General features: G+C 35.2%; 56 protein-coding genes (1 of these 56 running past the window's edge). 34 read left to right on the top strand and 22 right to left on the bottom strand.

Annotation, left to right across the window (positions count from 1 at the left end; translation table 11 throughout):
- The 4 genes in view from J4051_RS06510 to J4051_RS06495 are tightly spaced (at most 25 nt apart) and all read left to right on the top strand, a layout consistent with a single transcriptional unit that may run on beyond the window.
- Positions 1 to 814, top strand: partial view of a glycosyltransferase gene (locus J4051_RS06510; RefSeq protein ID WP_208233057.1) — the 3' portion only. The gene continues 278 nt to the left of window position 1, outside the view; the window shows 814 of its 1,092 coding nt (coding positions 279-1,092); the start codon falls outside the window, past its left edge; it ends in the stop codon at positions 812 to 814.
- A gap of 1 nt (position 815) precedes the next feature.
- Entirely contained in the window at positions 816 to 1,961 is a 1,146-nt protein-coding gene (locus tag J4051_RS06505; protein ID WP_317192699.1) for a glycosyltransferase, read from the top strand.
- Positions 1,962 to 1,986: 25 nt separating this feature from the next.
- A complete protein-coding gene (gene asnB, locus J4051_RS06500) occupies positions 1,987 to 3,891 on the top strand; it encodes an asparagine synthase (glutamine-hydrolyzing) (RefSeq protein WP_208233055.1) in 1,905 nt (634 codons plus the stop codon).
- 6 nt (positions 3,892 to 3,897) lie between these two features.
- A complete protein-coding gene (locus tag J4051_RS06495) occupies positions 3,898 to 5,031 on the top strand; it encodes a glycosyltransferase family 4 protein (protein WP_208233054.1) in 1,134 nt (377 codons plus the stop codon).
- A 256-nt stretch (positions 5,032 to 5,287) separates the two neighbouring features.
- Here J4051_RS06495 and J4051_RS06490 read toward each other — a convergent pair whose 3' ends face one another.
- The 4 genes from J4051_RS06490 to J4051_RS06475 are packed head-to-tail and all read right to left on the bottom strand — an operon-like array spanning position 5,288 to position 11,493.
- On the bottom strand, positions 5,288 to 7,651 hold the full coding sequence (locus J4051_RS06490; protein ID WP_208233053.1) for a GumC family protein: 2,364 nt from the start codon (positions 7,649 to 7,651) through the stop codon (positions 5,288 to 5,290).
- A 25-nt stretch (positions 7,652 to 7,676) separates the two neighbouring features.
- The gene (locus J4051_RS06485) at positions 7,677 to 8,450 is read right to left on the bottom strand and encodes a polysaccharide biosynthesis/export family protein (RefSeq protein ID WP_208233052.1); all 774 of its coding nucleotides are present in this window, start codon (positions 8,448 to 8,450) and stop codon (positions 7,677 to 7,679) included.
- A gap of 35 nt (positions 8,451 to 8,485) precedes the next feature.
- A complete protein-coding gene (locus tag J4051_RS06480) occupies positions 8,486 to 10,372 on the bottom strand; it encodes a polysaccharide biosynthesis protein (RefSeq protein ID WP_208233051.1) in 1,887 nt (628 codons plus the stop codon).
- On the bottom strand, positions 10,369 to 11,493 hold the full coding sequence (locus J4051_RS06475) for a DegT/DnrJ/EryC1/StrS family aminotransferase (protein WP_208233050.1): 1,125 nt from the start codon (positions 11,491 to 11,493) through the stop codon (positions 10,369 to 10,371). Before J4051_RS06475 ends, J4051_RS06480 begins: the two co-directional genes overlap by 4 nt.
- A 352-nt stretch (positions 11,494 to 11,845) precedes the next feature.
- Here J4051_RS06475 and J4051_RS06470 point away from each other — a divergent pair, with 352 nt between their 5' ends.
- Positions 11,846 to 12,817, top strand: a complete 972-nt coding sequence (locus J4051_RS06470; protein WP_208233049.1) for an ATP-grasp domain-containing protein — start codon at positions 11,846 to 11,848, stop codon at positions 12,815 to 12,817.
- A complete protein-coding gene (locus J4051_RS06465; protein WP_208233048.1) occupies positions 12,801 to 13,457 on the top strand; it encodes an HAD family hydrolase in 657 nt (218 codons plus the stop codon). Before J4051_RS06470 ends, J4051_RS06465 begins: the two co-directional genes overlap by 17 nt.
- An 18-nt stretch (positions 13,458 to 13,475) precedes the next feature.
- Here the strand turns inward: J4051_RS06465 and J4051_RS06460 are convergent, their stop codons facing one another.
- The 3 genes from J4051_RS06460 to J4051_RS06450 all read right to left on the bottom strand — a co-directional run bounded on the left by J4051_RS06460 (position 13,476) and on the right by J4051_RS06450 (position 16,921).
- Entirely contained in the window at positions 13,476 to 14,090 is a 615-nt protein-coding gene (locus J4051_RS06460; protein ID WP_208233160.1) for a sugar transferase, read from the bottom strand.
- Between the two features lie 246 nt (positions 14,091 to 14,336).
- Complete coding sequence (locus J4051_RS06455; RefSeq protein WP_208233047.1) at positions 14,337 to 15,290, bottom strand: glycosyltransferase family 2 protein; 954 nt, start codon at positions 15,288 to 15,290, stop codon at positions 14,337 to 14,339.
- 464 nt (positions 15,291 to 15,754) lie between these two features.
- Positions 15,755 to 16,921, bottom strand: a complete 1,167-nt coding sequence (locus J4051_RS06450) for a proline dehydrogenase family protein (RefSeq protein ID WP_208233159.1) — start codon at positions 16,919 to 16,921, stop codon at positions 15,755 to 15,757.
- Between the two features lie 98 nt (positions 16,922 to 17,019).
- Here J4051_RS06450 and aroB point away from each other — a divergent pair, with 98 nt between their 5' ends.
- On the top strand, positions 17,020 to 18,087 hold the full coding sequence (aroB, locus tag J4051_RS06445; protein WP_208233046.1) for a 3-dehydroquinate synthase: 1,068 nt from the start codon (positions 17,020 to 17,022) through the stop codon (positions 18,085 to 18,087).
- Between the two features lie 162 nt (positions 18,088 to 18,249).
- On the opposite strand, the gene J4051_RS06440 is transcribed toward aroB, so the two are convergent.
- The 3 genes from J4051_RS06440 to J4051_RS06430 form a co-directional block, all read right to left on the bottom strand.
- A complete protein-coding gene (locus tag J4051_RS06440) occupies positions 18,250 to 18,597 on the bottom strand; it encodes a DinB family protein (RefSeq protein WP_236027281.1) in 348 nt (115 codons plus the stop codon).
- A gap of 84 nt (positions 18,598 to 18,681) precedes the next feature.
- On the bottom strand, positions 18,682 to 19,161 hold the full coding sequence (locus tag J4051_RS06435) for an Lrp/AsnC family transcriptional regulator (RefSeq protein ID WP_129018194.1): 480 nt from the start codon (positions 19,159 to 19,161) through the stop codon (positions 18,682 to 18,684).
- A gap of 73 nt (positions 19,162 to 19,234) precedes the next feature.
- On the bottom strand, positions 19,235 to 20,392 hold the full coding sequence (locus J4051_RS06430; RefSeq protein ID WP_208233045.1) for a M14 family zinc carboxypeptidase: 1,158 nt from the start codon (positions 20,390 to 20,392) through the stop codon (positions 19,235 to 19,237).
- 302 nt (positions 20,393 to 20,694) lie between these two features.
- Here J4051_RS06430 and J4051_RS06425 point away from each other — a divergent pair, with 302 nt between their 5' ends.
- Positions 20,695 to 21,072 carry a helix-turn-helix domain-containing protein gene (locus J4051_RS06425; RefSeq protein ID WP_208233044.1) on the top strand — a complete coding sequence of 126 codons (378 nt, stop codon included), beginning with the start codon at positions 20,695 to 20,697 and terminating at the stop codon, positions 21,070 to 21,072.
- A gap of 95 nt (positions 21,073 to 21,167) precedes the next feature.
- Complete coding sequence (locus tag J4051_RS06420; protein WP_208233043.1) at positions 21,168 to 21,554, top strand: hypothetical protein; 387 nt, start codon at positions 21,168 to 21,170, stop codon at positions 21,552 to 21,554.
- A gap of 606 nt (positions 21,555 to 22,160) precedes the next feature.
- On the opposite strand, the gene J4051_RS06415 is transcribed toward J4051_RS06420, so the two are convergent.
- The 6 genes from J4051_RS06415 to J4051_RS06390 form a co-directional block, all read right to left on the bottom strand.
- The gene (locus tag J4051_RS06415; RefSeq protein WP_208233042.1) at positions 22,161 to 24,824 is read right to left on the bottom strand and encodes a DNA gyrase/topoisomerase IV subunit A; all 2,664 of its coding nucleotides are present in this window, start codon (positions 24,822 to 24,824) and stop codon (positions 22,161 to 22,163) included.
- A 10-nt stretch (positions 24,825 to 24,834) separates the two neighbouring features.
- Complete coding sequence (locus tag J4051_RS06410; protein WP_208233041.1) at positions 24,835 to 25,317, bottom strand: hypothetical protein; 483 nt, start codon at positions 25,315 to 25,317, stop codon at positions 24,835 to 24,837.
- Positions 25,307 to 27,172 (bottom strand): DNA topoisomerase IV subunit B, encoded by a 1,866-nt coding sequence (locus J4051_RS06405; RefSeq protein ID WP_208233040.1) that lies wholly within the window; start codon positions 27,170 to 27,172, stop codon positions 25,307 to 25,309. The genes J4051_RS06410 and J4051_RS06405 overlap by 11 nt, the downstream gene beginning before the upstream one ends.
- A 150-nt stretch (positions 27,173 to 27,322) precedes the next feature.
- Positions 27,323 to 27,472: a hypothetical protein gene (locus J4051_RS06400; protein ID WP_208233039.1), complete on the bottom strand. Its 150-nt coding sequence runs from the start codon at positions 27,470 to 27,472 to the stop codon at positions 27,323 to 27,325.
- Between the two features lie 289 nt (positions 27,473 to 27,761).
- On the bottom strand, positions 27,762 to 28,856 hold the full coding sequence (ychF, locus tag J4051_RS06395) for a redox-regulated ATPase YchF (protein ID WP_208233038.1): 1,095 nt from the start codon (positions 28,854 to 28,856) through the stop codon (positions 27,762 to 27,764).
- Between the two features lie 156 nt (positions 28,857 to 29,012).
- Complete coding sequence (locus tag J4051_RS06390; protein ID WP_208233037.1) at positions 29,013 to 29,366, bottom strand: 4Fe-4S dicluster domain-containing protein; 354 nt, start codon at positions 29,364 to 29,366, stop codon at positions 29,013 to 29,015.
- A gap of 185 nt (positions 29,367 to 29,551) precedes the next feature.
- Here J4051_RS06390 and J4051_RS06385 point away from each other — a divergent pair, with 185 nt between their 5' ends.
- The 8 genes from J4051_RS06385 to J4051_RS06350 all read left to right on the top strand — a co-directional run bounded on the left by J4051_RS06385 (position 29,552) and on the right by J4051_RS06350 (position 37,227).
- Entirely contained in the window at positions 29,552 to 30,610 is a 1,059-nt protein-coding gene (locus tag J4051_RS06385; protein ID WP_208233036.1) for an acyl-CoA reductase, read from the top strand.
- 75 nt (positions 30,611 to 30,685) lie between these two features.
- Positions 30,686 to 31,750, top strand: a complete 1,065-nt coding sequence (gene serC, locus J4051_RS06380; RefSeq protein ID WP_208233035.1) for a 3-phosphoserine/phosphohydroxythreonine transaminase — start codon at positions 30,686 to 30,688, stop codon at positions 31,748 to 31,750.
- Between the two features lie 83 nt (positions 31,751 to 31,833).
- Positions 31,834 to 32,796 carry a D-2-hydroxyacid dehydrogenase gene (locus tag J4051_RS06375; RefSeq protein WP_208233034.1) on the top strand — a complete coding sequence of 321 codons (963 nt, stop codon included), beginning with the start codon at positions 31,834 to 31,836 and terminating at the stop codon, positions 32,794 to 32,796.
- Between the two features lie 92 nt (positions 32,797 to 32,888).
- Complete coding sequence (locus J4051_RS06370) at positions 32,889 to 33,530, top strand: DUF937 domain-containing protein (RefSeq protein ID WP_208233033.1); 642 nt, start codon at positions 32,889 to 32,891, stop codon at positions 33,528 to 33,530.
- A 127-nt stretch (positions 33,531 to 33,657) separates the two neighbouring features.
- Positions 33,658 to 34,089, top strand: coding sequence for a DUF6146 family protein (locus J4051_RS06365; protein WP_208233032.1), 432 nt, complete (start codon positions 33,658 to 33,660; stop codon positions 34,087 to 34,089).
- A gap of 37 nt (positions 34,090 to 34,126) precedes the next feature.
- The gene (locus J4051_RS06360; protein WP_208233031.1) at positions 34,127 to 34,624 is read left to right on the top strand and encodes a DUF6787 family protein; all 498 of its coding nucleotides are present in this window, start codon (positions 34,127 to 34,129) and stop codon (positions 34,622 to 34,624) included.
- Positions 34,621 to 34,953, top strand: a complete 333-nt coding sequence (locus J4051_RS06355) for a hypothetical protein (protein WP_236027280.1) — start codon at positions 34,621 to 34,623, stop codon at positions 34,951 to 34,953. Before J4051_RS06360 ends, J4051_RS06355 begins: the two co-directional genes overlap by 4 nt.
- A 60-nt stretch (positions 34,954 to 35,013) precedes the next feature.
- Entirely contained in the window at positions 35,014 to 37,227 is a 2,214-nt protein-coding gene (locus J4051_RS06350; protein WP_208233030.1) for a TonB-dependent receptor, read from the top strand.
- A gap of 75 nt (positions 37,228 to 37,302) precedes the next feature.
- Here J4051_RS06350 and J4051_RS06345 read toward each other — a convergent pair whose 3' ends face one another.
- Positions 37,303 to 37,575, bottom strand: a complete 273-nt coding sequence (locus tag J4051_RS06345) for a hypothetical protein (protein WP_208233029.1) — start codon at positions 37,573 to 37,575, stop codon at positions 37,303 to 37,305.
- Positions 37,576 to 37,627: 52 nt separating this feature from the next.
- Positions 37,628 to 38,224: a GTP cyclohydrolase I FolE gene (gene folE / locus J4051_RS06340; protein WP_208233028.1), complete on the bottom strand. Its 597-nt coding sequence runs from the start codon at positions 38,222 to 38,224 to the stop codon at positions 37,628 to 37,630.
- Positions 38,225 to 38,469: 245 nt separating this feature from the next.
- Between folE and J4051_RS06335 the strand changes: the two genes are divergently transcribed.
- Positions 38,470 to 39,129, top strand: coding sequence for an ABC transporter ATP-binding protein (locus J4051_RS06335; RefSeq protein WP_208233027.1), 660 nt, complete (start codon positions 38,470 to 38,472; stop codon positions 39,127 to 39,129).
- Between the two features lie 5 nt (positions 39,130 to 39,134).
- Here the strand turns inward: J4051_RS06335 and J4051_RS06330 are convergent, their stop codons facing one another.
- Both J4051_RS06330 and J4051_RS06325 read right to left on the bottom strand, forming a co-directional pair.
- A complete protein-coding gene (locus tag J4051_RS06330) occupies positions 39,135 to 39,308 on the bottom strand; it encodes a hypothetical protein (RefSeq protein ID WP_208233026.1) in 174 nt (57 codons plus the stop codon).
- Positions 39,295 to 39,438: a hypothetical protein gene (locus J4051_RS06325; RefSeq protein WP_208233025.1), complete on the bottom strand. Its 144-nt coding sequence runs from the start codon at positions 39,436 to 39,438 to the stop codon at positions 39,295 to 39,297. The genes J4051_RS06330 and J4051_RS06325 overlap by 14 nt, the downstream gene beginning before the upstream one ends.
- A 194-nt stretch (positions 39,439 to 39,632) precedes the next feature.
- Here J4051_RS06325 and J4051_RS06320 point away from each other — a divergent pair, with 194 nt between their 5' ends.
- The 7 genes from J4051_RS06320 (at position 39,633) to J4051_RS06290 (ending at position 48,359) form a co-directional block, all read left to right on the top strand.
- Entirely contained in the window at positions 39,633 to 40,406 is a 774-nt protein-coding gene (locus tag J4051_RS06320) for a TIGR02757 family protein (RefSeq protein ID WP_208233024.1), read from the top strand.
- A gap of 44 nt (positions 40,407 to 40,450) precedes the next feature.
- On the top strand, positions 40,451 to 41,641 hold the full coding sequence (locus J4051_RS06315) for a sensor histidine kinase (RefSeq protein WP_208233023.1): 1,191 nt from the start codon (positions 40,451 to 40,453) through the stop codon (positions 41,639 to 41,641).
- A 327-nt stretch (positions 41,642 to 41,968) separates the two neighbouring features.
- Positions 41,969 to 43,453, top strand: coding sequence for a S10 family peptidase (locus J4051_RS06310; protein WP_208233022.1), 1,485 nt, complete (start codon positions 41,969 to 41,971; stop codon positions 43,451 to 43,453).
- Between the two features lie 341 nt (positions 43,454 to 43,794).
- Positions 43,795 to 44,085 carry a 4a-hydroxytetrahydrobiopterin dehydratase gene (locus J4051_RS06305; protein WP_163514932.1) on the top strand — a complete coding sequence of 97 codons (291 nt, stop codon included), beginning with the start codon at positions 43,795 to 43,797 and terminating at the stop codon, positions 44,083 to 44,085.
- A gap of 21 nt (positions 44,086 to 44,106) precedes the next feature.
- Positions 44,107 to 46,155: a S41 family peptidase gene (locus J4051_RS06300; protein WP_208233021.1), complete on the top strand. Its 2,049-nt coding sequence runs from the start codon at positions 44,107 to 44,109 to the stop codon at positions 46,153 to 46,155.
- A 188-nt stretch (positions 46,156 to 46,343) separates the two neighbouring features.
- Positions 46,344 to 47,054 (top strand): YebC/PmpR family DNA-binding transcriptional regulator, encoded by a 711-nt coding sequence (locus J4051_RS06295; protein WP_208233020.1) that lies wholly within the window; start codon positions 46,344 to 46,346, stop codon positions 47,052 to 47,054.
- Between the two features lie 114 nt (positions 47,055 to 47,168).
- Complete coding sequence (locus J4051_RS06290) at positions 47,169 to 48,359, top strand: tyrosine-type recombinase/integrase (RefSeq protein ID WP_208233019.1); 1,191 nt, start codon at positions 47,169 to 47,171, stop codon at positions 48,357 to 48,359.
- Between the two features lie 60 nt (positions 48,360 to 48,419).
- Here J4051_RS06290 and J4051_RS06285 read toward each other — a convergent pair whose 3' ends face one another.
- Both J4051_RS06285 and J4051_RS06280 read right to left on the bottom strand, forming a co-directional pair.
- The gene (locus J4051_RS06285; RefSeq protein WP_208233018.1) at positions 48,420 to 48,665 is read right to left on the bottom strand and encodes a hypothetical protein; all 246 of its coding nucleotides are present in this window, start codon (positions 48,663 to 48,665) and stop codon (positions 48,420 to 48,422) included.
- 380 nt (positions 48,666 to 49,045) lie between these two features.
- On the bottom strand, positions 49,046 to 49,225 hold the full coding sequence (locus J4051_RS06280) for a hypothetical protein (RefSeq protein WP_208233017.1): 180 nt from the start codon (positions 49,223 to 49,225) through the stop codon (positions 49,046 to 49,048).
- Positions 49,226 to 50,524: 1,299 nt separating this feature from the next.
- On the opposite strand from J4051_RS06280, the gene J4051_RS18965 reads away from it, so the two are divergent.
- The 9 genes from J4051_RS18965 (at position 50,525) to J4051_RS06235 (ending at position 57,360) form a co-directional block, all read left to right on the top strand.
- Entirely contained in the window at positions 50,525 to 50,842 is a 318-nt protein-coding gene (locus J4051_RS18965; protein ID WP_236027274.1) for a helix-turn-helix transcriptional regulator, read from the top strand.
- Between the two features lie 244 nt (positions 50,843 to 51,086).
- Positions 51,087 to 51,917, top strand: coding sequence for an RteC domain-containing protein (locus tag J4051_RS06270; protein ID WP_208233015.1), 831 nt, complete (start codon positions 51,087 to 51,089; stop codon positions 51,915 to 51,917).
- 495 nt (positions 51,918 to 52,412) lie between these two features.
- Positions 52,413 to 52,682, top strand: coding sequence for a helix-turn-helix domain-containing protein (locus J4051_RS06265; RefSeq protein ID WP_208233014.1), 270 nt, complete (start codon positions 52,413 to 52,415; stop codon positions 52,680 to 52,682).
- A gap of 168 nt (positions 52,683 to 52,850) precedes the next feature.
- Positions 52,851 to 53,354, top strand: a complete 504-nt coding sequence (locus tag J4051_RS06260; protein WP_236027272.1) for a hypothetical protein — start codon at positions 52,851 to 52,853, stop codon at positions 53,352 to 53,354.
- A complete protein-coding gene (locus J4051_RS06255; RefSeq protein WP_208233012.1) occupies positions 53,338 to 53,994 on the top strand; it encodes a P-loop NTPase family protein in 657 nt (218 codons plus the stop codon). Before J4051_RS06260 ends, J4051_RS06255 begins: the two co-directional genes overlap by 17 nt.
- A gap of 6 nt (positions 53,995 to 54,000) precedes the next feature.
- The gene (locus J4051_RS06250; protein WP_208233011.1) at positions 54,001 to 55,113 is read left to right on the top strand and encodes an exonuclease/endonuclease/phosphatase family protein; all 1,113 of its coding nucleotides are present in this window, start codon (positions 54,001 to 54,003) and stop codon (positions 55,111 to 55,113) included.
- 1,226 nt (positions 55,114 to 56,339) lie between these two features.
- Positions 56,340 to 56,696: a single-stranded DNA-binding protein gene (locus tag J4051_RS06245; protein ID WP_208233010.1), complete on the top strand. Its 357-nt coding sequence runs from the start codon at positions 56,340 to 56,342 to the stop codon at positions 56,694 to 56,696.
- 74 nt (positions 56,697 to 56,770) lie between these two features.
- On the top strand, positions 56,771 to 57,151 hold the full coding sequence (locus tag J4051_RS06240) for a DUF6876 family protein (RefSeq protein ID WP_208233009.1): 381 nt from the start codon (positions 56,771 to 56,773) through the stop codon (positions 57,149 to 57,151).
- A gap of 11 nt (positions 57,152 to 57,162) precedes the next feature.
- The gene (locus tag J4051_RS06235) at positions 57,163 to 57,360 is read left to right on the top strand and encodes a hypothetical protein (protein ID WP_208233008.1); all 198 of its coding nucleotides are present in this window, start codon (positions 57,163 to 57,165) and stop codon (positions 57,358 to 57,360) included.
- Positions 57,361 to 57,671 lie beyond the last annotated feature (311 nt).

Genomic DNA, 57,671 nt, shown 5'->3' with positions numbered 1-57,671 from the left:
TACTGTCACCTCCTATTTGTCCTTATTTTTTCCAAAAACAATATTTATTGCGAGAGAAGTTAATGTTTTAAGTGTCCTCGCTAATTATGAAAATCAACGTAATCCGTCGACTTTTAGTTTCTTAGGTGATAAGCGGTTCAATTTTTTTGATAAAATAATTTGTCAATCTAACGATATGTTAGAAGACTTTAATAAGAATTTCAATATTAAAAAAAACAAGTTAGTTTTAATTAATAATCCCATAACGGATAACTTTAAAGTTAAAGAAAGAAACAAAATAAACACTCCCATAAATTTTATAACCGTTGCTCGATTTGATCAAGAAAAAGGTCATCATAGAATTTTGGAAGCACTATCAAAAGTTGATTTTGACTTTCATTACACGTTAATTGGCAAAGGAATACTTTATGATGAGATTTTCGCGCAAATTAAAGACTTTAACTTAAAAAGTAAAATTACTCACATCCCCTTCACAACGAAAGTCGAGAAATATTTAGCAGAAAGTGATTTATACTTGCAAGGTTCTTATACGGAAGGCTTTCCTAACTCTATAATTGAAAGTTGTATGGTCGGTACGCCAGTTCTAGCTTTTGATGCACCTGGTGGAATAAACGAAATAATATTTCCAGATATAAATGGTAACATTGTATCTAATGTAAATGAGTTTGTACAAAAACTTGAAACATTTAATGCCAATTACAATTTTAATCCGAAGGATGTCAGTGCATCGGTTAGCACAAGGTATAGTAGTAAAACTATTCTCGCTAAATACGAGGATTTATTTATGAATGTTTATCATAAAAAAAACAATTAGAGTGAAATTAGGAATTCTTATTTACTCGTTAGCCGGAGGTGGAGCAGAAAGGGTTGTTTCCTACATCGTATCCTATTGTATTGAAAAAGGTATTGAAGTCCATCTTGTTCTAATGAATTCTTCCATTGACTATGACTTACCCGAAGGTTTACAAATAAGTTATATTGAAAAATCAGAAGGTGACGAAAATGGTATTATGAAAGCCATTAAAATTCCGATTTTGGCCTATAAGTATGCCAAATTAACTAAAAAATTAAAACTGACGCATAGCCTGAGCTTCATGGCAAGACCTTCTTTTATCAACATTTTTGCAAGCAAACTTACAACGTATAAGTTTAAGGTAATAACAAATGAAAGGGCTTATCCTAGTCTTCAATACAGCTACAAAGGGATCCAGTCTACCTTCAACAAGAGTCTGATCAGGATTCTATATAAAGAATCAGATCTTGTGATATCAAATTCTTATGGCAATGCAAACGATTTAGTTGATAATTTCAAAGTACCTTCCAACAAAATGAAAGTTATCCATAATCCTATTGATTTAGATAAAATAAAATCCATTGAAGCCAATACGTCCTTGTTCGATACCGAAAAATTCAACCTTATCACTCTCGGTCGATTAGATCGCGGGAAAAATCATGAAATGTTAATTAGAGCGGTTCATAGATTACAGAATCCTAAAGTGCATTTGTATATTTTTGGGGTTGGGGAATTACAGGAATATTTAGAGCTGCTTATTGGAGAATTAGGTATAAATGATCAAGTGAAACTCATGGGGTTTAACCCTAATCCCTATCAATATCTAAAAGCAGCAGACTTGTTTTTATTTGGATCCAATCATGAAGGATTTCCAAATGTATTACTAGAAGCTATGGCCTGTGGCCTGCCCATTTTAAGTACAAACTGTCAATCTGGGCCAAGTGAAATCTTAAAATTAGAAACTGAGAGAGAAGACCTAATGATAACAGATTATGGTATTCTGGTACCTATTAAAAACATGGAACTTATGGCCAAAGGCATAAACTATTATGTATCTCATCAAGAGTATGCAGAAAACTGTAGGATAAATGGAGAAAATCGCATAAGAGACTTTGAAAAAGATCATATTTTAAAAGCATATATTGATTTAATAAAAAGTACAACCTAATCAATAGATAAAACCGAATTTAAGTATGTGTGGAATTAACGGCATAATCGCCAAAACCAATCAGAAAAAGGAAAAGATATCAGATGTCATCAATACCATGAATAATCTCATTATTCACCGAGGTCCTGATGATGACGGTCTATTCTCAGAGGAGAACGCCAATTTTTCCGTCGGCATGGGAATGCGAAGATTATCTATTATTGATTTAACATCTGGAAAACAACCTATCTTTTCAGACGATAAACAAATTGTTATCGTATTCAATGGCGAAATCTATAATTTCAAACAGATTAAGGCTAAATTAGAAGCAGAAGGTGTTTCTTTTAATACTTCTAGTGATACTGAAGTTATTTTGAAGGCCTACGAAAAATATGGTGTTGAATCCTTTCAATGGTTGGATGGCATGTTTGCATTTAGCATCTATGACAAAAAGATCAATAAATTATTTATTGCCCGAGATTTTTTTGGTGAAAAACCTTTGTATTATACCCATACAAATAAAGAATTCATTTGGGCTTCAGAATTAAAATCTATTATTAAGACCATAGATTTTACTCCAAATATTTCAAAAAAAGGGCTGAATCTTTATTTTAGATTGACTTATATCCCTGCTCCACACACTATTTATGATCAGATTTTTAAGCTTGAAGCCAATCATTATTTGGAATATGATTTGTCATCGCACAAGACAACAATTCATAAAATCAACGTTGAACCAAAACCTAAAGCTTCTAATATTTCCTTTGATGACGCCAAAATGAAAACGAAGGATCTGGTTTACAAAAGCGTTGAGAGCAGATCTATTGCCGATGTTGGTTTGGGAACATTTTTATCCGGAGGCGTTGATTCCTCAATTATCTCACTTTGTCTAGCGCAAACTACCGACAAAAAGATCGATACTTTTTCAATCGGATTCAAAAAAGCTGCGTATGATGAGTCGGATAAATCTAGGGTTGTTGCTAAAATGGTGAATAGTAATCATCATGAGTTTATAATAGATGAGAATGATCTTAAACATAATATTCATGACATATTATTGAATTTCGACGAGCCTTTTTCTGATTCAGCGGCCCTACCCACTCACCTACTTTCCAAAAAAACGAGTCAACACGTCAAGGTTGCATTGACGGGTGATGGAGGTGATGAAGTATTTGGAGGTTATAATAAGTACTATATTGGTAAAATGAATGATAAGTACACGAGTTTTGTACCTAAACGTCTGCATAAAACCATCTCAGGATTAGGTAAGAAATACCTTATCGATAAAGATGATCATCGTGGAAGGAAATATCAAATTAACAAATTGCTGAATGCAATAGACTATGATGGAGAATTTTATTGGGATATTATTTCCCTGGCAAATACAAGTAATCAGTTAGCTGAAATAATTGTACCAGAGCATTTTGAAAAGAATATCTTTACTGAATACAAAAACGTTTTAAAAAATCAAAAAATTAAAACAGTAACAGATTTTAGACTTGTCGATAAAATATTGAGTCTTGAGGGAGGAATGCTTGCCAAAGTGGATAGAACTAGCATGATGTCTTCATTAGAGTGCAGAGCGCCTTTTTTGAATAGAGAAATCTGGGAATTTTCCAATACTCTTCCCGAAAGTTATCTCATGAAAGGATGGAATAAAAAATACATTTTAAAAGATGCCTTCAAAGATCAGTTTCCGGATAAGTTTTTAGATAAGAGTAAAAGCGGATTTGGTAGCCCAACAGGGGATTGGTTGAGACAGAGCCTTAGAAAGGAACTTGAAAGTTATATTGAACCAGAACTGTTAAAATCTCAGGGGATTTTTAATGTGGAAGTGATTACGAAATTGGTCAAAGACCATTTAGACAGTAAAAAAGACAGCTCATTTAGAGTCTGGTCATTTTACTGTTTCCAAAAATGGTATAAATTCACTTATCTTAATCAAAACTAAGATAGGATGAAAAAAAGAATACTATTAGTAGCTTCCTATGACGGATCTCTCTTCGAATTTAGAGGTGATTTTATAAAACACCTCATTGCAAACAACTACGAGGTGTTTGCTGCTGCTCCTTTTTTCACAGAAAAGTATCTTCAAAAAATTAAGCATATTGGGGCTACTCCTATTGAATTCAACTTACAACGCACAGGTCTCAATCCGTTAAAAGATTTTCAAACGATATATGAATTAAAATCAATAATTGAAGATAATAATATAGACTTAGTGTTCCCTTATACCGTCAAGCCAGTAATTTATGCCTCAATTGCGGCCAATATGTGCAAAGTGCCTGTGATTTCGTTAATTACAGGATTAGGCTATACTTTTTCAGGATTGACAACGAAAACAAAAATATTACAACGTTTTAATGAAGCGCTGTATAAGTTATCTATTAGGAAAAATAGTGTCATAGTTTTTCAAAATAGAGATGATCACCAAGTTTTTTTGGATAGAAAAATTATTCCAAAATCACAAAAGGTAGCATTTGTAAGTGGTTCTGGTGTGAACCTGAAACAGTTCACATTTAAAGAGAAAAACGCTTCTGATAAGGTAACATTTCTTTTGATCGCGAGGTTGATTAAAGAAAAAGGAATTGCACTTTATATTGAGGCTGCTAAAATACTGAAAGCAAGATATCCTAGTTCGGAATTTCATCTAATTGGGGCAACTGAAACATCGCCTTCCGCAATCAGTGAAGATGAACTTAATCATTTACATAATGAAGGCGTTATTATTTTCCATGGCCTTCAATATAATATTGAAGAACATCTGCATAAAAGAGATGTTTTTGTGTTGCCGAGTTATTATCGAGAAGGCTTACCTAGAACCACTTTAGAGGCTTGTGCTTGCGGAAACCCAATTATTACCACAGATTCCGTAGGCTGTAGAGAATCTGTAAAGGAAGGGTTTAACGGATTTTTAATAGAACCTCAAGATTTAGATGCATTGGTACAATCCATGGAGTATTTTATTCAAAATCCTAATAAAATCAGAGAAATGGGAATTAACAGCAGGACATATGCGGAAGAACGATTTGATGTGAATATAATCAATAATGATTTGGTCAAATTAATTAAAACAGAACTACAAAGATAGTTACTTTTCATTTTTTGAAGCTATTGAGCCTCTAATTTAAATTTAAATTAAATAGTTTATGGGTAGTCGGTAGGTCTAAAAAATGTTTTAATGAAACTATAAGCTACTGTATGGACAACCTCTTAGATATAAACAACAAATTGAAATTATATTTCCAAGAATTATTTCTGAAATATTTCTATTGAATATAGAAATGATTTAAGTTACTGACCTATGGTCAAAAACAGCGTCTTGTTTTATAAAGTGACTTGATGCATCATGAAAACTGATACCACTTTTCCTTTTTCTCTGGATCTTTACCATATCCATATCCATATCCATATCCTTTTTTGTCGAAATTTGTTCCATTTAATAGCAAATTCATATTTGGTAATCTATTATCTGCATAGAGCGGTTTAGCAACGGTAACCAAATGTCTCTTGTCTATATTATCCGCACTTACGACATAAATAAATATATCAGCAAACTTGGCAATCAAAAGGGTGTCACTGACTAATCCAACTGCAGATGCGTCTACAATAATATAATCATACTTATTTTCAAAATATCTGAATAACTCTTCCACTCTTGGACTCATTAAAAGTTCAGAAGGATTTGGTGGTATGGTTCCAGAGGCGATGACATCTAAATAAGCATTATTTTTAAGTTTGGTTATAATATCATCAGGACTCAATTTTTTGTCCGCTAAATAATCTGATAAACCAATCTTTGAAGTGGGTTTCTCTTTAAGGTATTCCATGATCTTTGGTACACGGATGTCCATTTCAATAAGTAAAACTGATTTTTCGGAAAATGAAATTGATGAAGCTAAGTTGGTACTGGTATGTGATTTTCCTTCTTGCGCTCTAGTGGACGTAATAAATATTTTTTTAGCATTTGTTCCATGATCTTTTAAAACGAAATCGATGTTCGACCGTAAGATCCTGAAAGCTTCTGCTTTAGGAGAGTAGTCAACCTTGTTTATGAGTTTTGTTCTTTTACTAGTTAACGGAATGTCTCCAATATAAGGAATTTTAAGCGCTCCCATTAAATCGTCCTTATCATAAATTTTGGTATCTAATAAGTCCATTACGAAGATAAAGCCAATGGGAATCATCATTCCGAACATGAGCGCTCCTAAATAGGTCATCATCTTATTTGGCGAGACAGGATTGTAATTTGAGTATGCAGTTTCAATAACTTTAGCATTGGGTGTAAACATACCTAAACTTATTGCTGATTCTTCTCGCTTTTCCAGTAAGAACATATACAGTGATTCTTTGATGCCCTGTTGGCGTTCAATGTCTCGAAGTTGTCTTTGTTTGGTTGGTGCGGAATAAAGTTGTCCTCTAATTCTCGCATCTTCTCTATTAAGACTACTTAGTGTAATTTCACTAGTTCTCTTCATGTTTTCCAGAGAACTTTCTAAATTCGCTTTTAAGGCATCAATTTGGTTATTCAAATTTATAACCACGGGATTCTTTTCAGTGGAATTCTTTAAAATTTTATCCCGTTGGGCAACCAATTCATTATGACTTCTCGTTACTTGGCTAACATTTGAATCGTCAATTCCAATATTAGCTGGTAATAAATCCGATCGTTTGTTCTTTTCTTTTATTTCTTCTTGTAAATAATCTATTAATTGAATTTTGTTGGTAGTGCTGCTAATTTGAAATTCATTTTGTTTTTCACTTTCCAGATAAATATTGGCTTGGGAACCAAGCGCCGTTAAGTTGTTTCTTTTCTGAATCTGTTCCGCAGTAAAATCTACTTCTTCAAGCTCTTTAAAAACCAGCTCTAAACGGTTGTTTATAAAGTCTGAAGTTACCTTGATAACTTCTTCTTTATCTGCAATAACATCATTATTATACTCTTTAATTATTTGATTTAAAATATCAATAGCCCTACTAGGAATGTTGTCCTTAAGTGACAGTTTGACAATAGTTGATTCTTTTTCAACAGATGTCGAAATCTTTGATTGATACTGATTTACAAGGGAGTTCACACGATTTAATGAAACCTTTAAATTGCTTCCAATTTTTGGTGCATACTTCGCGGTGTTTGGAACTATCACCATATCGCCAAAGCCTGTTTTAATGCGATCACCAAAAGAAAATAATTTCCCTCCAGACACATCACGATCTATTAAAGATTTGCCGTCATCTTGAAACATTAAAAATTGTGAAGGAGATTTAACCTTAATAAAAAGTGTGGTATCAACTTGATGAATGATTGAATCACTAGCAAAAAAACTCAAGGCTACAGGTGGGTTCTTATACAGTTCCTGCTCTTTTATTTTGCCTTGTTCATAATATCTAATGTTTAAGTGTAGTTTCTTTACAACATTAGCAATTAGGGCTCTAGAAGTTAGGACTTCAATTTCATCATTTATTTTGGTGTTTCTTTCGGAAAAAAGAGAACCTTTACTTAGTTCTGAAATGCTTGGAAGTTTTTGGGATTGCTTGTCGTCTTTAATTTTAATGCTAGCCGAAGCCTGATATTCGTAGGTGGTATAACGAAGGTAGGTGAATGCCAACGCAAGCGCAACAATCACAAAAAAAGATATTAATTTCCATCTGGAGAGATAAAGATCTATCGTTTTTTTGAGTTCATTAGTAGATGTCGAGGTTCTGGATTCCATGAGATTTTATTGTTATTCTAAAAAATTATTTAATCAGAAACACCGCCACAATTGTGGTCAAGGTACCGATCGCGGAAATCAGAACGGCATTGTTTTGATTATAATTTGCTGACCGTATTCTTGCATTATTAGGCTCTATCACTAGCACATCATTTTGTTGTAAATAATAGAGTGGAGAGCTTACCGCGTTTACTGAGGTCAAATCAATTTTGGCGAACTTTTTCTTACCGTCTACTTCGCGAATTAATAATACATTTTTACGCTGACCAAAAATTGTTAAATCATTAGCTAAACCTATCGCTTCAGGAAGAGAAATGCGTTCATTCTCTATTGTATATGTTCCAGGACTATTGACCTCTCCAATAATCGTTACTGTAAAATTAACTAATCTTATATTGATGATAGGGTCTTTAGCATATTCACTGATTCTTTCTTTTAACATCTCGGTGAGTTCTATCCTCGTCATTCCCGCAATATGTAGCGTGCCCAATACTGGAAATTCGATATTACCGTTATAATCAATTAAATAGTTTTGCATGCGTTCACGACCAGTTGCGCTGACAAGATCAATACTTTCGGTCACCGTTGCCAAATTGAATGGCTTGGCCGCTACGGGATCTGCGGCAGACACAGTAATGGTTAAGATATCGTCAGCCTTATAAAAAAGCTGTTCCGGTGACGCATCTATATAGCCACCACTTAAGGGTTCATCTTGAAAGTATATAAGATCTTTGCGGGAGGCGCAAGATGAAGCTATAATTATGGATAATATTGAAAGTACAACGATATTCTTTTTCATATAATTTGTTTTAAATATTCAGTTCGGCTATAGTGTTATTTCTTAATATCCAGAACTTCGTAAGTGGAGTTGTTGGATATATATTCAGGAATTAAAAGTTTTATCGACGATACTATTTCTAAGGGTTGTGTTAATGAGTTCACGATAGAAAGTTTATTGATTTGTTTTTCTACATTATCAATATCTAAATATCGAGATTTTGCAATCATAATTTTCTCATGATAGGTTTTGGTGGTGTTCTCTCCATCTGCCAAAAGCTCTTCATAAATCTTTTCGCCCGGTCTTAACCCCGTGATTTTAATTTCTACATCCTCAGGATAACGTAAGCCTGAGAGTATAATCATGTTTTTAGCGAGATTGAAAATTTTAATCGGTTCTCCCATATCGAAAACGAAAATTTCACCTCCATTGCCCATAGCAGCAGCCTCTAAAACGAGTTGACAGGCTTCAGGAATGGTCATGAAGTAGCGCGTAATATCCTTATGGGTCACTGTCAACGGCCCACCTTTTTCAATTTGTTTTTTAAATAATGGAATCACCGATCCGTTAGACCCCAATACGTTACCAAACCTTGTGGTTATAAATTTGGTATGGCCTTTTCCTTTAAGACAGGTTACATAAAGCTCCGCAATCCGCTTTGTCGCTCCCATGACATTTGTTGGATTAACTGCTTTATCAGTGGAAATCAATACAAATTTATCAACCCCATGCTTAACAGCCATATCAGCGACATTTTTAGTGCCTCCAATATTAACGCTAACAGCTTCATAAGGATTGTTTTCCATTAATGGCACATGCTTGTAAGCTGCAGCATGGAACACTACTTTTGGTTTGTGCTCATTAAGAATTTGATCGATTCGGGCTCTATTACGGATGTCGGCAACAATAGCTTCTATATTTCCCAAGCCCTGTTGCTTGAACTCTTGTTGCAGGTCATAAAGTGCCGATTCTGCATTGTCTACCAGAATTAATCTTTTGTAATTATATAAACTGACTTTTCTACAAATTTCACTTCCTATAGACCCTGCCGCTCCTGTAATGAGAATAATCCTATTATCGTATTCTTCGGTTGGATTGATTATGGATATGGGATCTCTACCCAATAAGTCTTCAATATTGACGTTTTTAATTTGTCCAATGCTTAAATCGCCATCAATCCAGCTCTGTACTGGAGGAACAATTTTCACATGAAGTCCCAAATCAAATAAATATCCTGTGATTTGAAGTAAGCGGGTTGGATCAATATTTTGAATGGAGATGATGACCTCTTCAAGATTGTTTTTTAAGACAAATTCCTTAGTAATTCTTTCTAAACTGTAAACAGGTAATAAATTTATTTTTTTTCCAACCTTACTCTCATTGTCATCAATAAATCCTATAACAATATAACTGTTTTGAGGGTCATTGCTAATAGCTTGGTAGGTTATCATACCTGAATTGCCGGCACCATATACCAATATTTTTTTTGTGGCGATAAAATCATTGCTTATGGCATTATAGAGCGATTTTATAAATAGTTTAAAGCCTATAAGCAGTAAAATGTTAAGCAATAGGTGAATGTAGATGATGGATCCAGGTATATCAAACACCTCACTATAACCAAATTTACGACTGAAAAAAGTAGAAATAATCAAAAGTGTGGCTAAAATATTGACACCAATAATAATATTAATAATGTCCTTGTATCCTGTAAACCTAACTACCCCTTTGTGCGATCTAACGGCCAAAAAGCTAATCATTGCAGCTATTAGCACATAGGGTATTTGGGTAATCATTAAATTGAGATCAAATTCAATCTTGAAATTGAATCTGATAAAATAAGCCAAAAACAAGCTCACAATTACAATCAATAAATCTAACAGTAGCACCAACCACTTGGAGGCATACTTATGAGATATTTTATGTAAAAACTTATAAATCATTTACTAAAATACGTTTTAATTGTTGTCATAACTCTGTCGAGTTCGGCATCCGTTAAATTTGATCCACTTGGCAAACACAGACCTTTTTCAAATAACTCATCTGAAACACCATTTAGGTAGCTCGGGGCAGTTTTAAAGACTGGCTGTTGGTGCATTGGCTTCCACAAGGGTCTCGATTCTATATTCTCTTTCTCTAAAGCTAATCTTAAACCTTCTCTTGTAGATTTAGAATTCAATAAAATACAGGACAACCATCGGTTTGAAAAATAACCGTCGGGCTCTTGTAAAAATACAATATTATCGTTGTTTTTTAAAGCATTCACATAAAACTCATGATTAGAGCGACGCCTTGCAACATGGCTATCTAAAATTGTCATTTGTCCACGACCAATTCCTGCTACAATATTAGACATTCTGTAATTGTAACCAATGTGCGAATGCAAGTAGTGTGGAGCATCATCCCGTGCCTGTGTGGCTAAGAAAACTGCTTTTTCTTTCTGCTTTAATGTTTTGGTCACCAATGCGCCACCTCCCGAAGTGGTAATAATCTTGTTACCATTAAAAGATAATATGGAGAAATCACCAAAAGTTCCGCATTTCTGACCTTTATATAAACTGCCCAAGGATTCTGCACTATCTTCAATTACTGGAATATCGTACTTCAAAGCTACTGCATTAATTTCATCAACTTTATAAGGCATACCATAAAGATGCACTGCAATGATAGCTTTAGGTTTTATCCCTTTTGATAATCTATCTGTAATTGCTATTTCAAGTTGCACTGGACACATATTCCAGGTTTCTCTTTCGCTGTCTACAAAAATAGGCGTTGCTCCCTGGTAAACTATTGGGTTTGCAGAAGCAGAAAAGGTTTTGCTTTGACAGATCACTTCATCTCCATTTTCAACCCCCAATAAGATAAGACTTAGATGTAAGGCAGAGGTGCCAGAAGCCAATGCCGCAACATGGCGATCTTCTTCGAGATAAGATTGTAAATCTGTTTCAAAGCTATTCACGTTTGGACCTAATGGTGCGACCCAATTGGATTCAAACGCTTCGTGTATGTAGGGTAGTTCATTACCACTCATATGTGGTGAAGACAGCCAAATTTTTGGTTTCATAAGTGAAAAATTGTTAAGTAATCAACATTACTATTCAATTTCATGTCAATAGAGGGATCTGGGACACGATCTATATTATAGGTAAATATGCGCCATTCTGACCAAATTCACCCAATTAAAACGATAAAAAGTAAATATCTACGATGTTAATGTTAATCCTTAATTGGAAAAAGGTTTTGCAAGGGTAACATTTGCACTTTAGTGAATGTGCACGTGCGATGAAATTATTTTTTCAGAGGTCATATTGACTTAAATACAGGTTTTATGTCGGTTCTATGGTAAAGTTTATGTTTTCTATATTATATTTAACGGCTTTAAATTTATTTACAGCGGAGATTTATAAATTAGAAGGATGAATATCTTAATAACTTCAGCAGGACGTAGAGTTTCTCTTGTTCGGTCATTTCAAAAGGAATTAAAATTACTATTTACAAAGGGTAAGGTGTATGCTACTGATTCCAGCCCAATATTATCAGCGGCTTGTCATGTTGCAGATGGATTTTTTCAAGCGCCGAGATTAGATGAACCTGACTATATTGATGTGTTGCTAGATTTATGTAAATCTCATGATATTCGGTTAGTGATTCCAACAATAGATACTGAATTGCTTGAACTTGCAAAAAACAGAATGAGATTTGAGGCGCATGGCATTAAAATCATAATTTCTTCAGTTGAGCTTGTTTCTAAATGTAGGGATAAAAGGTTGATTCATCGGTTTTTTGAAGAACATCATGTCAATGTGGCCAAAGAATACACTAAAGATAATTTCAAGCTACCACTTTTTATAAAACCAAGTGACGGAAGCAGGAGTGTCGATAATTTTATAATTAACTCCAAAGTTGACTTAACGGAATATCACTTTAGCAATGAAAAACTAATGTTCTTAGAATATTTAGATCATGAAGAATATGATGAGTTTACGTGCGATTTGTACTTTAACAAGAATCATAAACTAAAATGTATAGTGCCACGAAAAAGAATTGAAGTTAGAGATGGTGAAGTTTATAAGGCATTGACTGTGAGTAATGCACTTGTGCCTTATATAAAGAAAAACTTGAATCACATTGAAGGTGCTGTTGGATGCCTCACAGCCCAGTTTTTCTTGCACAAGACTGATGACACTAAGATTTATGGCATTGAAATTAATCCTCGATTTGGTGGGGGATATCCCTTATCTTATTTGTCTGGTGCTAATTTTTCGAAATGGATTATTGAAGAATATTTATTACAGAAGGAAATTGAAGAAAAATTTGATGTTTGGGAAAAAGATTTATTAATGATTCGTTATGACGATGAAATTCTAGTCCATGGATATAAAGATTGATCTGGGCACCGTTGTTGTTTTTGATCTAGACGATACATTGTATAACGAATTGGATTTTCTAAAATCCGCATATCAATCGATTGCTTCACTTTTGGAGCCGAAGGATTGGAAACCGTTATATTCAAAGATGTTTTCTTTATACCGATGTGACATCAATGTTTTTGAGTTTATTTCTATTGCTTATAATATAGAAATTGGACAGTTGGTTGAGATGTACCGGAATCACCATCCGAATATTCAATTGTTTGATGGTGTTTTAGATGTCTTTGATGCCATAAAATCAAAAGATGGAAAAATTGGGATTATTACCGACGGAAGATCAAAGACCCAAAGAGCTAAACTTGAAAGCTTGGCCATATTGGATTATCTTGATGGCATTGTTATTTCTGAGGAAATCGGATTTGAAAAACCTAATTTAGCCAATTTTAAAGCCATCGAAAACTCAATATCGGGTAATGTTTATTATTATATTGCCGATAACCTTAAAAAAGATTTTATTGCACCCAATGCGTTAGGCTGGAAGAGCGTGGCTTTAATAGATAATGGCAAAAATATTCATTATGAATCCCATAAACACTCGGATTCTCACAACTTACCACAAGACTTTATTTTAAATTTTAAGGAAATAAAAATAATTTGAAGACGGTGCCATTATACGCTATTCCTTAGTTCCTAAAAATTCTGGCATATCGATAGTTTCAGAATTATTTATATCTTTTCTGTTAATGACTTTATCTATCGTTTTTATTAAGATTTTTAAATCCAAGGAAAACGATTGATGCTCTACATAATATACGTCGTATTCAAATTTCTGCTCCCAGCTTATGGTATTTCTACCGTTTACTTGCGCCCATCCTGTAATTCCAGGTAATACTTCGTGCCTTCTGTTCTGTCTTGCATTATAATATTGTAAATATTGTGGTAAGAGCGGTCGCGGTCCTATTAGACTCATATCTCCCTTGAGAATATTTATCAGCTGTGGCAGCTCGTCCAAAGAGAGCTTTCTACAAAGGTTTCCAATTTTAGTCACACGTTCCAACGCAGGCAGTAATTCTCCATTCTTATCCGTTTTGTCATTCATGGTTTTAAACTTAATTATGGTGAATAAAGTTCCATTTTTACCAGTGCGTCTTTGATAGAAAAAGGGCTTCCCATTGTTGAGTATAAAAAGAGAGACAATTAACATTATGAAAATTGGAGATATTAATATAAGTCCAACAAAAGCAGCTAAAAAGTCGAAAATGCGTTTTATAAATATAGAATAAACATTCATCATTTCATGTCTCTTATAGTTTTAAAGTGATACAAATAAACTGTTTTTAATTTTGATTATAATAGCTAAACAATCATTTAGTTTTCCGTGTTAGATATATCGACCGGATCTCTATCGTAAAAATCACATTTTTCTGGCCATTGGCTAAAGCCATTTGCAGAAAAATAACACCTTCTTATGATACTTAAAATTAAACAACAACATAATTTGTGCGTATTCAACAAACTCGTGTATAGTTAGCTGAAATCATTTCATAAGTTTCCGGAATGGCCAAAGAACCAAGACGCAGAGTTTGATTATATAAGAATCAATTGACCTCAGATATACCCTCAATGGATAATCAAGATAAGTAGATGTCCGAAGTAATATATATAATTTTTTAAAAAAATAAATAGGTGCCCTCGGAAAATTTTTATTAAAAAACCAGTTAATCTCAGACATAACATTAAGAACTATGCCAAAAGCACTTCTTGATGACATAGGAGTATTCATAATGGAACCTTCTACACCAACATTGTAAACTCGAAGAATCCTATTGACGCACTTTGTTAAAAAATCATTTCTTGCTACGGTATTCCATATTATACTTTCGGGAACGTAACCCTTTCCTAATATATCAGGACTAACTAAAATACCCTTAAGAACGTCTGTTTTTGTAAATCCCCATTTTTCGCCAGATATTTGTTTGGTAATTCGAGCCTCGAAGGTATTGCAGTAGAATGGATCTTGTGGAAACAACTCTCCAATATGATTTCCATATTGGTCTCTACAATGAACTGTAACTGCCGCCACTGTCGATTTTAATTCTTCTGGTATTTTTTCATACTCATTATTAAAAACTTCCAGAGCATTTGGGTCACACTCATCATCGCCATCAAGAGGGAGCAAGAACTCCCCTCTGGCCAATTCAATAGACTGTATAAAACAACTCATCTTGTGCTTATTCTCTATGTTGTTGACATAATTAATATTAAGAGGAGAAATTTCAATGATTTCAGTTATCACATCATGAGATCTATCCGTTGATCCGTCGTTTATCACAAGCCATTCAAAGTTTTTATAAGTTTGATTCAACAATGAATCATGTACTTTCTCAATTGAATTTTCGCAGTTAAAAACAGGTGTAAATACCGTAAACTTATAAGTGTACGAGGACGGTACTTGTTTTTCGTATAATGGCATTAAGCATTTAAAGTTCATAGCGAATTGTTTGGTGTATAAATATTGATTTCCATCAATCACGAATCATTTTGTTTCAAATTATCGTAACTTGGTACAAGTTTAAAGTATATGTAATTGTTCTGCAATTCGAATGACAATCTCAAATCCATAGATTAATATTAAGTGTTACAGTAAAATCAGTGTAAAAAACAAAGAAACGTTTATTATTTTTCAATAAAAAGAAGAGCCCATTATATCATATAGAAATTGGAATTAAAGTCCTATAATTCACTAAATCAGAATACTTTCTTGGCAATCCTTCAACACGTTTTACGTCATGATTTATGATATAATTAAGTTTTCAACAGTATGCTTTGGATTGACAAACTTTTTCAAGATGGTTCACTAACTTTCTGTTAACATTTGCATTGTTGTAATAGATTGAAAAAACTATCATCATAACGTAAAAAACTTTGATTTCACATTATAATATAGCTTTAGCATCATAATTTTCGTCGTTGCCTCTCCTTTTTTAACAACATCAACTCCCTACTTGTCTGCCCTGCAACCGAAGTGTTCTCCTCTGCCCTTCTAATCAAATAAGGCATCACATCCTTTACGGGGCCAAAGGGTACATATTTAGCCACATTGTAGCCGTGTTCAGCCAGATTGAAGCTTATATGGTCGCTCATTCCATAAAGTTGACCAAACCACACGCGATTATCGCTTTTAGCAATTCCCAATTCCGTCATAATTTGCATAGCCAGATAACAACTTTGTTCATTATGAGTGCCTATAAATAAGGAAATGGTATCTATATTTCTTAAAATATAGTCCAATGTTTCATCAAAATTTAAATCGGTAGCTTCCTTGGTGGCACAAATAGGAGAGTCATAACCTTTATCTTCAGCTCTTTCCCGTTCTTTCTCCATATATGCCCCTCGAACAATTTTAGCTCCTACTGTAAAACCATCTTTCTGGGCACGTTCATGAAGCGCTTTAAGGTAATCTAATCGGTCCCATCGGTACAATTGGAAAGTGTTATAAACAATTGGAACCCCAGTATTGTACTTTCGCATCATGGCCTCGCACAAGTCATCAGCAGCATCCTGCATCCAGCTTTGCTCGCTATCAATCAGAATTTCAACATCTTTTTCTTTGGCCAATTTGCATACTTTATCGAAACGGGCTACCACCCGATCCCACTCCTCTTGTTCTTTGGGAGTAAAAGATTTTTTTTCACCCTTCTTTTGGTACAAGTGGAACCTTCCTAATCCGGTAGGCTTAAAAACAGCTATCGGCATAGATTTTTTCTCGTCCGCAAAATTGATAATCTTCAAGGTTTTCTCCATGGCAGCATCAAAATGAGATTCAATTTCCTTGCCCTCCACGGAGTAATCCAATACCGAACTTACGCCTTTAGCATACATTTTATCTATGACTGGTAAACAATCCTCTTCGTTGACGCCACCACAAAAATGGTCAAACACCGTTGCCCGAATCAAACCTTCAACAGGCAAGTGAGCTTTCAAAGCGAAATTTGTCACTGCAGTACCTATTCTAACCAAAGGTTCATGGGAAATCATCTTGAACAAAAAATAAGCGCGATCAAGCTCTGAATCACTTTTAAGACTAAAAGCGACTTCCGTATTTTCAAAAATTTTAGATATTGTCATTATGAGAAAAATAAACACAAATTTAATTATTCATTCTTGATTAATTAATTAAAAACTGCTTATTTTCATCGATTAATAAAGCTAACATAATAATGACTTCAATTACAACAGATGCATACGCAGTTCATTTTAATGAAACAGGATACAAAGAACTGAACAACTACCTGAAAGACAACCGTTTCTCCAAACTATTTATTATTGTTGATATCAATACACATATCCATTGCTTACCACTTTTTATGTCGAAATTAGAAACGGATCTGGTATGTGAAATCATAGAAATTGAAGCCGGTGAAGCTCATAAAAACATAGATACATGCGTAGGTGTATGGAATGCGTTATCTGACTTGGGAGCAGACAGAAAAAGCCTCATCATTAATGTTGGCGGAGGCGTTGTTACTGATTTAGGCGGCTTTGTAGCCTGCACCTTCAAGCGCGGCTTAAAATACATTAACGTACCTACCTCCCTCCTGGCCATGGTTGACGCTTCTGTAGGAGGGAAAACGGGTGTTGATCTCGGCGCTCTTAAAAACCAGGTTGGCGTGATATCTTCAGGTGATATGGTCATTGTGGACACAAGTTTTTTAGATTCACTTCCTCAAAATCATCTAAAGAGCGGCCTGGCCGAAATGCTGAAACATGGTCTTATATATGACACTTCCTATTGGAATGAGTTTTTAGACCTAAACAGCTTAACCTTAGATTATTTAGATGCTTTAATTCATCAATCTGTTGAAATAAAGAATACTATTGTAACTGAAGATCCAAATGAGCAAGGTCTTCGTAAAACCCTTAATTTTGGACACACTTTAGGTCATGCTATTGAATCTTATTTTTTGAGTCAAACAGATAAAGAAGAACTGCTCCATGGAGAAGCCATTGCCATCGGAATGATCATGGAAACTTATATTTCATCTGAATTGCTAGGGTTCCCAAAAGATGATTTGGAGACTATAAAAGAGACCTTCCTTAAAATCTTCAAAAGAGTGACTATTGAAGCCGCAGATCATGATGCCATCATCGATCTTTTAAAATATGACAAAAAAAATGAACATGGCAACATCAACTTTGTGTTGTTGGAAAAGATTGGAGCACCAAAAATTGATTGTTTGGTGGAAAATGAATTACTGATTAAGGCATTTGAATATTACCGATTATAGATAGCGTTCATTAACAATTTTAAGATGATGGTTTTCATGACCCAAAATTATAAATGCAATGGCCCTAACGGAAAGACCACTATTACTGGCAATGCCTATTCGGGCCAAACTTCTTTCATCAAAGCTCTCAAATAAGGATATTGTAGCCAATCTTACACTTTGCTATTCAGACAAGAGACTTTCTATACTTCTTTCATCGGCATAACTGTTCGCAACAAAAGCATCTTGATCAAAACCAGGCAATTCGGTCTTGTCATTTCTTGCAAAGCACATAGCGCGATACGCAAAAACACGCTCTGTATCAATTAAATGCAGAAGAATTTCCTGAACAGTCCATTTGCCTTCAGCATATCGATAGTGCAATTTTTCATTTTTAATGCTTTTGAAAAATGGAAGTATCGTTTTAACGTTATCTTGTAAACCGTTGAACACATTGCCGTCCCCAACTTTATCTACATAAGGTTGATAATAACTATTATATTCATCTGAACTAAGTTCTTCTTTCGTCATAAAAAAATGCTTGAATGACCTCATTTAAAATACCCTTCATTGAGTGGTCAACAAAGGGTAATTAATTATAGATTGTGAATGTGATTAAAGTTCGTTGAATATAGAATGCATTAAGCGTTTCTTGTCATTTATGCTTTCCTCCAATGAAATCATGGTCTCAGTCCTATAGATGCCCTCAATATCATCTAACATAAAAATAATATCTTTTGCATGCGAGGTGTTTTTAGCCCTCACTTTACAAAAAATATTGAATTTACCGGTAGTAATATGGGCCACCGTAACGAATGGAATCTCACTAATGCGCTCTAAAACAAATTTTGTTTGAGAGGTATTATTTAGGAAAACACCAACATAAGCAATAAAAGAATACCCTAGTTTTTTATAGTCCAAGGTCAATGATGACCCTTGAATGATACCAGCTTCTTCCATTTTTTTGACACGTACGTGAACTGTTCCAGCCGAAATCACTAATTTTTTAGCAATATCCGTAAATGGAATTCGCGTATTATCAATTAACATATCTAAAATTTGATGATCAATTTCATCCAATTTGAACTTCCCCATTTGTTATAAATTATTAAATTTTTTACAAAAATAGTAGAAATATATTGAAGATAATACACCAAAAGCTACTTTTTTACACAAATAGTGGTTGTCTTTCATTATTAATCAATACGAAATCGATTGAGATGCCCTCACTTAATTCCATATTGTCTTCAGCAAAAACCAATTGCTCATGAGCGTTGATTTCTCTATGACCAAAAAAACCACTTAAATTGGATATTTTTTCAATTTTTGGAATAAAATGAATGCGATCCTGGATAAGCCTCTCCTCATATTGCACGGCAATATCTGAAATTTGATGCCGCCGCCCCTTTTTAAGTTTCGCATTTCGGATAATAATGTCATAAAACAATTTATCGTTTTGTGGAATTTCGAAATATGCCTTTTCCTTAGAACCTTGCGGATCTCCAAAAGCAATCTCAACCAACCCAACCCACAGGGATTGAAAAATTAACTCCCTGACTTTTTCCCTATCATAATCCTCATGAAAATGCCCAGCCTCAAATAGAATTGTTGGCACATTTAAAGCCTGAAAGGCATCCCCAACACAATTAATATTAAATGAATCATCATAAATACCAACTTGATCTGGAATTTGTTGTTGAAGATTGTTATTCATTTTAACAATAACATCCATAGCTTTTTTACGGGTCATAGTCACTGTGCGAACATCATCTTGGGCAGGCGACAAAAAGGAAATAGTTGCAGGCTTTTTCACTTCTCCGGCGCTAAAGATAGTACGCTGACCATGAAGATTTAAACAGAAATCAGGTTTAAAATTATCAAAGCACTCCCTAAGCACCCTACTCTCTGGCTGGGATAAATCTTGCGCATCTCTATTTAAATCCACACGATTGGCGTTTAAACGAGTATAAGCGCGCGAACCATCAGGATTCAACATGGGAATGATCCCAAGCGTACATGCGTTCAAAAATTTCTTGACAGAAGTATTTTCAGATTCGGCCAGAACATTCAAAAGATCAAAAATTGCTTTAGTAGTTGTGCTTTCATTGCCATGCATTTGAGACCACATCAAAACCTTCTTAGCTCCAGATCCAACTTTCATAAAATGAATGTCTTCATTTAAAACCGACTTCCCAACAATTGATACGTCAAATTGAGCGCTATGTTTTTTAACCAAGGTTTTGATATGATCCAAATTAATATAGCGACCAAAAAGAGCTGCTTCAAGGTACTGTTCATATTCTTTTATTAAATGCTCAATAGTCATGTTAAATAATTATGATACAAATGTAAACAAATGATAATTTACATTTGTAAACAAAGAATTGTAGCTTTATTGTTTACATCTATATACAATTTGTTTGAAATTACAACACAAACCAAAGTGGGCATCAACTGCAATTGGATCGACCCCAATATATACGTGTAATTTATAATAAATCAGTCTAATAGACAACCTTTTGTTAAGTCAAACTTTAACTTAAAAGAGATTTAACAAGCAAATACTTAGCTTTCAAACATACTTTTCGTTACATTTGTAACGCACTAAAGCCTAAACATAAGTTTACAATGATAAACAGTGATGATTTTGCAAAGCGGCTACAAAAAGTCATCGATTACTACGCGGAATCGGCGTCTTCTTTCTCTGACACCATAGGTGTTCAGCGCTCGAGTATTTCACATATTCTATCGGGACGAAATAAACCCAGCTTAGATTTTGTACTCAAAGTTTTATCCTCCTATCCTGAAGTTGAACTGTATTGGTTGTTGAATGGTAAAGGAGAATTTCCATCCAAACCTGAAAATATTACTGGAGTAAAAAAACAGACTCCCGAAGAAACTCCTCAACCCTTTTCGAATTCCGTTTCAGAAACAAAAGATAAAAGCATTGATAAAATTGTCATATTTTATACGGATGGAACTTTTAAGGAATTTGTGAAAAATTAATTCTAACTCGTTTTTTTAAAAGCTCCGTCAACTTTCCGATATTTAGATACGGAATAGCTTTCTTTTGAGTAATTTTGTCTTCAAATTTGAAAAACATGAAATTTCCATTAGTTTTTATTTTCGTACTCTTATTGACGAGCTGCTACAATAAAGATCGTGAATGCAAAGATTTTAAAACAGGTACGTTTGAATTTAAATACACAACGGATGGTGTTGAAAAAGTAGGTCGATTTGTGAGAACTGAAGATCTCAACATCGATTATTATGAAAACAAAATTGATACGGCCTCTATAAGATGGATCAACGATTGTGAATTCATCATGAAGCATATCAATCCGAAGAACATGAGTGAGGAGAAAGCGATCCATATGAAGATCTTAACCACCTCCGAGGACACCTACACGTTTGAGTACAGCTTGGCTATTCAACATGGCAGTCAACAAAAGCGCGTCGAACAGGGTACTGCTACAAAAATAGAATAAAGAATTTTGTATCTTATTTGTGAATCGGAGTTTTACTTTGATGTGGTGCCACTTTAAGACATTATATCAACAATTGATAATAATACTTTTGATATTAGCTTTCCTAAAAACCCACGCTCCTTATCACGAAAGTAATCATCAATACACTACAATATCATCAATTTTTTCATGGTCAAATAACGAAGAAATGGTGCTCGCGCACTTTAGCATCGGTATGGCATTTCGAAAGCAATCAAGAGCCTCGCAGCCCGTCCGACCGGCAGGCATGCCCACGAGGTATGGATAATAACTTGTTTTCTCAATCAAGGCAAGTCTCAGGGTATTAAAACCCACTGATGGGAATAAATATTTAAAAATTTGGGGATATACTTCGCCAGGTTCAGTGATCAATCAGCGTTGATAGATTTCACAAAATTATTGCCTTGCTTATTCTTAGAGTCTTCTCAGTAAATGCCTGTTAGCTGAGGTCTATTACCCATCCTAAGTTCTTTCTTCAACGAAAAATTGGTCAGCGCCATAAGTGATAACTTCACACAGTTCTACATGGATTAATCTGCCCCCATTCTTATCAATTACACTTTAATAGCGCATCAACATGAACGCAAACTAAAACAGCTTCCCCTGCCCATTTTCATCCGGATGATCATCCTCATTAGTGTCTTCATCTGAATTCGATTTAGGATTTTTTGAAGCTTTATCTTCTGAAATATTATCTTCATCAACAACTTCAATCTCTTCAGCAGGAACTTCTTCCGGGGCTTCATAAGGCAAAGGCTCCAACAAACTGATCTGATTGACCTTATCTCTGGTCAACTGATTACCCAATGCTGTAATACCTTTAATACTTATGAATTCTTCAAGGTTGACTTCAAGATTGTCTTTTCTGTCTTTGCCACGTTCTTTGGTAAATTCCACATCCACCATAGGCTTCCAATCGGTTGAAACGATTTCCAGTTGCGATTTTGGATGGTCGGAGATGAACACTTCTTCTCTACCTTCATGTTCAATGAGAAAACGTTTCACGTAGTAGCGCTCCTTTTCGCCATCAAAGTAAATTGCTGAAATAGGTTTTTTAGGAATCCATTTTTCTAAAACAATCATATCATTATCAAACCGTGTGGTCAGTTCTGGTAAAATAGTTTTTAAAACACCCGATTGATGAATGATTAAAAGACGGTCTTCACCCCTAAATTCGCCAATCAGCTCTCCTCTGCCATCTACATTCAAACGCTGTACCGTATCGTCAAACCATATCTTGCGAGGTTTTAAAGTGGAAATACCTTTCTCTTTAAGTTCAATCTTTCGGATGGGATATTTAGTTACACGGTTTCCTTTAGAATTTCTTCCTTTGATAAGGATGTCTGCAAAATCAAGATCCCATTTCAGCTTTTTGACACTTCCCGCCTGTCTCAGATAAACGGTAATTACTTCAGCTTCGCCATTTGGGTTTGATGAAAAATACCAAACTGTAGAGCCTTTGCTTCCGTTGGTTAAATCGTATTCACGATCTCGAGTGACGCCTAAAACAGAAAATCGCTTGACGTACGATGATCCTTTAGCACCATCACGATAAATCATATTATAGATAGTGCGTTTGTCTTTCCTATTAAATACCTCTACATTGATGATATCCTTTCCGACGAAGGTTTTGGCATCCACCTTGGTCACCATCATTTTACCATCTCTTGTAAACACGATAATATCATCAATATCACTACAATCACATACATACTCATCTCTTTTGAGTGATGTTCCAATAAAACCTTCTTCCCTATTCACATAAAGTTTTGTGTTCCTTATTATCACCTTTGTTGCATCCACATCATCAAACAGGCGGATTTCAGTCAAGCGCTCTCGCCCTTTGCCATATTCGTTTTTAAGGCGTGTGAAATACGCAATGGCATAGTCGACTAAATGTGCTAAATCATGTTTGACCTGGGCAATTTGGTCTTCAAGCGCATCAATTTTTTGCTGGGCCTTGTCGATATCAAATTTAGAAATACGCTTGATCCGAATTTCCGTTAACCGCTCGATATCTTCTGTTGTAATCGCACGTTTCAAATGCTTAATATGTGGCTGAAGTCCTTTATCAATTGCCGATATAACACCTTCCCATGTTTCTTCTTCCTCAATATCCCGATAAATCCTGTTTTCTATAAAAATTCGCTCCAAGGATGCAAAATGCCACTGCTCTTCAAGCTCATCAAGTTTAATTTCCAGATTAAGTTTTAAAAGCTGAACGGTATTGTCGGTAGAATGACGCAACATTTCGGTAACCCCAACAAAAAGAGGTTTGTTATCTTCAATCACACAGCCCAATGGCGAAATAGAAACTTCACAATTGGTGAATGCATACAATGCATCAATGGTTTTATCAGGTGAAATCCCCGATGGCAAATGCACCAAAATCTCTACTTTAGCTGCAGTATTGTCCTCGATCTTACGGATTTTAATCTTGCCTTTATCATTCGCCTTTAAAATAGAATCAATTAACGACGATGTATTGGTGCTAAAAGGAATCTCATTAATGACCAAAGTGCTTCGGTCCAATTGTGAGATTTTTGCCCTAACACGAATTTTACCTCCGCGGAGGCCATCCTTATAATCAGTAACATCAATGATTCCTGCAGTTGGGAAATCCGGATAAATAGTAAATTTCTTCCCGTTAAGATGTTTGATTGATGCATCAATCAATTCAATAAAATTATGTGGCAATATTTTCGTTGAAAGACCAACAGCAATTCCCTCACCTCCTTGCGCCAATAATAGTGGAAACATGACGGGAAGATTAATCGGTTCTTTTCGTCTGCCATCATAAGAAGCTTGCCATTCTGTAATTTTCGGATTGAAAACCACATCCAGAGCAAATTTTGATAAACGCGCTTCAATATAACGGGATGCCGCCGCACTATCTCCTGTCAGAATATTTCCCCAGTTACCTTGGGTATCAATCAATAAATCTTTTTGGCCAATCTGCACCATGGCGTCTGCAATACTCGCGTCGCCATGTGGATGGTACTGCATGGTATGGCCTACAATATTGGCTACTTTATTATAACGCCCATCATCCAAGTCTCTCATAGACTGCATAATACGGCGCTGAACAGGTTTAAAGCCATCCTCAATTGCCGGAACCGCACGCTCAAGAATTACATAGGAAGCGTAGTCCAAAAACCAATCCTTAAACATTCCGGTAACTCTTGTAATGGTTTCATTACTGCCGTTTTCCTGAATATTCTCCTCTTCATTATGTATGTGATCTTCTTCCAATGTAACGTGTTTAATTAGTGGGTTTTAGGTTTTCTTTAATCATCTTGCTCAGCGATTGTCTAATGTAACGCCTTTTCTTTTTAGTGACCAAGGTGATATTAAATGTTTCTTTTTTAGTATGTCCCTTCGAACTTTTGATGTAAAGCGTTAAGCTTTTATAAATAAAATAATTTTTGAATTTAAAGGCCATCAAGCGTGATTTATCAAATTCCAATAGATGCTCTCTGTAATTAAAATAGTCTGATAACAATAGCCCTTTATTGATTACGACCACCTTAACCCCATCACTATCATATTCAAAATACTTTGAAATGGCATGCACCGAAAAAAACAAGATCAGGAACCCAGCCAGAATTAGAAGAAAAGTCAAGAAAGGGTGAGATGTTAAATGACTGAATGCGCTGAACACCGTGGCCAGAAAAATGGCAAACACAATCAGTATAAAATAGACTGATATAATGATATTTTTAACCTTAGAATTATTAGTTCTCATGAACCTCCTCCACTATATCTAATTCTACCTTAAGATTATCAATAATAAACTCTTGCCTGTCTGGTGTGTTTTTGCCCATATAAAATTCAAGTAACGCATCAATGGACATATCTTTATCGAGCATAACAGGATCCAAACGAATACTTTCTCCAATAAAATTGACGAATTCGTCCGGTGAGATTTCACCAAGGCCTTTAAAACGGGTGATTTCTGGTTTTGGTTTTAATTTCTCGATAGCATCGCGACGCTCTTGCTCAGAATAACAATAAATGGTTTCCTTTTTATTTCTAACTCTGAACAATGGTGTTTGTAGGATGTATAAATGACCTTCCTTAATCAATTCTGGAAAGAATTGTAAAAAGAAGGTAATCAGCAACAAACGAATATGCATCCCATCCACATCAGCATCTGTAGCAATAACAATATTGTTGTAGCGCAAATCCTCAATGGATTCCTCGATGTTCAATGCCGCTTGCAACAAATTGAATTCTTCATTTTCATAAACAATCTTCTTGCTCATTCCATAAGAATTCAAGGGCTTACCCCTTAAACTGAATACAGCTTGGGTATTGACATCCCGCGACTTGGTAATACTTCCTGATGCAGAGTCGCCCTCCGTAATAAATAAGGTGGATTCTAAATATCGATCGTTTTTGGTATCCCCGAAATGTACCCGACAATCACGCAATTTTTTATTGTGCAAATTGGCTTTTTTAGCCCTGTCTTTTGCAAGTTTTCTTATGCCAGACAATTCTTTACGCTCACGTTCTGCCTGAAGGATTTTACGCTGAATTTTATCCGCAGTCTCTGGATTCTTGTGCAAAAAATTATCTAATTGAGTTTTTACGAAGTCGTTGATAAAAGTTCTGACCGTTGGCAGGTCGCCTCCCATGTCAGTTGAACCCAACTTGGTTTTGGTCTGACTTTCAAATACCGGTTCCATAACTTTTATGGCAACTGCAGTAACTACAGATTTCCGAACATCTGATGGGTCGTAGTTTTTACCGTAAAACTCTCTTATAGTCCTCACCAAAGCTTCACGGTAAGCCGCTAAGTGCGTTCCTCCTTGTGTCGTATTTTGACCATTAACAAAAGAATGGTATTCTTCGCTATACTGCGTTTTAGAGTGGGTTAGAGCAATTTCTATATCCTCACCCTTTAAATGGATGATTGGGTAGGCCATATCAGATTCGATGATATTTTCCTCCAATAAATCTTTAAGGCCATTTTCACTATAATATTTTTCGCCGTTAAAAACAATGGTCAATCCTGTGTTGAGATAGACATAGTTTTTGAGCATTTTCTCAACGTATTCGTTGCGATACTTGTAATTTTTAAAGATAGCCTCATCCGGAATAAAAGAGACTTTTGTACCTTTTCTTCTTGAGGTATCATCCAATAACTCCTGATTGGTCAGGTTGCCTTGCGAAAATTCTGCGGAAGCTGACTTATTATCCCGAGTGGATTCTACACGGAAAAAATTGGAAAGGGCATTTACCGCCTTTGTACCTACACCGTTAAGTCCAACCGATTTTTTAAAGGCTTTCGAATCGTACTTGCCTCCGGTATTCATTTTGGAAACTACGTCCACTACTTTACCTAAAGGAATACCACGGCCATAATCTCGCACAATGACTTTATTCCCCTGGATGGAAATTTCAATAGTCTTGCCCGCCCCCATGACATACTCGTCAATGGAATTGTCCAAAACTTCTTTTAGAAGAATATAGATACCATCATCAGGTGACGAGCCATCACCAAGTTTACCAATATACATACCAGGACGCATACGAATGTGCTCTTTCCAATCGAGCGAACGTATATTATCTTCGGTATAGGCAGTTTCTTGAGACATAAAAGGTTGAAAAATTTAGACAGGTTGCTAATATAACATTTCGTTATAAAACTAAAGAATACAAGATACTAAAGTAATTAACAAAGTTTTTAAAAATTGAGATGGCAAATTGAATCAGAAAGCATGAGGATTTCGATTCAACGTATTGTTTTAGCTTTTACTCTTAAATGTGAAATATAAAATAGGGACAATAAGAATTGCCAATGCAATAATTAAGGAGGTTATAAACACAAATTTAAAAACGTAGTAAAGCACCACAAAGAAGATGATTGCTGCACCGAGCCATAATATAATTTTCATAGAATTTCAATATTTATCCGATCTAAAGATAAGAATAAAATTGGTCATAAAAGAAATTAATGTTGATGCAGATGCGATGAATGATGACTTATGAAATTCTCATTAATCGGGAACCTCGAGACCAGTCCGACCGGCACGGTCGGGCAAGCCCACGAGGCATAAATAAGGAATTGTCTTTTCGATCGAGGCAAGCCTCGGAATATTAAAGCCCACTATGAATCAAGCGCTAATAACAAATCTATACAATGGCGCCAACGATAAGCTTATTGAAACGTACATTCAAGTCTTCCTATACATTAAACAGGAAATGCATGACATCGCCATCCTTAACGACATAATTCTTTCCTTCCACCCGCATCTTTCCAGCTTCCTTAGCTTTTGCTTCACTGCCCAAGGCTGAAAAATCTTCAAAGGCAATAACTTCTGCCCTGATGAATCCTTTTTCGAAGTCCGTATGGATGACCCCTGCAGCTTGCGGTGCCGTTGCGCCCACATCAATAGTCCATGCGCGCACCTCTTTGACACCAGCCGTGAAATACGTCTGCTGTTTTAAAAGTTTATATGCGGATCTGATCAACTTTGAAGATCCAGGCTCGTCAAGACCAATGTCCTGCAAGAACATTTGGCGCTCTTCGTAACTGTCCAATTCCGTAATATCAGCTTCTGTACCGACTGCCAACACTAATATTTCAGCGTTTTCATCTTTAACAGCTTCCCTGACTTTATCAACGTAAGCATTGCCTGTTACAGCAGATTCTTCATCTACGTTACACACATACATGACAGGTTTATCTGTAATAAACTGTGCAGGATTTACAAACTCCTCATAGTCATCTTTGGCAAACTCCAAAGCTCTTACAGAGATCCCTGCTTCTAAGGCTGATTTTATTTTCACCAAGACCGCTTCTTCCTTCTGCGCTTCTTTATTGCCCGTTCTTGCGGCACGTTTTACCTTCTCTAATTTTTTATCGACAGTTTCCAAATCCTTCAGCTGGAGCTCCATATCAATAGTCTCCTTATCTCTAATAGGATTGACACTACCGTCCACATGCACAATATTATCATTGTCAAAACAACGCAATACATGTAGAATTGCATCAGTTTCTCTAATATTTGCCAAGAATTGATTCCCCAAACCTTCACCTTTACTGGCACCTTTTACCAAGCCGGCAATATCCACTATCTCTACGGTAGCAGGCTGCACGCGCACAGGTTTTACCAAGGCCTCCAACCGTTCCAAGCGTGGATCTGGAATATTAACAATGCCAATATTTGGCTCAATGGTACAAAACGGAAAGTTGGCACTTTGCGCTTTAGCGTTAGATAAACAGTTAAAAAGGGTTGATTTCCCTACGTTTGGTAATCCTACAATTCCGGCTTTCATTGAAAAACTTATTATTATTTCCGCAACGGCGGAAATCTCATTAAATAAAATCGCATTTTTTTGCGACTGCAAATTTAGTTAATTATCCGGATTATTTGCATAAAAAAATCCCAAGCTTTACTTGAGATTTCTCACTAATACTATTACCGATTTCCACTATCCTTCCGGATGCATAAAACGCTGTTTTGTCAAGAGCTGCTCTTCGGTTTCCATATGTTCATCATCAGGAACACAACAGTCTACAGGACATACCGCAGCGCATTGTGGCTCTTCATGAAAACCTTTACACTCCGTACATTTATTGGGAACTATATAGTAAATTTCATCACTAATAGGTTCTTGGGACTCCTCAGCATCTACTTCCTCTCCATTAGGAAGCACTACTTTACCGTTCAAACTGGTTCCATCCTTATATCTCCAATCGTCGGCACCTTCGTATATTGCAGTATTTGGGCACTCAGGCTCACAAGCACCACAATTAATACATTCATCTGTTATTATAATTGCCATAGCGTTTTTTACATTAAAATTTTAACTATAGAAAAAAAGTGATGAGATTTTATAGGTTTTAAAGCAACTTATTTGATTTTTAAAACCTTTTAGAAAAAGTGGGACTTAAACAAATCTCGTTCATTTCATTTTTCTAACTTTGCGTTGCAAAAATAACGCCAAAACTATTCATAACCAAATACAGAATGGATTTACAGCAAAGAATTAATGCTTTCGTAGAACTGGGAGAATTTATCGAACAATTCTCAACAGAAGGCTTTAAAATAAATGAGAATATCAGTGCAAACGACCTGTTTTTTGATGGCTTTAAGCATCAAATTAAATTAGCGTATGAGCACAACGGGTGGTTCACCAAGGAGAACATTTCATTTTCCTTAAGTGGATGGTCTAAGTCACTGAAAAAGAACAACATTGATCAATGGTTAAAGAAGTATAGCTTTAATGATATTTCCTCTAAAAAAGTAGCCATTATTATGGCTGGAAATATCCCTTTGGTCGGGTTCCATGATTTCCTATCGGTGCTTATTACCGGTCATGAGGTCATTGTAAAACAATCATCAAATGACAAGCATCTCCTGCCCTACTTAGCAAAATATTTGGAGCATATTGAACCTGGGTTTAAAGGGAAAATCACATTTACCGAAGAAAAACTAACTGATTTCGATGCAGTAATAGCTACGGGGAGTGATAATACTTCACGATATTTTGAACATTATTTTAAGGGAAAATCATCAATTATCAGAAAGAACAGAAACTCTGTAGCCGTTTTGACCGGTGAGGAAACCGACGAAGAACTCAAGGCACTTTCAGAAGATATTTTCCGGTACTACGGCTTAGGCTGTAGAAATGTCTCTAAGTTATTTGTACCCAAAGATTATAAGTTTGACGCCTTCTTTAACGGCGTTTATGAATGGCATCCAATCATCCATCAAAACAAATATGCCAATAATTATGATTACAATAAAGCGGTTTATTTAATGAGCGAATTTGATTTGTTGGAAAATGGATTTTTAATGCTCAAGGAAGATAATAGTTATGGATCTCCAATTGCAACACTATTTTATGAGTACTATAACGATATAGATGACCTAAAATCGTTGCTTAATGAAAAGCTGAACACCATTCAATGTGTGGTTTCTAAAGGGGTTACGAAAGATTCAGTGGCTTTCGGACAGACACAACATCCACATTTGTGGGACTATGCTGACAATGTAGATACAATTGCATTTTTGTTAAAAATATAGTTGATAAATTATCAATTTCTTACCTTCAATTCCCTTTGAATTTAGCACCTTTGTATCTTTCAAAAATCAAAAACAATGAAAATACACAATTTTAGCGCTGGACCTTCAATTTTACCTCAAGAGGTTCTTACAAAAGCTTCTGAGGCTGTTGTTGAATATAATGGTATAGGCCTTTCCCTATTGGAGATTTCTCATAGGAGCAAACACTTTGTAGATATTATGGAGAACGCCAGAGCTTTAGCTTTGGAATTGTTGGGTCTTGAAGGGAAAGGTTACAAAGCCTTGTTTTTGCAAGGTGGCGCTAGTATGCAATTTATCATGGTTGCCATGAATTTATTGGAAAAACGCGGAAGTTATTTAAATACTGGAACTTGGAGCGAAAATGCGATCAAAGAAGCTAAGATCTTTGGTGATATTCATGAAGTTGCCTCTTCCAAAGATGCTGGATTCAACTACATACCCAAAGGATTTACGGTATCGAAGGATGATTCTTATTTCCATTGCACCTCAAACAATACTATTTTTGGAACCCAAATAAAACAGTTTCCAAATTCGCCAATTCCGATGGTCTGTGATATGAGTAGTGATATTTTTTCACGTCAATTGGATTTCTCGAAATTTGATCTCATTTATGCTGGCGCACAAAAAAACATGGGCCCGGCTGGAACTACATTGGTGGTGGTCAAAGAAGATATTTTAGGTAAAGTATCGCGTAAAATCCCTTCCATCATGGACTATAAGGTTCAAATTGCCAAAAGCAGTATGTTCAATACACCTCCTGTTTTTGCAGTTTACACCTCTATGCTAACCTTGGAATGGCTAAAAAACTTAGGTGGTATAAAGGCCATTGAGAAGGTTAATGAAATGAAAGCGCGCGTTCTCTATTCTGAAGTAGACCTCAATCCTTTATTTAAGGGTTATGCGGTTAAGGAAGATCGCTCCTATATGAATGCTACTTTTAATTTGGTCAATGATGACTTGAAAGACACTTTTGAAACCATGTTGAAAGAAGCTGGCATTAGCGGCTTGAACGGACACAGAAGTGTTGGTGGCTATAGAGCTTCAATGTACAATGCCTTACCTCTAGATAGCGTTAAAGCGCTTGTGGAAGTTATGAGTGAATTAGAAACAAAAGCATAAAGACAGTCTTCAGTTGGCAGTCTGAGTAAATTAAATATTAATAAAAAGACTCCCATTTTGGTGGGAATAAAAAATAAATTTTCATGAAAGTATTAGCAAACGACGGAATTTCTCAAAGTGGAATTGACGCATTAAATGCAGAGGGATTTGAGGTGATCACGACTACAGTGGCCCAAGAACAATTGATTAATTACATCAATGATAAAGACATTGATGTCCTGTTGGTTAGAAGTGCTACTAAAGTTAGAAAAGAGCTTATTGACGCGTGTCCAAGTCTTAAAATCATAGGACGTGGTGGCGTAGGAATGGATAATATTGATGTAGACTATGCACGCAGCAAAAATCTACATGTTATCAATACTCCGGCGGCCTCATCGCAGTCTGTAGCAGAATTGGTTTTTGCGCATCTATTTGGTGGTGTCAGATTTTTATATGATGCCAACAGAAACATGCCATTAGATGGGGATTCAAAATTCAACGCTCTTAAAAAGAATTATGCCCAAGGCACAGAATTAAGAGGTAAAACTCTAGGAATTATTGGTTTTGGACGTATTGGACGTGAAGTTGCCAAAATTGCGCTTGGCGTAGGAATGAAAGTGATTGCAAGCGATAAGTTTGTTGGAAAAGCCACTATCAAAGTTGAATTTTACAACGGACAATTTATCAATGTTGAAATTGAGACCCAGCCAATGAAAGACATCCTTAAGCATTCGGATTTCATTACACTGCACGTTCCGGCACAAAATGAATACGTGATCGGAGACAAACAATTTTCACAAATGAAAGATGGTATTGGTATTGTCAATGCTGCTCGCGGGGGTGTCATTGATGAAGTTGCGCTTGTTAAGGCTATCGATAGTGGAAAAGTTGCTTTTGCAGGATTGGATACTTTTGAAAGTGAACCAACACCTGCAATTAAAGTGCTCATGAATGGAAAAATGTCGTTAACACCTCATATTGGTGCTGCTACGAACGAAGCCCAAGATAGAATTGGAACAGAATTGGCATCACAAATCGTCAGTATTTTAAAGACTGAAAAAGTATAAGTTATTAACATCCATGTATAAAAATGCTTGTCATACAGTGTATTGCAAGCATTTTTTGTATTTTGACGTCTCAAATTTAAAACCAATTAATTATGTCTGGAATTTTAGATCTTTTAAATAGTGATCTTGGAAAATCAATCGTGAGTGGGGTTGCTGGTCAAACCAATCAGCCACAAAATAAAACACATGATGTTTTAACTATGGCAATGCCTGTTTTAATGGCCGCTATGCAACGCAATGCTTCTTCTCCTGAAGGCGCACAAGGCTTGCTAAGTGCGTTAAATGGCAAACATGATGGAAGCATTTTAAATAACCTTAGCGGCTTGTTTGGCGGAGGTGTTGATGATAACGTCATGACTGATGGAAGTAAAATTTTAGGTCACGTACTCGGCAATAAGCAAAGCAATGTAGAGAAGGCAATTGGTGCTAAGTCTGGAATGGACGCTGCATCTGTTGCACAAATCTTAAAAGTTGCTGCTCCAATTTTAATGGGAATGCTCGGTAACCAAGCTAAACAACAAAATGTCGATAGCCCAGGTGGGCTTGAAGGAATGTTGGGCGGATTGTTAAAAGGTAATTCTCCTCAAAACGAAAGAAGTTTTCTCGAATCTATTCTTGACGCCAACAATGATGGGAGCATCATTGATGACGTTGCAGGAATGGTTTTGGGAGGCAACAAAAAGAAAGGCGGACTTGGAGGAGTTATTGGAGGTTTGTTTGGAGGAAAAAATTAAACTGTAGTATATCATATAATCATTTTAAAAAAATCGTGTTCTTAAGAACGCGATTTTTTTGTTAAAGCCATTTAAATTATGAATTGTTGGGCATGATTTTTGTAACTTTTAGAGCAAAAGAAATGTTATGAAAACAATTGCCACACTTCTGATAATAGGACTATTCATGGTCTCTTGCAATAGTTCTAAACCATCCAATAGGATGGCTTCAAACGTTAACAATAAAGAACAAGACACAATCAGGATTGCAAATGACTCCTTGGAATATGAAATACTTATCATTGAACCGGGATTCAACTCTTGGCTTGCTTCTACCGCGAAACCAGAGGGTTTCTATTCACAAGAGTACATGGAGTCCCGGAATAGACAATATGTTTCAGAATGGAACCAACGTGTATTACAACCACTACGTTATAATAGCAACTTATACGAGCTTCAAATTGACTATCAGCCCCATATAGATTATGGTTATGAGGTCAATTACAAATTGTACAATTACTTCATTTACTTTCAGTTAACCTACAAACAGAGATTAGGGTCTTTTGTCCCTCGGATTTAAAGGAATTTGAAGTATCTTTGCATCGCAAAAAAGTATAATGGAAGATTTCAAGAAAAATTGGCAAATACAACATAACTGGCAGCTACTTTTTCCAGTTCTGGGCATTCTTATTTTAGGGTATTGTTCCTACAGATTAGCAGATGTAATTGTCGGAAACATTAATTTGTTTTTGGTATTGATAGCCTCTGTCGTTATATTCTCTCTACTTTTAAGAGTGACCTTGTTCTTATTTAAAAAACTCGAAAAAAAATGGATTTTGGAGTACCGTTGGGAAATGATTCGAGTGTTTATAGTTTTTTCAATTACCGGTTCATCATCAGTTTTCATTGGAAAGCCGATTATGGCGCTCATCGGGATCACAAAAGATAATTTAAATACCACTGTTTACTGGATTTTATACATTACCGTGGGACTTATATTTTACCAGTTTATGCTCGTTTTTTTTGGATGGCTGTTTGGTCAGTTCAAATTCTTCTGGGAGTTTGAAAAGAAAATGTTGGGTAGGATCGGGTTCAAGAAATTCTTAAATCAATGAGCTTTTTAAGACAACATATCTTATTTAAAGCTTTGACACTGATTTTAGTGTTGACCTTTCTGTTGCCTTCGGTCGTAAAGGTCATGCATGTTTTTGAAAACCATAAGCATGAGGTGTGTTATGGTGAATCTGATGCGCATTTCCATACCTTAGATATTGATTGTGAATTTTATAAGTTTAAACTCAATATCCCATTTACTATACCTGAGAACGTTACTGCTTTAATTGTCTATCCTGAAATCACTGTTTTCAACACCAAAGAATATAGCTTTCTTAGTGAATACCAAAGACTTCATTTTACACGTCGAGGCCCGCCAAGATTAATTTAATCTAATTTTTTCTGAAATCAATTCAGACTGTATTCGCATTAAATTAATCTACACATACCTATGAAACATATATTCAATATATTGCTCTTATTGGCAATACCATCTATTTACGCCCAAAACTCTTTACAGGGCAACGTGATAGACAAAAATACTTCAGAACCTCTAATTTTCGCAAACATCTATATACCACAGCTCGAAAAAGGCGCCACAACCGATTTCAATGGAAATTTCACACTCTCAAATATTCCGAATGGTACCTTTCCCATTGTAGTTTCGATAATGGGTTATGAGACACTTTCACGAACCGTTACCTTTCCTTCGACAGAGGTTTTAAATCTAGCCATGATACCATCTGCAATTGAAATGGCGGAAATCATCATATCCACACCTTTTCATAAATTACAAAGTGAAAATGTAATGATGGTAGAACGTAAAACTATTGCCAATTTAAAATCAAAAGGTGCGGTCACTTTAGCCGACGGCATCACTACAATTGCTGGTGTAGAAAGCATTACTACAGGTGTCAGTATAGGCAAACCTGTCATAAGAGGGCTGAGCTCCAATCGCGTACTGGTGTACACACAAGGCGTAAGATTGGAAAACCAACAATTTGGTGACGAACATGGTCTCGGATTAAATGATGCTGGAATTGAAAGCGTAGAAGTCATAAAAGGCCCCGCTTCCCTACTCTATGGAAGTGATGCGCTTGGTGGTGTCCTCTATTTGAACCCTGAACGATTCGCACAGGTCAATACCGATAAAGCGGATGCCAGCTACAACTATTTTAGCAGCACTAAAGGTTTTAATACGGATGCAGGTTACAAAGCTTCCGGGGACAATTTGAAGTTTTTGTTCAGAGGAAGTCTTGCAGAACACGCCGATTACAATACTGCGGACTACAGAGTGACCAACAGCCGATTCAGGGAGCAGGATTTTAAAGCGGGCTTAGGGTATCAAAAATCCGGGTTTAAAACCGAACTCCGCTATAATATCAACAATTCAAAACTCGGAATCCCTGGAGAGCTTGGAGAACAAACTACAAATAGAACGCCTTTATTGCCTTTCCAAGAAGTTACCAATCATGTGCTGAGTTCTAAATCGACTGTATTTCTCAAAAATTCAAGTGTGGACATCAGCTTGGGCTTGCTCTATAACGACAGAAAAGAATTTGAGGACCACCATCATGACAATGGTGACCATAGTGATGAAGATCATGAAGATGAAAATTTGGAGGCAGCACTCCACATGAAATTGAAGACTTTGAATTATGATGTGAAATACAACTTGCCGACCCTCGGGAAATTTGAAACCATTGTAGGCGTTCAGGGCATGAGCCAAAGTAATAACAATTATGGGGAAGAGCAATTGATTCCAGATGCCACAACCAACGATTTTGGTGTACTAGCCACATCACATATCCATTTTGAAAATTCTGATTTTCAAATTGGTGTCCGTTTTGATCACCGGACAATTGATGTAGTTTCCGGATTAAATAAAGATTTCTCGAGCTTTAACGGTGCACTTGGTTACAAAACAAAGTTTTTCAAAAAAATCACTTCACGGATTAATTTTGCCTCAGGATATCGCGCTCCAAATTTAGCTGAACTCACATCTGATGGAACTCATGAAGGCACCAACCGATATGAGATCGGAAATGAGCATCTAAAAAACGAACAAAATTTTCAGGCAGATTTAGCTTTGGAATACAAAAGCGAGCATATTGAAGTTTTTGCCAATGCTTTCTATAATAAGGTGAACAATTATATTTTTATCTCGCCAAACGGAGAATTTATTGAGAACACTCCTGTTTACAATTACTTACAGACAGATGCCAATTTGTATGGTGGTGAAATTGGTCTACATCTCCATCCACATCCTTTAGATTGGCTTCATCTTGAAAGTAGTTTTGAAACGGTCACCGGAAAGCAAAAGAATGATAATTACTTGCCACTTATTCCGGCCAACTCCCTATCCAATACGCTTAGAGTGGAATTCGATACGAAGTCTGTCCGAAAACTATATGGCTTTGTCAGATTGAATACGTATTTCAAACAAAATAATGTCAGTGGTTTTGAAACGTCTTCAGATGGCTATAACCTTTTAGGCGCAGGTTTTGGAGGCACTGTGAATCTCTTCGAAAATAATCTGGATATCAGAGTTTCAGGAAGCAACCTGACCGACAAAACCTATATCAATCATTTATCGCGATTAAAATCAGACGGGATCTATAATATAGGACGAAATATCAATGTAGGGTTAACTTATACTTTGTGAAACCAAGAAGCTTGAGGTATCAAATCCCAATGGTGGAAATTAAAAATCCCTTTCAGATGCTGAAAGGGATTTTTTTTATCTTACTTCTATAACTTTAGGTTTTTTGCTGAACACATAGGTGTAAAGCCACATGATAGTGAAAGAAGGAATAATGTCAAATCCTGGTAATATCTCCTCAATAAATGAAAATATACCAGCAACTTTACCTTTTCTACCCGCATACATTTTTGTCATAAGGATTCCGGAAATGGGCGCCCAAATGATGTCAATAAAAGTAATCATTCCGATGACATCCAAGAGGATGCCCAGAACGAGTTTTTTGTTTTTGCTGAGAGTGTCTAATGTCATTGTATAAATATTAATTCAAATTATTTATTACAAGAAATATACCAAAAAACAATCAAGAGAATTTATTACTGATCAGTTTTAAAAATTCATTGCGCGTTTCAATCTTTTCAAATTGGCCTCTGAATCCCGAAGTTGTGGTCACAGAGTTTTGTTTTTGTACGCCACGCATCATCATGCACATGTGAGAGGCTTCAATAACCACGGCAACACCCTGAGGCTGAAGCGTGTCATTAATACAGTCCAAAATTTGTTCTGTCAAACGTTCCTGAACTTGTAATCGTCTTGCAAATACATCAACAATTCTGGGCAATTTACTCAACCCAACAATCTGTCCATTTGGAATATACGCAATATGCGCTTTCCCGAAAAATGGAAGAATATGATGTTCACAAAGCGAATACACTTCTATATCCTTAACAATCACCATTTCGTTATAAGACTCTTGGAACATGGCACTTTTCAAAATCTCAGCAGCGTCTTGACTATAGCCTTGGGTCAAAAACTGCATGGCCTTTGAAGCACGTTCCGGGGTTTTTAAAAGGCCTTCTCTATTGACATCTTCGCCAAGATCTTCAATAATTCGCTTGTATCTTTCTTTAACATCTTCTGTAACCTTGAGGTTATATTCTTCAAAATGCTGGTACGCCATCGTTTCTAATTTATGTAATGTTAAAAGTAAAGGTTTTAAGTGAAATTTAAAATCTTTAAAACCATAAACCAACACTTCTTATATAGATATTGGCTTCATAACTTTAAATAACAATTCACAACCAAGTTTTCAAGGCCATCAACCCGACAACTTAGAGTTTCCTGTCTAAATTGCTTTTCAGAATAATACCTATCATAATTGTGCAAAAGCAAACAATATGCTAACTTGCTTGCAATTATTAATGTATGATAAAAGCAACCAATATCCATAAATATTACGATGATCTACACGTCCTTAAAGGTGTAGACCTCAATATTCAAAAAGGAGAGATTGTATCGATTGTGGGCGCTTCAGGTGCCGGAAAAACCACTTTGCTACATATTTTAGGCACCTTGGATAGAGCCTCATCCAAAGATCACAGCACATTGCACATCAACGATGTCGATATTATTAGCTTAACCGATAAGCATCTCGCCAAGTTTAGAAATGAACATATTGGTTTCATCTTCCAATTTCATCAATTACTACCAGAGTTCACGGCATTGGAAAATGTATGCCTGCCCGCCTTTATAAAGAACACATCTAAAAACGAGGCTGAAAAGCGAGCCAAAGAGTTATTGGATTTTTTAGGATTGACCCACAGATACCATCATAAACCTGGTGAATTGTCGGGTGGTGAACAGCAACGTGTAGCGGTAGCAAGAGCATTGATCAACAATCCTGAACTAATTTTTGCCGATGAACCTTCCGGGAATTTAGACAGTGAGAGCGCAGAGAATCTGCATAACCTCTTTTTCAAATTACGCGATGAATTTGGCCAAACCTTCGTCATAGTGACCCATAACGAAGAGTTGGCAAATATGGCTGATCGAAAATTGGTTATGGTCGATGGTAAAATCGTATAATTGATTTACTTTATATCAGGAATAACATCCACAATACTATCGATTAGTTTACTAATTGCACCACCAATGTTGTGACCACTCTTATATAGAGGTACATGTCCCAAAACATTGTCGAAATTAGTTATTGAATTGCTTACAACATTTAATGTTGAGTCTACGATGTCATTAGTATCTTCCATTGTTTGATGTTTTACGGTCGTTTTGAAATTGTTTTAAATCATTTATTGCGTCCTTGCCAAGTTTGGTTCCAATGCCAATGACAAACAGTGCTATTGCAGATTTCAAACCAAATTTTATAATAGATTTCATTTGCTTGTAATTTTAGTGATAGCCTAATTTAACTAATTAAAATGATTCCTAAAAAAGAAATCTGTTTTGCGTTTAAAATTAATCGGATTGCGTTAAATTGAGACGTGGTCACAGAATCAATTTCAGAAGATGTGGCAAGGTAATTGCTCTTTAATCAACAATACAAATCAAGTCATAATATATTATACATACCATTGAAAAAACAAGATCTGAAAGAGTTTTTAGACGCCAAAGTAGCAGAGTATAACCATCCGCGTTTTATAGAAAGTGATCCCATTCAAATTCCCCACCAATTCTCAAAAAAAGAAGATATTGAAATTGCAGGATTTTTGACTGCTACTATTTCCTGGGGAAACCGAAAAAGCATCATCACAAACGCCAATAAAATGATGGCGCTTTTAGACCAATCCCCTTTCGATTTTGTGAAAAATCATGAGCCTTCCGACTTGGAAAGATTAAGACCTTTTGTACACCGGACTTTCAACGAAGACGACTTTATTCAGTTTATTAAAAGTTTAAACCATATTTATACAAATCATGGCGGATTAGAACCTGTCTTTGCCAATCATATAGAAGATTTTTCAACTCAAAACGCCATTCACCAATTTAAAAAATATTTCTTTGAAATTGAGCATTTGCCAAGAACCCAAAAACATGTGAGTGATCCTTTAAAAAACTCAGCAGCCAAACGCATCAATATGTATTTAAGATGGATGGTCAGAAACGACAATAACGGTGTCGACTTCGGAATATGGAAAAGCCTCTCTCCTGCCCAACTTTCATGTCCGCTAGACGTGCATTCAGGAAATGTTGCGCGATCTTTGGGCTTATTAAAAAGAAAACAAAATGACGCAAAAGCTTTGGACGAATTGGACACTGCATTGAGAGCTTTGGACAATCAGGATCCTGTAAAATACGATTTCGCACTTTTTGGTCTAGGTGTGTTTGAAGGATTCTCAAAAACATAGATACTTACTTATTTTTATTTACCAACAAAACTAAAACACATAACATGAAAAGTCCCAAATTACCAAGCAACGAACTCCTACGTTTAGATGTTTTATCAGAGTACCAATTACTTGATACGCTACCGGAAGAAGAGTATGACAATATAACAAGCCTTGTGGCTACAATTTGTGACGCTCCAGTGTCATTAATTACAATGCTCGACAAGGACCGTAATTTTTTTAAATCGCATCACGGGATTCCGTTTCAAGAATCTCCAAGAGACATTTCTTTTTGTGGACATGCTATTTTAGGAGACGGCCCTATTTTTATTATCAAAGATGCCCGTTTGGATGAACGTTTTACTGATAATCCTCTTATCGAAGGGGCCAACGCTATTTTTTATGCTGGTGTACCGTTGATAAATCCTGAAGGTTATGCATTGGGTACATTATGCATTTTTGACCATAAACCCAGGGGTTTAAATGCCTCACAACAACATGCACTCATCACATTAGGAAAACAAGTTGTGAATTCATTGGAGTTAAGACGGCAAAATTTAAAATTGGAAGCTGCCAAAAATGAACTGACCCTGCACAATGCCCAATTAAAGAAATTTGCAAGTCACGTATCCCACGACTTGAAATCACCTTTGGCCAATATTATTTCTTTGACACAGCTTCTAAAAGAAGATCTGCTTGGAAAACATTCTGATTCATCATCAGAGTACCTTGATTATATTGAAGATTCCGCTTTGATCCTTAAAGATTATATTGATGGCATTTTATTGCATTATAAAGCAGATGAACTTCTCAATACAAAAAAGGATGACATCAAACTCTCTGTACTATCTGAAAACATTAGTCATTTATTGCTATCAAAAAATGATAGGCTTACTTATTCTGGTGAAGATGTTATTAAGAACATCAATAAATCTGCTTTGACACAGATCCTTATCAATTTGGTGGACAATGCTCTCAAATATAATGATGCAGAAAAACGTCTGATAAATATTTCTTATGTAAAAGAGCCTAAATACCACAAATTCTCAGTCTCAGATAATGGAATTGGCATTGAAAAGGACAAACAGGATGTAATTTTTAAATTGTTTACCATTATCCCTCACAAAAACATCAAACGGAGCACTGGTATCGGATTAAGTACTATTAAAAATCTCGTCAATAAATTGGGCGGCGAAATTAATGTCACTTCAGAGATTGGCGTAGGCAGTGTTTTCACCTTTACGATAGCTAAATAATACTAAAGAACAAAAAGTAAATTTATTCCCACCAGTGGGTTTTTATATCTCTCGGCTTGCCTCAATCTAAGAGGCTATTTCTTATTCATCCCTTCGTAGGCCTGTCCGCACGTATTAATCGGATGGGCACTGTGGTTCTTGATTAGTGCATCATATTATTGTTTCTCGATTATCGCAAATTTCATTCGGATAGACATTGATCTCAAAAGAACGTAGTACATTTTCTTTCCAACGTATCCCGAGCGCAAGGTTTGTCCTATTTTAACATATTTTCAAAATAGCTTCCAATAATTCCTTTTATCTTTAAGGTTTTAAAATTCTAACTTTATGAAAAACTACTTCTTCCTAATTGCCACATTTTCTGTAAGCTTACTTTTTTCTCAAGTCCAAAAAGTTCCTTTAGACACGATGGTGGTTACCAATCACTCCATTGTTATTAACGGTCAAAACCTTTCGTACCAAGCAACAGCAGGTACACAACCTGTTTGGAACGCTAAAGGTGAACCCATTGCCACGTTATTTTATACCTATTACAAAAAGAGTAATAGTGAAAAAGAAAAACGACCGATAGTCTTTTCTTTTAACGGTGGACCAGGCTCCGCATCTGCTTGGATGCACATTGCCTACACTGGTCCTGTGATATTGAATATTGATGACGAGGGTTATCCTGTTCAGCCTTATGGCGTGAAAGCCAATCCACATTCTATTTTAGATGTAGCGGACATAGTTTTTATCGATCCTGTAAATACCGGATATTCCAGAATGGTAGAAGATAAAGACGGAAAGTTGCCAGATCGAAAGACTTTTTTCGGGATCAATGCCGATATTAAATACTTAGCCGAATGGATGAATACCTTTGTTTCCAGAAAAAACCGATGGGAATCTCCTAAGTATTTAATTGGAGAAAGCTACGGTGGCCCGAGAGTTATGGGATTATCTAAAGAGTTACAAAATAATCAATGGATGTATTTAAACGGTGTTATTTTAGTATCACCAGCTGATTATAAAATATATTCAACAGATCAGCCCATTTATTCTGCTCTAAATCTACCATATTTTACTGCGACAGCATGGTATCAAAAGGCACTTTCTCCTGAGCTTCAACAGAAAGATTTGTTGGAAATATTACCAGAGGTTGAAGCTTACACCATTGACAATGTGATGCCAGCCATCGCAAAGGGAGGTTTTATTTCAGATGCAGAAAGAAACCAAGTTGCCGAAAAAATGAGTCTCTATTCTGGATTAAGTAAATCTTCAATTATTGATCACAATTTGAATGTTCCGACAAATTTTTTCTGGAAAGAACTTATACGTGACAAAGGTTACACCATCGGAAGATTGGATTCGAGGTATTTAGGAATCGACAAAATGAATGCAGGGAATTCTCCTGATTATAATGCGGAATTAACCTCATGGCTCCACTCCTTTACCCCTGCTATCAATTATTACATTCGTGAAGAGCTTAAGTTTAAAACCGATATCAAATATAATATGTTTGGTAATGTACACCCTTGGGATCGACAATATGACAGCACAAGAGATGGTTTACGTCAGGCCATGGCTCAAAACCCTTACTTAAAAGTTTTGGTCCAATCTGGTTACTACGATGGTGCAACAACTTACTTTGCTGCTAAATATACCGTCGGGCAAATGGATCCGAGTGGCAGAATGAAAGATCGCGTGTCTTTTAAAGGCTACAGAAGTGGGCACATGATGTATTTAAGAAAAGAAGATTTAAAGAAAGCGACCGAAGATATAAGACAATTTATTATAAATTCAACTCCTAAACAAGGTGAAGCGGCAAAATATTAATGGAATAAAACCAAAGAATAAAGTGCTAAAAACTCAAAGGAAAGTAGTTATTTGAATTTGAAAAGGTCGTTCTTCTAATTTCTCGCTTTTCTATGATTCCTTGCAAACTGATAGTGGTCATATTCGAGAAACTGTCCAAGATTTTTCTCAATAAGAGAAGCTGAAAATTTTCTTTGATCAATGGATTGTCCTGCTGCCTGAATGGCTCTAAATTCAACCTTATTTAACACTAAAAACAAATACAATACTAATATATTTTAAATTTTATCAAGTACTTTATTCGTAGTACCATAAATTGTCAATTATAATTTATAATTTTAAGAAACTTAAAAACCGTAACTATGTCTCCATTATCTGATGATATTATAGAAAAAAAATTATTGCACTTTCCTGATTGGGAATATTATGACAATGCCCTTCATGCGGAGTTTGAATTCGACAATTTTAAGGATTGTTTCAGTGCCATGAGCAGAATCGCCTTTGAGTGTGAAGCACAAAACCATCATCCAGACTGGAAGAATGTCTATAATATATTGACCATTTCATTATCCACACATAGCGCCAAAGGAGTCACAGAGAAAGATTTCAAATTGGCAGAAGCTATTGAGGCAATAGTCGAAGTTCAGGAATAGTCAGAAATTTCCTTTTAAATTATGTTGAAAAAGCTGGCCTTTATTATATTCAGTTGCATAGTTTCTTTGTCCTATGCGCAAAATAATACGGATTTTTGCAAACAAATGGATGCCTTGAACCAACGAGTACAGCAGCATCATTTTCGTCCGAAGCCACTGAATGACAGTCTTTCTAAATCGGTATTTTATTCGTTTTTAGAACGATTGGATGAAAACAAACGTTTTTTTCAACAATCTGACCTATTGTTATTTCAATCCGATGAATTTCAAATTGATGACGCCATTGCTTCGGGTGATTGTAGCTTTATAGAAAAATATAGCACAATACTAAAGCAGCGTATTGAAGCTTCCAAAAGCTATGTGGCCTCCTTAAAAAATGAAACTTTTGACTATTCAGGAAGGGATACCCTTTATTTTAGTGCAGAGGCGAAGTCAGGATATTTTAAGGATGATTTTTCATTCAAAAAATACTGGAACAAACGCATCCGCTATTCTATTCTTGATCATTTGGTAGAACAGGATAGTGCATTTTCATATTTGGAAGAAAATTTCAAATCCTTGGAAGCTGAGGCCAAACCAAAAATAATCCAAAATCAACTCTGCCTTTTAGATGAACTGCTCCATAAGAATGGTGAGATGGATATTTTTGTAAAAGAATCCTTTTTGAACGCTTTTGCCAATTATCAAGATCCAAATTCGTTTTTTTATAACGATTCAGATAAATCCCAATTTGAAGATTCGGTGTCCAACCACCAATTGACCTTTGGTATTGATACTGCAAAAAATAAAAATGGTGATATCGTCATTGCCTATATTGCTCCCGGAAGCGCTGCTTTTTTAAACGGTAATTTTGAAGAGAATGATGTGATCAAATCTCTTACCTCTCCGATCCAGACATTAGAGACCTTTTGTGTATCAAATGAAGACATTTCGGCATTTACTTCCAATGAAAAAAACGAAACCATCATTTTTAAGATCAAAAAACAAAATGGTTCCATCCAGGATATCCAACTCACAAAAACTGAGCTCAAGGTTGAACAAAATTCGTGTACTGCATTCATAATTAAACAAAAATATAATTTTGCATATTTAAACATCCCGAGCTTTTACACTGATTTTGATTCACCTCTTGGCAACGGATTAGCTCATGATGTTGCGAATCAACTTCAAATACTCAGTAAGGAGAATGTTAAAGGACTAGTTATAGATTTAAGATTCAATGGCGGAGGCTCTATGAAAGAAGCCGCAGAGCTTTCAGGGTTATTTATAAACAAAGGACCTCTAGCAATTCTTAAATACGGCAACGGGGATACATTTACGATAACGGACCACTTTAAAGGGACTCTTTTCAATAAACCGATCGTTATTCTCATTGACAATTTTAGTGCCTCAGCTTCTGAGTTTTTCGCCGCTGCAATGCAAGATTATAACCGCGCCATTATCGTTGGGTCGCCAAGTCATGGCAAGGCTTCGGCGCAAGTTATTTTACCTTTGAGCGAGACTGACGATTTAGGTTTTTGTAAACTTACAATTGAAAAGTTTTATCGCGTTACAGGAAAAAGCCATCAATCGGTGGGAATTGTGCCTGATATTATTTTGCCATCCTTATATGACGTCTTTAAAACCAATGAAGTACACAGTCCATTTGCGCTTTCCAATGATGCGATATCCCCTAACTTAAGGCATATTTCGTATAAGAAATTGCCCATGACCGAAATTCAATCAAGGAGCAAGATCCGTGTAGAGAACAATGAGAGCTTTAAGGCCATTAAAAGTATAAATTCAACGATGTTAAATAACTATATTGACAGAGATTTAAGCTATGCTTTAACCCTAAACAACATCTATGACGATGTCAAGAATTATAATGACCTATGGACTAATTTTTATCAAGCAATTGATTTGACAACAAAAAACATCATCGTAAAAAACACAGCGGCAACCAGAAGTAAATTAAGTGATGCTGATATAAAACTAAATAAAATTCTCATTGAGGACATTTCTACAGATATTTACATTCACGAAGCACTGGCAATTTTATCGGACGTAAGAAACATAAAACTTCATTGAACAAGACGATTAATTAAGTGTACACATAGAGATTGATGAATGATTTTTTTTTAAATTTGCCCAAAACTTGGGTAATGGGGAATAGTGGGTAGTTGGTATAGGGCAAGGACCAATGTCATCGACAAACTGCGGACTGTGGACTGTGGACTGAACACTTAAAATTTTAAACTTTAAACTTAGAACTTAACATGGGAAGAGCTTTTGAATTTCGTAAAGCACGTAAGATGAAACGCTGGTCAGCAATGAGCAAGGCCTTTACACGTATTGGCAAGGACATTGTAATGGCAGTCAAAGAAGGTGGACCTGACCCTGATACCAACGCACGTTTAAGAGCCGTTATACAGAACGCCAAGGCCGTAAATATGCCTAAAGACAATGTGGAACGCGCTATCAAAAGAGCATCCGATAAGAGCTTAGGAGATTTTAAGGAAGTTCTTTTTGAAGGTTACGCGCCACACGGAATTGCTATTTTGGTGGAAACAGCCACGGACAATAATACCAGAACGGTTGCCAATGTCCGCAGCTATTTCAATAAATGTGATGGAAGTTTGAGTACTTCAGGTTCTGTAGTTTTTATGTTTGACCATACTTGTAATTTCAGAATTGCCGCAGAAGGTTTAGATGTAGAAGAATTGGAATTGGAATTCATTGATTTTGGTGCAGAAGAAGTTTTTTTGGACGACGATGGAATTTTAATCTACGCCCCTTTTGAAAGTTTTGGAGCTATTCAATCTGAATTGGAAAATAGGAATATTGAAATTCTTTCCTCTGGCTTTGAACGCATTCCGCAAATCACCAAAAAACTGACCGCTGAAGAAGCCGAAGATGTCGAGAAACTTTTAGAAAAACTAGAGGAAGATGATGATGTACAGAACGTATATCATACCATGGAGGAATAACACCGTAAAACGCTGCGCACCACAAGTAATACGCTTATTTACAGAAGCCTCTGATTGTTTATATTCATTTATAATTGTTTATATTTGTTTATATTTCGAACTAATATCGAACTAATGAATTTCAACTATTACTTATCGCCTTACCTAAAGAAAAATGAGACACAACTGATTAGGCTCAAAATAGAGACCTCTCAACAGGATGTGCAATACATTGATTCGGGAGTTTCTGTCAAAAAAGCACAATGGGATGACAAAAGGAAAAAGGTTAAAAGACATCCGCTTGAAGAAAAACTAAACTCAAAGTTGGTGTCATTAATTATCTCAGTACAGCAATTATACTACAACAATGAGGGAATTTCCGCCAAGCGACTACTCTTTCTATACAAAAACAACAAAAAGTATGACTCTAGTTCCTTCTTGGATTTCTATCAACAAATCGTGGATGAAGCCAGGCTAAAAGGAAAAATCCGAACAGCTAATACCCAAGTTAAATATATTAAGAAGTTACGGGAATTTACAACCCATATTTCATTTTCAGATCTTTCTATTCAATTTGCAAAAGATTACGAAAAATGGATGCTTGAAAGAGGAAACAAAGTAAACACCGTGGCCTCGAACATGAAAGCTATTTTTGCCGTTTTAAATAAAGCTGTAAAAATTGGGATCATAAGCCAAAATCCTATCAAAGGCTTCCAAATCATTACAGAAAACACACAAAAAGACTCCTTAACATTTGAAGAAATTTCAAAACTTTCAGACTTAGAAATCCCCCCAAGATTTAAAGGAATGATAAAGGCTCGAGATATGTTTTTATTTTCATTCTACACTGCGGGCATGAGGTTTTCAGATATTTGTAGATTAAAGTGGGAAAATATTACTGAGAATGAAATAATTTATACAATGCACAAATCTAGAGCAAGAGCTGGTTCTAAAAGAAACCTGCCTCTTGTCCCAAAAGCAATCTCTATTGTAGAAAGATACAAGGGAAGAGATCCTTTATTTGTCTTCCCTCCTCTCTATGGTATGGATAAAGAAAGCCTAGAAGATATTGAACATCAATTATATATTGCCAACAATGCCGCAAACAGGTCTTTGCGAATTGTTTGTGAAAAAGCAGGTATAAAAAAATGGGTAAATATGCACATGGCAAAACATTCATTTGCTGACTTCGCGGTAAAAAATAATACAGGATTATTAATGATATCTAAGCTTTTGGGGCATACCAAGCTGTCTACTACGCAACATTACCTGAAAGATTTTTATCATAAGGAAGAAACTGATGAGATGAATCGGCTTTTCAGTTAAATTGAAAGAATAAAATTGAAACATCCTTTTTTTAAATTATAGTATGGCTTTTTCAAACTACTATTCATTCAAAGTGATATAGTAACCATTATTTACCACAATAGATATTTTACCGTTGCGAAGTTTCTGATTCACCGTCTCAATATCTTCATAAGCGTAAAAGTACTTCTTCCCCACTTTGAAAAAGTTGACCAATCCTAGTTCTCTTAAGGACTGCATAATTTGTCCATTGAAAGATAGTCCCAAGTTTTCACAGAAAACTTTACCGGTCAAATTTAGTGGTTGTATTTTTACTTGATTAATCATTTGATTTATAAACTATTTTTATAGATTTCTCTTTTTTGTTATCAGGTCATCTATATCCTTCAATTCTAACTTAAAAGGAATCGTTCTTTTTCATGAAAAACAATCTATTACGGTTTAACTATTGAATTAAATATGCCGGCTGCATTCGCTACTTATTGATATTCCTATTCCTTAAATCCGTTGAAGAAAAGAAACAACATGACATCCAAAATTTAGTTTCTATTTGTTGAAAAAAGAATGAAAACTTTTTTTTTAAGATTTTTCAAATGATAATTTAGAAGTATCTTCAGAAAATGACCCTTTTTGTTACAAACTTCAGAATTGCGAATAAATAAACTTAGGTCTAAATCGTTTATTCAACGAATTGACCAAAGTATTGGTCACTTACGTCTCTCAATCAATATTTCTCCAGTTTTAAAATCCATCCAAGCAAAATTATATACGATATGATAGCGTTTATTTTGTGCGTTTTCATAAAATCCGTTGCCGTAATTAAACTTGAAGTTTTTCTTTTCCAATACACTTTTTAGCAATTTAATCTGGATTCCATTTTTGCCCATGATTTCTAACAATATAGAACGATCTCTATTCAAAATACTATCCGTGTGGTTACTTCGGTTCGATTTGTGCCAGTAATTTCGGTTTCATAGTGCCAGTCACTTTGGTTCAAACTGTGCTATTTTTGGCTGTTTGGTAAAGGTCTATAGCGGTTCGATTTGTGCCACATTTCGATTTGGCTCACTGTACCGACTTTGAAAGATCAAGTATTAATTACCTTATCGCTTAACAGCATGCGATATTGCCAACATGCTTAATCCAATGGACTTAAAAAAAATCATTTCTTCACATATTAATGGGTTAAGCAAGCGTAAAATAGGTGCTACTCCAGGAATATCCCGCAACACGATAAACAATTTTATTCGACTGTTCATGGCATTATCGCTGCTCGATTTTTGTGCTTGCAGTTTTTTTTTTAAATCAACCTTATAACAAAAAAAAGTCAATCTTGGTGAATTCAATCTTTATATAAGTTTATTATCACTACACAAGAAAGGCATACACAGCTGTAAATTTGATAGATGCAAAATAAAATCATTATATTTAAGATAAGAACTGTATTGAATTAATACATTCTTCCTTTTAAAATCTCTAACTAAACTTTTCTAAGATTTCCAAAGGTTGAGGCTAATACGGAAATTTTTCAATTGCGGAATACTAGAAATAATAATAACAATAAGCAAAATATAATAACCTGAAGTGCAATTAAATTAATGTTTGGAACCTCAATACATTGGAGCACATTTTTTTATCTACTACTAGATACAATACTCCTATTGCTCACTCTCTACTTATCTAGAAAGAACAGGCAAACTAGTCATAAAAGATATATCTATCTTGGTTTCCTATTTGTTGCTTATAATATAACTGGAGGGTTTCTACCGACCGAAAACTATCAAGGGCCACTTATTATTCAATACATCATAACCTATAGCGTTGCAATTATTTTATGCATGTATATCATATATTATTTTTTCGAAACGTATAATCTGGTTGTTCTAAAATATAATTTATCTGTCAAAAACCTCACACTACTCACATGTATCCTTTTCATAGTTTTATTTTTAATACCTTATTACTATAATGGATCAATTTCTGCTTCCATGTATCTTTTTATGATGCCTATGTCAATCGTAGCCATTGCAGTTCTATTTATTTTTTATCATAGCATACCAAATGCCAAGAATACCAGTAATTTCATGCTGAGAAGAAATAAACTCTCAATAATTAGTATCACCTGCATGACTCTTCTTCCTATATGTGTAATGATTGGTAATTACCAATGGGTAAAATTTACTATAATGAACATTGTGTTTTATTCTATTACAGCAATTGAAATTGATAAGTACTTATATTTTTTAGATACTAATACGCAAATGCATGAAGTTCTTATTTTAAATATAAAACATAGAAAAAAATCGATTGATCACAAAATTTTATATAGTGACTTAACGCGAAGAGAATTGGAGATTGCGCTTTCGATTTTAAATAATTTGAGCTATAAAAACATTGGTAGAGATTTATATATTGCAGAAAACACGGTGTCGAAACATGCTTCTAATATATTTAAAAAGACAGGAACGAAAAATAAATCGGATTTTTTGAATCGCTTCCTCTGAATAAATATTCCTAAAAAATCAACTCGTATTTATCCTCCTATTATCGAATAAAACCCATTTCCGTAGAAAAACACGGATTTTACGTAAAAATATACGGCACACTTCTTTTTGAGATTCACATAGTTAAACTATCTTACTGTCAAAGTTTAAGTGTTTTTATTTTGATGTAAAAAACCCTTTTTGCAAATCAATGAAATGACCTTATTTAATCCCCACAGATATAGCAATTAAAAAACTTCTTGCTATGAAACTTAAATCACAATCCGAAAAATTATTAATTGACTTAAAGGAAATTAGAACCAAAAATAAAGACACTTTACAAAGGTCATTGTGTTCAATAAAAGTGTGTAACAATTTATTGAATTCCTTTAAAAGAGAGATTTTAAACAAAAAATTTAGCTCTGTTAACGAGGAAGTATTGTTTTTCAAAGAAATTAAACATATTCCGCTTACAAAACTGATCTACTTCTCAGAAATTCATTCCTTTGAAATTCAACTCCCTAAAAGCGATAAAGAACAACAACTAAAATATCTTAAAAAGAAAATCAACAAGCTCAACCGATTCTTTCGTAACAACCTTGACTTCTGCAGTTATGTAGATTCTGGAGCAACTCATTTTGACAAAGAATTTTACACTAGAGATTCTCTTGAAAAATTTAATTTCACAATATGTAAAAGACATTTTCAAGATCCAGATTTTTGTACTCCTAAAGACATGCTTTTAGGTGAATATAGAGCTTATTATGCCTTGACTGTGTATTTGGATAAGAGAAGACTAAGCATGAAAACACGCTTGAATAAACATCAAAAGGTTGTTAAGAAAAAATTAGAATGGCCCTTTAATAACACTGACTATGTCGAAATGCTTTACGCCCTTTGCGCCAGCGGGCTGGGTAAAAAGAACAATCTTAGTATTATGAAGGTATCCGAGCATTTTCAAAAGATTTTTGATTTCAACCCAAAAGATATATACAAAACCTATCAAGACATTAAACTACGAAAAAATAGCAAAACCCTATTTCTTGACGAACTCACTGCGCGCTTGGTATCAGATATGATTAAAAGTGAAGATTAGCTATAATACATCGTTTTTAATGATCAAAAAGACCGTAGAACGGTTAACTTCGGTCATCTCTTTTTTATTAAAACTTCCCTTCTATCCCTATTCTTTTGTGATGGTAAACACCAAAAAAATAGCAAAATCCTGTTTTTTGATGATCGCACTGCACTCTTGCTATCAGAAATGAGTAAAAGTGAAGACTAGCTATAATACATCATTTTTAATGATCAAAAAGACCGTAGTACGGTTTACCTACGGTCATCTCCTTTTCTATTAAAGTTTCTCTTTTATCTCTATTTTTTTGTGATATAAACTAACCAAGTATACGTTAAAAAGGCTCAAAACACTTCAAATTTCAAGATGTTAAATTTTGACCGTACTACGGTCATGATGGGGATAGAAGTCCGAAAATAATATTCAAATTTGTAAAACAAAAGTTAAATCAAGTTAGGGGTTATAAAAAATGATTCACTACAATACGATAGCCCTTTTCTACAAAATCATGCTATTATGCCGAAAAACATTATTACTACCGACGATCTTAGAGAATTAAAAATGGAATTGCTAGATGAAATTAAAGAGCTTCTAATCAGACAATCTCAGTGTAAATTAAATAAACATCTAAAATCTACAGAAATAATGGACTTACTTAAAATAAGTCGAAAGACTCTTCAAAATCTTCGCACCAATGGCACATTACCTTATACCAAAGTTGGCGATACTTTTTTTTATGATTTTGAAGATATCCATAAGATTATGAACGCTAATCGTGTACACTAAAATTTATAAAGAACTATGAATTATATAACACATCTTAATGCCGTATTTCAAAAGTTTAATGAAGATCAGAGATTAAACACAACGCATATAAGCCTATATATGGCTTTGTTTTATTATTGGAACATAAATCGATTTCCTTACGAGTTCTATATAAACAAACAAGAAATTATGCAACTCTCAAAAATAGGCTCAAACCCAACTTATCATAGATGTCTAAACCAAATGACAAATTGGAAATATTTTAAATACCTCCCCTCCCATCACCCTCATAAAGGAAGCAAAATTAAGATGCTCATTTTTGACACAACTAAGGAACAAGTTGCAAACAAGTTGAAAACAAGTGGAGAACAAGTAGTAACCTCTAATACAAACAATAACAAACAAATAGAAAAAAGTAGTAAACTTGAGCTGCCTATAAATGAAAATGAAGTTTTAATTTTTTTTAAAGAAAACGGATGGCCTAATATCGAGGCAAAGAAATTCTTCAACCACTACAAATCAATTGGATGGAAACTCGGTGGCAAAATTGAAATTATAGATTGGCATTCCAAAGCAGAAAATTGGATTCTAAAGGGCGAAGAAATTAAAGCTTCGATTCAAAAGACTGATAATCCAAAAAATAGAGATTATCTCAAAACTTCCAAAAATAAAGATTATGGCCGACCCCTCTAAAATTATAGAAAATGAAATAGAATATTCCATTGGAAATTTCACTGGATTTGAAATGATTTATGATTTCGACAAAATCCTAATCTATCTGGATGTCAAAGGAAAATCACTATTTGGCGTGGATTTTAAAATTCACAAAGGCGATGAAGAAGTCATCTTAAAACTTTGTAATTACATCGTTAAAGACGTTAAAAGTTGTCAGAAACACGATATCGATACAGAAAAGAACATTTTACTTTCTGGACCAGTTGGTTGTGGTAAAACTTCCATATTTAAATTAATTCAATGTATTGTTCCGCGACAAAGAGCTATTGAAATAATTCCATGTAGAAATATTGTTTTTGGTTTTAATCATCTTGGCTACAAAATAATTGAAGATTATGAGAATGGAGGTAATATTTGTTTCGATGACCTGGGAATTGAGCCCTATGGCTCACACTACGGTAGGGATTGTAATGTAATGGGTGAAATACTCATTTCAAGATATGAACTATTTCTAAAATCATCATTTAAAACCCATGCAACAACAAATTTAGACAGCAAGGAATTAGAAGAAAGATACGGGAATAGAGTGATCAGTAGAATGCGAGAAATGTTCAATTTGGTTTCATTCAACTCAGAAACCTTAGATAAACGAAAATAATTAATCATGAAAATAGCATCATTTAATATTCAGAACTTATTCCACAGGGATAGCGTTTTTATTGACGGTAGAAATAACCCTGGCCGAATTGAATGGATTAAAGAGTTTGACAATCTATTATTGAATACCAATGAAAGCCACTCCTCAATGGACAGGCTAAGAGAACTTTCTCATCTTCTTAGATTAGACAAAACAGACCAAAGTCCTTACTTTACCATAAGACGACAGGAAGGCGAATTATACATTAAAGGAATGGATAATCAAAATGAAATTAAGGCAGAGGAGTTAACAAATTGGAATGGATGGATAAAAATTCACACGTTACCAATTAGCTCTAGTGCAAGAGCGCACAAGGCGCAGGTCATTAAAGATATTGATCCTGATATTTTAATTCTTCAGGAAATTGAGGATAGGATGTCTTTAGAAGAATTTAATAACTTGATCTTGCCCAAAGTGGGCTACAAACCTTTTGATCAATGCATCCTAATTCCAGGTTCTGAAGGCAAAGGTCGCGAACAAGCTTTATTACTCAAAAATGGATGTGTACTTGATTCGGTAAAACTTCATATAATTGAAGCTTCTGAAGTCCCAAGTCATGAGCTAATTGAATATATAATTATTACAAAAGAAAGAGCATTAATACATATCCTATCCGCATACTTTTATCAAAACGAACTAAACATAGAAAAAGCTTCAGAAGTTAGAAGACAGCAAGCCTTAGGTGTTTCAAGGATTTATAAGGAGTTACAGTTCAATAGTCAAAACAATGTAATTATTGCAGGAACGCTCAACGCTCCCTCCTATTGTTATTCGTTAGCTCCCTTACTTCAGAATAGCGACTTAAAGGACATTACTAAACATATATCATTCGAAGTGGATTATGATGACGGAATAGACGCAAGCTATCATAGAATGGGAGCCTATAGAAAAGGTGTCAACATCAAACAAAAAGATTTTATGCTATTATCTCCTGCCCTATTTCAAACTTTAATCGATTCTGGATTAAACAGAAAGGCTATGTGGCCATTTGAAAGACCTCAATGGGCAAACTATAAATCTATAAAGACAAAAAAAGACGCAGCTAGTGAACATCCGGCTCTTTGGTGTAGTTTAAAATAAACAGTTCTCAATCACTATAAACTGACTTTTTGTAAATTAAAAATTGTGTTTTAAGTTGCGTTGCAGCCCATTCCCCTTCATTCCGTACCTCCATTACGGTAAATGCGCTTCACTAAAAATCTTGGACACAACCCCAAAATTTTGAATCTACATTCCGTTTTACCCGCTGAAAAACGCGGTAACCTCATTCCGAAACCCAAATTTCAGGTTTAAGTCCGCCTCCCGATTGGACTTTAATTTGGCATTGGTTCAGCATAAATCTATTTCAGTATTTATACATCTTACCAAAACTGAAAATTGAAATAGATCAGGCAACAAAATCAGTCTATCTACATCCCGCTGCAGCCCATTCCCCTTCATTCCGTGCCTCCATTTCGGTAAATGCGCTTCACTAAAAATCTTGGACACAACCCCAAAATTTGGAATCTACATTCCGTTTTACCCGCTGAAAGACGCGGAAACTCCATTCCGAATACCAAATTTTAGGTTTAAGTCCGCCTCGCATTTGAACTTAAATTTGGCATTGGTTCAGCTTGCTATGATTTCATATTTCACAAGAAATTTAGTTCCACTTCACTATTTATACACCTTATTAAAAGTGAAAATTTAAATAAGTCAAGAAACAAAATCAGGCTATTTACATTCCGTTGCAGCCCATTCCCCTTCATTCCGTGCCTACATTCCGGTAAATGCGCTTCACTAAAAATCTTGGACACAACCCCGAAATTTGGAATCTACATTCCGTTTTACTCGCTGAAAAACGCGAGAACTCCATTCCGAAACCCAAATTCCAGGTTTAAGTCCGCCTCTCATTTGAACTTTAATTTGGCATTGGTTCAGCTTGCTATGATTTCATATTTCCCAAGAAATTTAGTTCCACTTCCTAATCCATCACTGTCCATACCTTTTTTTGAAAGCAAAATACCAACATTTGGAACTTGACCGGACTGCATAAACCAGGCTCGTACCTCGCTCCTTTTTATAAGTCCTCAACAATTCCAAATATTGAGAATGTATCAGCAACAAAAAAAGGTAACAGCGACGGCTCTATGGGAAGTAAATCTAAAACGAATCTTATGAAATCTTACGAAATCATTAAAAAGCAAGCAGCACCAAGGTTAAAAAAACAAAAAAGAGAAAACGCTCTAGATATAATAAGTAAATCAAACTTAAAGCCTTTCTGAATGGTTCAGACAGGTCAATATTAATCTTTAAATTTTATAATTATGAGTACTCTAAAAAACAAAGTACAGTTAATTGGTAATGTAGGAAACGAGCCAGAAATCACAACCCTTGAAAGTGGCAAAAAGGTCGCAAAATTCTCAATTGCCACAAATGAATCTTACAAAGATTCTAAGGGAGAGAAAGTGCAGAGTACCGAATGGCACACTATTATTGCCTGGGGTAAAATTGCTGAAATAGTGGAAAACTATGTAGGCAAAGGAAAGGAAGTTGCTTTGGAAGGCAAATTAACGTCACGTTCTTATGAAACCAAAGACGGAGAGAAAAGATATATTACCGAAGTTGTAGTAGATGAAATCTTGCTTTTGGGAATCAAAGGCGACGAAAAAGCTGATAGGTAGGCAAAATTAAAGAGGGCGTCACTGTGGAAAGATGCGCCCTCTTTTTCATTATTAATCTCTTAAATAAAATTACAATGAATGATAAAGTTAACGAAATAAAAGAGGGATTGCAACATTTTCATGGTTCTGAAATGTTTTTTCAAATCCCATTAATACGAACTCGATTTACCAATGGTATTAAATATTTGGCTGATGTTGCCGATTGTTTTTGGTTGGTAACAGATTCTTCAGTAATTGCAAAAAATCTGATGAACAAAAGTTATTTTATAACCATCGATTTTAAACGTCTTACAAAGGATGAACAAGAGGAATTTGGATGCGAGGCATTCATCACTTATGGCGACGGAAATGATAATATATTGGAGAAGCATAGATATAATGTGACGGATTTTCCTTTGGATGAATTGCGCCTATTTTTTGTTGATAATACATTAATGCTTCCAAGTGAATATTAAATCTGTAAACTATGGTATATCTGAATTTTACCGATTTAAGCGAGGAAGCACAAGAGCGTTTGCTCTATGATTCTAAAGAGGACGTAAAACATAAATACGGCAAGAACATTATCAAATATGCATCGCGTCACAATGTGAATTTGGATCAGATGCTAGACGAAGAAGCACTACGGAATTTATATTCCTATAAATATATATTTAACATATAAAAAGATTATAATTTTTTTAATGAGACCTTCAATTTTTGAGGGTCTTTTTTTGGTATTATAATTACGTAATTCTCAATATTTTTAATTATTCATTAGTAATAATTCTAAACTCCCAATCAACAAATCTTAAAAAGACTCATTGGTATTTAAGTTTTTAAATAAGCCATTACATTCAGGTGTAATGGTATTTTTTTTGTCCAGCGAGCTGGACGAAAAGATTTCCATGTTAAAAGCAAATGAAAAATGAAAAAATTAAGCCAAATTTTTCACATATGGTTCCTGTCGTTTAATGACAGCACAGATCCTATGGA

It is taken from the genome of Gelidibacter pelagius (genome assembly GCF_017581925.1).
Taxonomy (GTDB): domain Bacteria; phylum Bacteroidota; class Bacteroidia; order Flavobacteriales; family Flavobacteriaceae; genus Gelidibacter; species Gelidibacter pelagius.
This window is presented reverse-complemented; position numbering and strand designations above follow the sequence as displayed.

Coding starts and splice junctions, on each gene's coding strand:
- J4051_RS06490 (WP_208233053.1), bottom strand. CDS start 7,651: ATGGAATCCAGAACCTCGACATCTACTAATGAACTCAAAAAAACGATA.
- J4051_RS06365 (WP_208233032.1), top strand. CDS start 33,658: ATGAAAACAATTGCCACACTTCTGATAATAGGACTATTCATGGTCTCT.
- J4051_RS06375 (WP_208233034.1), top strand. CDS start 31,834: ATGAAAGTATTAGCAAACGACGGAATTTCTCAAAGTGGAATTGACGCA.
- J4051_RS06465 (WP_208233048.1), top strand. CDS start 12,801: ATGGATATAAAGATTGATCTGGGCACCGTTGTTGTTTTTGATCTAGAC.
- J4051_RS06315 (WP_208233023.1), top strand. CDS start 40,451: ATGAAAAGTCCCAAATTACCAAGCAACGAACTCCTACGTTTAGATGTT.
- J4051_RS06390 (WP_208233037.1), bottom strand. CDS start 29,366: ATGGCAATTATAATAACAGATGAATGTATTAATTGTGGTGCTTGTGAG.
- J4051_RS06335 (WP_208233027.1), top strand. CDS start 38,470: ATGATAAAAGCAACCAATATCCATAAATATTACGATGATCTACACGTC.
- J4051_RS06310 (WP_208233022.1), top strand. CDS start 41,969: ATGAAAAACTACTTCTTCCTAATTGCCACATTTTCTGTAAGCTTACTT.
- J4051_RS06435 (WP_129018194.1), bottom strand. CDS start 19,161: ATGGGGAAGTTCAAATTGGATGAAATTGATCATCAAATTTTAGATATG.
- J4051_RS06460 (WP_208233160.1), bottom strand. CDS start 14,090: ATGAATGTTTATTCTATATTTATAAAACGCATTTTCGACTTTTTAGCT.
- J4051_RS06480 (WP_208233051.1), bottom strand. CDS start 10,372: ATGATTTATAAGTTTTTACATAAAATATCTCATAAGTATGCCTCCAAG.
- J4051_RS06495 (WP_208233054.1), top strand. CDS start 3,898: ATGAAAAAAAGAATACTATTAGTAGCTTCCTATGACGGATCTCTCTTC.
- J4051_RS06410 (WP_208233041.1), bottom strand. CDS start 25,317: ATGAGAACTAATAATTCTAAGGTTAAAAATATCATTATATCAGTCTAT.
- J4051_RS06425 (WP_208233044.1), top strand. CDS start 20,695: ATGATAAACAGTGATGATTTTGCAAAGCGGCTACAAAAAGTCATCGAT.
- aroB (WP_208233046.1), top strand. CDS start 17,020: ATGACTTCAATTACAACAGATGCATACGCAGTTCATTTTAATGAAACA.
- J4051_RS06350 (WP_208233030.1), top strand. CDS start 35,014: ATGAAACATATATTCAATATATTGCTCTTATTGGCAATACCATCTATT.
- J4051_RS06235 (WP_208233008.1), top strand. CDS start 57,163: ATGGTATATCTGAATTTTACCGATTTAAGCGAGGAAGCACAAGAGCGT.
- J4051_RS06405 (WP_208233040.1), bottom strand. CDS start 27,172: ATGTCTCAAGAAACTGCCTATACCGAAGATAATATACGTTCGCTCGAT.
- J4051_RS06370 (WP_208233033.1), top strand. CDS start 32,889: ATGTCTGGAATTTTAGATCTTTTAAATAGTGATCTTGGAAAATCAATC.
- J4051_RS06280 (WP_208233017.1), bottom strand. CDS start 49,225: ATGGGCAAAAATGGAATCCAGATTAAATTGCTAAAAAGTGTATTGGAA.
- J4051_RS06430 (WP_208233045.1), bottom strand. CDS start 20,392: ATGACTATTGAGCATTTAATAAAAGAATATGAACAGTACCTTGAAGCA.
- J4051_RS06265 (WP_208233014.1), top strand. CDS start 52,413: ATGCCGAAAAACATTATTACTACCGACGATCTTAGAGAATTAAAAATG.
- J4051_RS06475 (WP_208233050.1), bottom strand. CDS start 11,493: ATGAAACCAAAAATTTGGCTGTCTTCACCACATATGAGTGGTAATGAA.
- J4051_RS06420 (WP_208233043.1), top strand. CDS start 21,168: ATGAAATTTCCATTAGTTTTTATTTTCGTACTCTTATTGACGAGCTGC.
- J4051_RS18965 (WP_236027274.1), top strand. CDS start 50,525: ATGAACATTGTGTTTTATTCTATTACAGCAATTGAAATTGATAAGTAC.
- J4051_RS06355 (WP_236027280.1), top strand. CDS start 34,621: ATGAGCTTTTTAAGACAACATATCTTATTTAAAGCTTTGACACTGATT.
- J4051_RS06440 (WP_236027281.1), bottom strand. CDS start 18,597: ATGACGAAAGAAGAACTTAGTTCAGATGAATATAATAGTTATTATCAA.
- folE (WP_208233028.1), bottom strand. CDS start 38,224: ATGGCGTACCAGCATTTTGAAGAATATAACCTCAAGGTTACAGAAGAT.
- J4051_RS06305 (WP_163514932.1), top strand. CDS start 43,795: ATGTCTCCATTATCTGATGATATTATAGAAAAAAAATTATTGCACTTT.
- J4051_RS06325 (WP_208233025.1), bottom strand. CDS start 39,438: ATGAAATCTATTATAAAATTTGGTTTGAAATCTGCAATAGCACTGTTT.
- J4051_RS06455 (WP_208233047.1), bottom strand. CDS start 15,290: ATGAACTTTAAATGCTTAATGCCATTATACGAAAAACAAGTACCGTCC.
- J4051_RS06270 (WP_208233015.1), top strand. CDS start 51,087: ATGAAACTTAAATCACAATCCGAAAAATTATTAATTGACTTAAAGGAA.
- asnB (WP_208233055.1), top strand. CDS start 1,987: ATGTGTGGAATTAACGGCATAATCGCCAAAACCAATCAGAAAAAGGAA.
- J4051_RS06385 (WP_208233036.1), top strand. CDS start 29,552: ATGGATTTACAGCAAAGAATTAATGCTTTCGTAGAACTGGGAGAATTT.
- J4051_RS06240 (WP_208233009.1), top strand. CDS start 56,771: ATGAATGATAAAGTTAACGAAATAAAAGAGGGATTGCAACATTTTCAT.
- J4051_RS06345 (WP_208233029.1), bottom strand. CDS start 37,575: ATGACATTAGACACTCTCAGCAAAAACAAAAAACTCGTTCTGGGCATC.
- ychF (WP_208233038.1), bottom strand. CDS start 28,856: ATGAAAGCCGGAATTGTAGGATTACCAAACGTAGGGAAATCAACCCTT.
- J4051_RS06290 (WP_208233019.1), top strand. CDS start 47,169: ATGAATTTCAACTATTACTTATCGCCTTACCTAAAGAAAAATGAGACA.
- J4051_RS06255 (WP_208233012.1), top strand. CDS start 53,338: ATGGCCGACCCCTCTAAAATTATAGAAAATGAAATAGAATATTCCATT.
- J4051_RS06360 (WP_208233031.1), top strand. CDS start 34,127: ATGGAAGATTTCAAGAAAAATTGGCAAATACAACATAACTGGCAGCTA.
- J4051_RS06285 (WP_208233018.1), bottom strand. CDS start 48,665: ATGATTAATCAAGTAAAAATACAACCACTAAATTTGACCGGTAAAGTT.
- J4051_RS06245 (WP_208233010.1), top strand. CDS start 56,340: ATGAGTACTCTAAAAAACAAAGTACAGTTAATTGGTAATGTAGGAAAC.
- J4051_RS06400 (WP_208233039.1), bottom strand. CDS start 27,472: ATGAAAATTATATTATGGCTCGGTGCAGCAATCATCTTCTTTGTGGTG.
- J4051_RS06260 (WP_236027272.1), top strand. CDS start 52,851: ATGCAACTCTCAAAAATAGGCTCAAACCCAACTTATCATAGATGTCTA.
- J4051_RS06470 (WP_208233049.1), top strand. CDS start 11,846: ATGAATATCTTAATAACTTCAGCAGGACGTAGAGTTTCTCTTGTTCGG.
- J4051_RS06250 (WP_208233011.1), top strand. CDS start 54,001: ATGAAAATAGCATCATTTAATATTCAGAACTTATTCCACAGGGATAGC.
- J4051_RS06300 (WP_208233021.1), top strand. CDS start 44,107: ATGTTGAAAAAGCTGGCCTTTATTATATTCAGTTGCATAGTTTCTTTG.
- serC (WP_208233035.1), top strand. CDS start 30,686: ATGAAAATACACAATTTTAGCGCTGGACCTTCAATTTTACCTCAAGAG.
- J4051_RS06295 (WP_208233020.1), top strand. CDS start 46,344: ATGGGAAGAGCTTTTGAATTTCGTAAAGCACGTAAGATGAAACGCTGG.
- J4051_RS06330 (WP_208233026.1), bottom strand. CDS start 39,308: ATGGAAGATACTAATGACATCGTAGACTCAACATTAAATGTTGTAAGC.
- J4051_RS06485 (WP_208233052.1), bottom strand. CDS start 8,450: ATGAAAAAGAATATCGTTGTACTTTCAATATTATCCATAATTATAGCT.